The sequence below is a fragment of the Janthinobacterium sp. GW458P genome, from assembly GCF_002127585.1.
GTDB lineage: Bacteria > Pseudomonadota > Gammaproteobacteria > Burkholderiales > Burkholderiaceae_D > Janthinobacterium.
Map to the genome: position 1 here is coordinate 1 of NZ_NEGZ01000023.1, position 56133 is coordinate 56133.

53 protein-coding genes and 1 pseudogene (1 of these 54 only partly in view) are annotated in these 56133 nt (G+C 63.7%); 21 read left to right on the forward strand and 33 right to left on the reverse strand.

Translation table 11 applies throughout. The features are described from left to right. The 3 genes from CBW50_RS14485 to CBW50_RS14495 all read right to left on the reverse strand — a co-directional run. A partial coding sequence (locus CBW50_RS14485; RefSeq protein WP_172404766.1) for a SpoVR family protein occupies positions 1-666 on the reverse strand: 666 nt, incomplete at its 3' end. After that, a complete protein-coding gene (locus tag CBW50_RS14490; RefSeq protein WP_086146214.1) occupies positions 663-1898 on the reverse strand; it encodes a DUF444 family protein in 1236 nt (411 codons plus the stop codon). The genes CBW50_RS14485 and CBW50_RS14490, both read right to left, overlap by 4 nt. A gap of 2 nt (positions 1899-1900) precedes the next feature. Next, complete coding sequence (locus tag CBW50_RS14495; protein WP_226935641.1) at positions 1901-3937, reverse strand: serine protein kinase; 2037 nt, start codon at positions 3935-3937, stop codon at positions 1901-1903. 250 nt (positions 3938-4187) lie between these two features. Here CBW50_RS14495 and CBW50_RS14500 point away from each other — a divergent pair, with 250 nt between their 5' ends. Continuing rightward, entirely contained in the window at positions 4188-5372 is a 1185-nt protein-coding gene (locus CBW50_RS14500; RefSeq protein ID WP_226935643.1) for a S1 family peptidase, read from the forward strand. 105 nt (positions 5373-5477) lie between these two features. Further along, entirely contained in the window at positions 5478-5816 is a 339-nt protein-coding gene (locus CBW50_RS14505; RefSeq protein ID WP_139842518.1) for a hypothetical protein, read from the forward strand. A 113-nt stretch (positions 5817-5929) separates the two neighbouring features. Here CBW50_RS14505 and CBW50_RS14510 read toward each other — a convergent pair whose 3' ends face one another. The 5 genes from CBW50_RS14510 to CBW50_RS14530 form a co-directional block, all read right to left on the reverse strand. Then, on the reverse strand, positions 5930-7366 hold the full coding sequence (locus tag CBW50_RS14510) for a catalase (RefSeq protein WP_086146216.1): 1437 nt from the start codon (positions 7364-7366) through the stop codon (positions 5930-5932). A gap of 253 nt (positions 7367-7619) precedes the next feature. Beyond that, a complete protein-coding gene (locus CBW50_RS14515) occupies positions 7620-7907 on the reverse strand; it encodes a hypothetical protein (RefSeq protein ID WP_139842519.1) in 288 nt (95 codons plus the stop codon). Between the two features lie 104 nt (positions 7908-8011). After that, on the reverse strand, positions 8012-8710 hold the full coding sequence (locus CBW50_RS14520) for a tetratricopeptide repeat protein (RefSeq protein WP_086146218.1): 699 nt from the start codon (positions 8708-8710) through the stop codon (positions 8012-8014). A 50-nt stretch (positions 8711-8760) separates the two neighbouring features. Further along, complete coding sequence (locus CBW50_RS14525; protein WP_086146219.1) at positions 8761-10857, reverse strand: bifunctional 2',3'-cyclic-nucleotide 2'-phosphodiesterase/3'-nucleotidase; 2097 nt, start codon at positions 10855-10857, stop codon at positions 8761-8763. 114 nt (positions 10858-10971) lie between these two features. Continuing rightward, positions 10972-12162, reverse strand: coding sequence for a hypothetical protein (locus tag CBW50_RS14530; protein WP_216356357.1), 1191 nt, complete (start codon positions 12160-12162; stop codon positions 10972-10974). A gap of 92 nt (positions 12163-12254) precedes the next feature. Between CBW50_RS14530 and zigA the strand changes: the two genes are divergently transcribed. The 4 genes from zigA (at position 12255) to CBW50_RS14550 (ending at position 15392) form a co-directional block, all read left to right on the forward strand. Next, the gene (zigA, locus tag CBW50_RS14535; RefSeq protein WP_086146221.1) at positions 12255-13487 is read left to right on the forward strand and encodes a zinc metallochaperone GTPase ZigA; all 1233 of its coding nucleotides are present in this window, start codon (positions 12255-12257) and stop codon (positions 13485-13487) included. Between the two features lie 13 nt (positions 13488-13500). After that, positions 13501-14505 (forward strand): GTP-binding protein, encoded by a 1005-nt coding sequence (locus tag CBW50_RS14540; protein WP_086146222.1) that lies wholly within the window; start codon positions 13501-13503, stop codon positions 14503-14505. 120 nt (positions 14506-14625) lie between these two features. Continuing rightward, complete coding sequence (locus CBW50_RS14545; RefSeq protein WP_086146223.1) at positions 14626-14829, forward strand: hypothetical protein; 204 nt, start codon at positions 14626-14628, stop codon at positions 14827-14829. 44 nt (positions 14830-14873) lie between these two features. Continuing rightward, on the forward strand, positions 14874-15392 hold the full coding sequence (locus tag CBW50_RS14550) for a GNAT family N-acetyltransferase (protein ID WP_086146224.1): 519 nt from the start codon (positions 14874-14876) through the stop codon (positions 15390-15392). An 18-nt stretch (positions 15393-15410) separates the two neighbouring features. Here the strand turns inward: CBW50_RS14550 and CBW50_RS14555 are convergent, their stop codons facing one another. The 3 genes from CBW50_RS14555 to CBW50_RS14565 form a co-directional block, all read right to left on the reverse strand. Continuing rightward, positions 15411-15836, reverse strand: coding sequence for a Fur family transcriptional regulator (locus tag CBW50_RS14555; protein ID WP_076572177.1), 426 nt, complete (start codon positions 15834-15836; stop codon positions 15411-15413). 192 nt (positions 15837-16028) lie between these two features. Continuing rightward, positions 16029-17240: an SO2930 family diheme c-type cytochrome gene (locus tag CBW50_RS14560; protein WP_157792338.1), complete on the reverse strand. Its 1212-nt coding sequence runs from the start codon at positions 17238-17240 to the stop codon at positions 16029-16031. A gap of 82 nt (positions 17241-17322) precedes the next feature. Then, positions 17323-18801 carry a parallel beta-helix domain-containing protein gene (locus CBW50_RS14565; protein WP_172404767.1) on the reverse strand — a complete coding sequence of 493 codons (1479 nt, stop codon included), beginning with the start codon at positions 18799-18801 and terminating at the stop codon, positions 17323-17325. 185 nt (positions 18802-18986) lie between these two features. Here CBW50_RS14565 and CBW50_RS14570 point away from each other — a divergent pair, with 185 nt between their 5' ends. Next, positions 18987-19982 (forward strand): AraC family transcriptional regulator, encoded by a 996-nt coding sequence (locus CBW50_RS14570; protein WP_216356358.1) that lies wholly within the window; start codon positions 18987-18989, stop codon positions 19980-19982. Positions 19983-20003: 21 nt separating this feature from the next. Here the strand turns inward: CBW50_RS14570 and CBW50_RS14575 are convergent, their stop codons facing one another. From CBW50_RS14575 to CBW50_RS14605, 7 genes are all read right to left on the reverse strand, one after another. Further along, complete coding sequence (locus CBW50_RS14575; protein ID WP_086146228.1) at positions 20004-21356, reverse strand: alpha/beta hydrolase; 1353 nt, start codon at positions 21354-21356, stop codon at positions 20004-20006. A 108-nt stretch (positions 21357-21464) separates the two neighbouring features. After that, positions 21465-22340, reverse strand: a complete 876-nt coding sequence (locus CBW50_RS14580) for a proteasome-type protease (RefSeq protein WP_086146229.1) — start codon at positions 22338-22340, stop codon at positions 21465-21467. A gap of 91 nt (positions 22341-22431) precedes the next feature. After that, positions 22432-23241, reverse strand: coding sequence for a transglutaminase family protein (locus CBW50_RS14585; RefSeq protein WP_086146230.1), 810 nt, complete (start codon positions 23239-23241; stop codon positions 22432-22434). Further along, positions 23241-24194 carry an alpha-E domain-containing protein gene (locus tag CBW50_RS14590; protein ID WP_086146231.1) on the reverse strand — a complete coding sequence of 318 codons (954 nt, stop codon included), beginning with the start codon at positions 24192-24194 and terminating at the stop codon, positions 23241-23243. The genes CBW50_RS14585 and CBW50_RS14590 overlap by 1 nt, the downstream gene beginning before the upstream one ends. Next, positions 24188-25642 carry a circularly permuted type 2 ATP-grasp protein gene (locus CBW50_RS14595; protein ID WP_086146232.1) on the reverse strand — a complete coding sequence of 485 codons (1455 nt, stop codon included), beginning with the start codon at positions 25640-25642 and terminating at the stop codon, positions 24188-24190. The genes CBW50_RS14590 and CBW50_RS14595 overlap by 7 nt, the downstream gene beginning before the upstream one ends. Positions 25643-25871: 229 nt before the next feature. Beyond that, entirely contained in the window at positions 25872-27026 is a 1155-nt protein-coding gene (locus tag CBW50_RS14600) for a hypothetical protein (RefSeq protein ID WP_086146233.1), read from the reverse strand. Between the two features lie 15 nt (positions 27027-27041). Next, the gene (locus CBW50_RS14605) at positions 27042-27389 is read right to left on the reverse strand and encodes a hypothetical protein (protein ID WP_086146234.1); all 348 of its coding nucleotides are present in this window, start codon (positions 27387-27389) and stop codon (positions 27042-27044) included. A gap of 971 nt (positions 27390-28360) precedes the next feature. On the opposite strand from CBW50_RS14605, the gene CBW50_RS14610 reads away from it, so the two are divergent. Beyond that, on the forward strand, positions 28361-28681 hold the full coding sequence (locus CBW50_RS14610; protein WP_086146235.1) for a hypothetical protein: 321 nt from the start codon (positions 28361-28363) through the stop codon (positions 28679-28681). Positions 28682-28867: 186 nt separating this feature from the next. Here CBW50_RS14610 and CBW50_RS14615 read toward each other — a convergent pair whose 3' ends face one another. Continuing rightward, positions 28868-29761 carry a hypothetical protein gene (locus CBW50_RS14615; RefSeq protein WP_086146236.1) on the reverse strand — a complete coding sequence of 298 codons (894 nt, stop codon included), beginning with the start codon at positions 29759-29761 and terminating at the stop codon, positions 28868-28870. Positions 29762-29954: 193 nt separating this feature from the next. Between CBW50_RS14615 and CBW50_RS14620 the strand changes: the two genes are divergently transcribed. Then, positions 29955-31553 (forward strand): DUF4157 domain-containing protein, encoded by a 1599-nt coding sequence (locus CBW50_RS14620; protein WP_086146272.1) that lies wholly within the window; start codon positions 29955-29957, stop codon positions 31551-31553. 206 nt (positions 31554-31759) lie between these two features. Here CBW50_RS14620 and CBW50_RS14625 read toward each other — a convergent pair whose 3' ends face one another. Next, entirely contained in the window at positions 31760-33961 is a 2202-nt protein-coding gene (locus CBW50_RS14625; protein ID WP_086146237.1) for a TonB-dependent siderophore receptor, read from the reverse strand. A 232-nt stretch (positions 33962-34193) separates the two neighbouring features. On the opposite strand from CBW50_RS14625, the gene CBW50_RS14630 reads away from it, so the two are divergent. The 3 genes from CBW50_RS14630 to CBW50_RS14640 all read left to right on the forward strand — a co-directional run bounded on the left by CBW50_RS14630 (position 34194) and on the right by CBW50_RS14640 (position 37255). After that, positions 34194-34865, forward strand: a complete 672-nt coding sequence (locus CBW50_RS14630) for a hypothetical protein (protein WP_086146238.1) — start codon at positions 34194-34196, stop codon at positions 34863-34865. A 112-nt stretch (positions 34866-34977) separates the two neighbouring features. After that, complete coding sequence (locus CBW50_RS14635) at positions 34978-35931, forward strand: 2-hydroxyacid dehydrogenase (RefSeq protein WP_086146239.1); 954 nt, start codon at positions 34978-34980, stop codon at positions 35929-35931. A 133-nt stretch (positions 35932-36064) separates the two neighbouring features. After that, positions 36065-37255 carry a low temperature requirement protein A gene (locus tag CBW50_RS14640; RefSeq protein ID WP_086146240.1) on the forward strand — a complete coding sequence of 397 codons (1191 nt, stop codon included), beginning with the start codon at positions 36065-36067 and terminating at the stop codon, positions 37253-37255. Positions 37256-37303: 48 nt separating this feature from the next. On the opposite strand, the gene CBW50_RS14645 is transcribed toward CBW50_RS14640, so the two are convergent. Next, on the reverse strand, positions 37304-38188 hold the full coding sequence (locus tag CBW50_RS14645) for a LysR substrate-binding domain-containing protein (RefSeq protein ID WP_086146273.1): 885 nt from the start codon (positions 38186-38188) through the stop codon (positions 37304-37306). 81 nt (positions 38189-38269) lie between these two features. On the opposite strand from CBW50_RS14645, the pseudogene CBW50_RS14650 reads away from it, so the two are divergent. The 3 genes and pseudogenes from CBW50_RS14650 to CBW50_RS14660 form a co-directional block, all read left to right on the forward strand. Beyond that, positions 38270-39769: pseudogene (locus CBW50_RS14650) on the forward strand (MFS transporter); the annotation flags it as partial. 231 nt (positions 39770-40000) lie between these two features. Continuing rightward, positions 40001-41569, forward strand: coding sequence for an EAL domain-containing protein (locus tag CBW50_RS14655; RefSeq protein ID WP_086146274.1), 1569 nt, complete (start codon positions 40001-40003; stop codon positions 41567-41569). Continuing rightward, positions 41566-41913: a hypothetical protein gene (locus CBW50_RS14660; RefSeq protein ID WP_086146242.1), complete on the forward strand. Its 348-nt coding sequence runs from the start codon at positions 41566-41568 to the stop codon at positions 41911-41913. The genes CBW50_RS14655 and CBW50_RS14660 overlap by 4 nt, the downstream gene beginning before the upstream one ends. Before the next feature lie 9 nt (positions 41914-41922). Here the strand turns inward: CBW50_RS14660 and CBW50_RS14665 are convergent, their stop codons facing one another. Both CBW50_RS14665 and CBW50_RS14670 read right to left on the reverse strand, forming a co-directional pair. Further along, on the reverse strand, positions 41923-43275 hold the full coding sequence (locus CBW50_RS14665; RefSeq protein WP_086146243.1) for a serine hydrolase: 1353 nt from the start codon (positions 43273-43275) through the stop codon (positions 41923-41925). Between the two features lie 118 nt (positions 43276-43393). Then, the gene (locus tag CBW50_RS14670; RefSeq protein ID WP_086146244.1) at positions 43394-44317 is read right to left on the reverse strand and encodes a DUF535 family protein; all 924 of its coding nucleotides are present in this window, start codon (positions 44315-44317) and stop codon (positions 43394-43396) included. A 190-nt stretch (positions 44318-44507) separates the two neighbouring features. On the opposite strand from CBW50_RS14670, the gene CBW50_RS14675 reads away from it, so the two are divergent. The 4 genes from CBW50_RS14675 to CBW50_RS28890 are packed head-to-tail and all read left to right on the forward strand — an operon-like array spanning position 44508 to position 46419. Then, a complete protein-coding gene (locus CBW50_RS14675; RefSeq protein ID WP_139842520.1) occupies positions 44508-45116 on the forward strand; it encodes a hypothetical protein in 609 nt (202 codons plus the stop codon). 29 nt (positions 45117-45145) lie between these two features. Then, a complete protein-coding gene (locus CBW50_RS14680) occupies positions 45146-45580 on the forward strand; it encodes a DUF1801 domain-containing protein (protein ID WP_086146246.1) in 435 nt (144 codons plus the stop codon). Further along, positions 45577-46128 carry a hypothetical protein gene (locus CBW50_RS14685; protein WP_086146247.1) on the forward strand — a complete coding sequence of 184 codons (552 nt, stop codon included), beginning with the start codon at positions 45577-45579 and terminating at the stop codon, positions 46126-46128. Before CBW50_RS14680 ends, CBW50_RS14685 begins: the two co-directional genes overlap by 4 nt. 3 nt (positions 46129-46131) lie before the next feature. Then, positions 46132-46419, forward strand: a complete 288-nt coding sequence (locus tag CBW50_RS28890) for a hypothetical protein (protein ID WP_139842521.1) — start codon at positions 46132-46134, stop codon at positions 46417-46419. A gap of 208 nt (positions 46420-46627) precedes the next feature. On the opposite strand, the gene CBW50_RS29370 is transcribed toward CBW50_RS28890, so the two are convergent. Further along, a complete protein-coding gene (locus tag CBW50_RS29370) occupies positions 46628-46792 on the reverse strand; it encodes a hypothetical protein (RefSeq protein WP_157792336.1) in 165 nt (54 codons plus the stop codon). Positions 46793-46802: 10 nt separating this feature from the next. After that, complete coding sequence (locus tag CBW50_RS14690) at positions 46803-47825, reverse strand: DNA-binding protein (RefSeq protein WP_253251942.1); 1023 nt, start codon at positions 47823-47825, stop codon at positions 46803-46805. A 220-nt stretch (positions 47826-48045) separates the two neighbouring features. Between CBW50_RS14690 and CBW50_RS14695 the strand changes: the two genes are divergently transcribed. Further along, the gene (locus CBW50_RS14695) at positions 48046-49065 is read left to right on the forward strand and encodes a site-specific integrase (RefSeq protein ID WP_086146249.1); all 1020 of its coding nucleotides are present in this window, start codon (positions 48046-48048) and stop codon (positions 49063-49065) included. Positions 49066-49258: 193 nt separating this feature from the next. On the opposite strand, the gene CBW50_RS28895 is transcribed toward CBW50_RS14695, so the two are convergent. The 7 genes from CBW50_RS28895 to CBW50_RS14725 form a co-directional block, all read right to left on the reverse strand. Then, complete coding sequence (locus CBW50_RS28895) at positions 49259-49642, reverse strand: hypothetical protein (RefSeq protein WP_139842522.1); 384 nt, start codon at positions 49640-49642, stop codon at positions 49259-49261. Positions 49643-49714: 72 nt separating this feature from the next. Further along, positions 49715-50206, reverse strand: a complete 492-nt coding sequence (locus CBW50_RS14700) for a MarR family transcriptional regulator (RefSeq protein WP_086146250.1) — start codon at positions 50204-50206, stop codon at positions 49715-49717. Further along, on the reverse strand, positions 50199-51530 hold the full coding sequence (locus CBW50_RS14705) for a S41 family peptidase (RefSeq protein ID WP_172404768.1): 1332 nt from the start codon (positions 51528-51530) through the stop codon (positions 50199-50201). Before CBW50_RS14705 ends, CBW50_RS14700 begins: the two co-directional genes overlap by 8 nt. A 142-nt stretch (positions 51531-51672) precedes the next feature. Beyond that, the gene (locus CBW50_RS14710; RefSeq protein ID WP_086146252.1) at positions 51673-52644 is read right to left on the reverse strand and encodes a hypothetical protein; all 972 of its coding nucleotides are present in this window, start codon (positions 52642-52644) and stop codon (positions 51673-51675) included. Between the two features lie 82 nt (positions 52645-52726). Beyond that, on the reverse strand, positions 52727-53179 hold the full coding sequence (locus tag CBW50_RS14715) for a PaaI family thioesterase (protein ID WP_070310764.1): 453 nt from the start codon (positions 53177-53179) through the stop codon (positions 52727-52729). Between the two features lie 33 nt (positions 53180-53212). Next, entirely contained in the window at positions 53213-53704 is a 492-nt protein-coding gene (locus tag CBW50_RS14720) for a MarR family transcriptional regulator (RefSeq protein ID WP_086146253.1), read from the reverse strand. Between the two features lie 39 nt (positions 53705-53743). Beyond that, on the reverse strand, positions 53744-54955 hold the full coding sequence (locus CBW50_RS14725; protein ID WP_253251943.1) for a citrate synthase family protein: 1212 nt from the start codon (positions 54953-54955) through the stop codon (positions 53744-53746). Between the two features lie 76 nt (positions 54956-55031). Between CBW50_RS14725 and CBW50_RS14730 the strand changes: the two genes are divergently transcribed. After that, complete coding sequence (locus CBW50_RS14730; protein WP_086146254.1) at positions 55032-55574, forward strand: GNAT family N-acetyltransferase; 543 nt, start codon at positions 55032-55034, stop codon at positions 55572-55574. A gap of 130 nt (positions 55575-55704) precedes the next feature. On the opposite strand, the gene CBW50_RS14735 is transcribed toward CBW50_RS14730, so the two are convergent. Further along, positions 55705-56133, reverse strand: partial view of an MFS transporter gene (locus CBW50_RS14735; protein ID WP_086146255.1) — the final stretch only. Its footprint extends 735 nt past the window's final position; only the last 429 of its 1164 coding nucleotides appear in the window; its start codon lies off the right edge, out of view — the gene reads right to left on this strand; it ends in the stop codon at positions 55705-55707.

Here is a 56133-nt window from a genome sequence, read left to right on the forward strand (position 1 = left end):
GGCCGCTTCGCCTGGCAGGCGCCGGTAGCGCCGCGCGAAGGGACCGGCGTCGCCCGCATCGGCGCCCTGGCCGGCATCGGCCGCGCCGCCCGTGTCGGGGTAAGGAGGGCGGTGCAGGGCGGCGTGGATGTCGACGTGCTGTTCCAGGGCCAGCGCCGCGTCGAGCACGGCCTCGACCTGGTCCTGCCCGTGGCGCTGCAGGGCCGCCTCGATGCGGCGGGCACGCGCCGCGCTTTGTTCGAGGATATTCTTGCCGGCCATGGCGCCGAAGCGCAGGAACAGTTCGTTGCGGCTGGCAAAGTCGGCGTGGCCCAGCACATGCGCCGTGACGAGGGTGTTTTCGGCCACGGAATTGTGTTCGGCCATGTAGGCGTGGCAGGGATCGCCGGGAAACATGACTTCGAAGATGTGCGAGTTGCCCATCTTCTGGTGTACCAGCTGGTGGATGTAGCGCACGCCGAACGACCAGTGGCGCATGCGCACGGGCAAGCCATAGATGGCGATCTCGGCCATGAAGCTGTCGGGCACCAGCTCGAAATCGACGCGGGGAAACGCCAGCCCCAGTTCCCGCGCCAGCGCTTCGATGCGGGCCGCGTAGCGGGCCAGGGCGGTGCTGTCGCCGGCGTGGCCCGTGGCATGCTCGTGCGTGGCATGGCGGCCGCTCATGCCGCGTCCTCCACGCCGGCGCTTTCGTGGCGGAAGAAGGTGCGGATGGCGGCCCATACGTCGTCCGGCCGGGCCAGTATGCTGCTGTGCAAGGGCAAGCCCTGGCGTTCCTGCTCGGCCCACAGCCGGTGCATTTCCGTTTCCAGGCTGTGTGCCGTGCCGGGCACGGTTTCCACATAGCCCATGTAATTGAGCAGGGGCGCCAGGTCCCCGAGCGCCCGGCTGGCCGCGCTGCGGTCTTCGCTGAAGTTCTCGCCGTCGGACGCGTAGAACAGATAGGCATTGTAGCGGCCGGGCGCATAGTGTTGCTGCAACAATTCATGGCTCAGGCGGAAGGCGCCGGACGCCATGGTGCCGCCCATGCCGTTGACCTGGAAAAACTCGGCCTCGGAGAATTCCCAGGCCCGCGTCGTATGGGCGATGAAGCGCGTTTCCACCCTGGCATAGCTGCGCCGCAAGCCCTGCAAGGCAAAGAAGAAGAAGGACTTGGCCAGCTTGCGCTCGGCCTGCGCCATGCTGGCCGACACGTCGAGCACGAAAAACACGACGGCGTTCGCGCTGGGGCGCGGCAGCTGGCGCACTTGCCGGTAGCGCAAGTCGTCATTGGTGAAGGGCACGGGCCGGGCCTGCAGGGCGCGCCGCTTGATGGCTTCCTTCACGGTGCGCCGCCGGTCCAGGCGCGAGCGCGCGCCATGGCGGTCCAGGCCGGCGCGCTGCAGCTGCACCTCGTCGATGGCGCTCAGGTGGCGCGGTTTCAGGTGCGGCAGTTTCAGCTCGTCCCACAGCCAGTCGAGGATGTCGTCGACGGCAAATTCGAGCAGCAGGCGCACCTCGCCCTCGCCATTGCCGCCTTCGCCCTGCGCTTCGCCATCGCCCGCGCCGGCAGGACGCGCGGCGCGCAGGATATCGCCGGGCTGGCCTTCGCCCTGGCCCGCGCCCACGCTGTTGCGCGCCGGCGCCAGGCGGAAACGCGCGTGTTCGAGCAGGCGCACGGGCACTTGCACGGTGCGCTGCTGCGGTCCGCCGATCAGGTCAGGGCCGGCGATGAGCTCGGGCAAGTGCGCCTGCACGGCGGCGCGCACCTTCTGGTTATGGCGCAGCCAGTCGCGCGCGCCGCGCGAGAACAGCGCATACCAGGGCTGGGCCAGGGTGCGCCCGGGTGCGGCCGCTGCGGCCCCCGCCGCCGGCGCGGCGTCCCGTCTGTCCCTGTCTGGCGTGGTGGCGGCGGGCATGGTTACTCCTGGGCCAGCAGGGTAGTGACATAGTTGAGCGCTTCGCGCGCGCTGTGCGCGTCGTAGCCGTACTCGTCGACGAGGCGCTGCTCGACGGCGGAAATCTTCGCCCGCACGTCGTCGTCGGGGCGCTTGGCCGAGCTGACGAGGCGCAGCACGTCGCGCCGCTGCTCGAACAGATATTGCTGCACGGCATCGTTGAGCTGCACATGGCTGCCCAGGCCGAACGCTTCGCCCCGCTTGAAGGCGCCCATGGCCTTGCGCACCACTTCCTGACGGAATGATTGCTTGCCAGAATCACTGATCTGGATCTTTTCTTCCACGGCGCGCAGGAAGCGCTCGTCGGGCCGCCGCTCCTCGCTGGTGATGGGATCGCGGATCTGCCGGTTGTCGAGCATGGCTTCGACCTCATCGAGATATTTGTTCAGCAAGTCCTGCGCCTCGTGCTCGAACGAGACGAACAGGGCCTTGTGCACGTCGGCCTTGACCCAGCGGTTATAGAAGTCCTTGCGCGTGAGCACGAGATAATCGATCCACTTGCGCTTGCGCCGCGGTTCGATGCGCGCATCGCTCTCGATGCCGTCCTTCAGGGCCAGCAGCACGTCCATGGTGCTCAGGCTGTTGCGCTGGGCGGCGATGATGGCGTGCGACAGGGCGTTGATGACGAAGCGGGGCGACACGCCGGCCAGGCCCTCGTCGGGCGCCTTGTCGCGCTCGCGGATGCGCCTGACCTCGGCATGCTGCAGGTCATCGACATCTTCATCGGCATAGACGCGCAGCTTCTTGACCAGTTCCGCTTCCTTGTCGTCGACCTCGGGCAGGCGGCTCAGGATGGCGAACACGGCCGCCGCGTGCAGCACATGCGGGTCCAGGTGCACGCCGTGGAAGGCGGGCGCGGCCGACAGGATCAGCTTGCGGTAGATGCGCGCTTCCTCGCGGTAATTGAGGGTGTAGGGCACTTGCACGATGACCATGCGGTCGAGCAGGGCCTCGTTTTCACTTTCTTGCAGGAATTTGCGAAATTCCGCCAGGTTCGTGTGCGCGAGGATGGTTTCATCGAGGTAAATCAGGGGGAAGCGCGACACCTTGACGTTCTTTTCCTGGGTTAATGTCAGCAGCAGGTACAGGAATTCGCGCTTGACCTTGAGGATTTCGATCATTTCCAGCATGCCCCGGCTGGCCGCGTAGACGGCGCCCGACCACGACCACGCGCGCGGGTCGCCCTCGTCGCCGTACTGCGCCACCTTCGACAGGTCGACGGAACCGACGAGGTCGGCCAGGTCGGCCGTCGTGGGGTCGTGCGGCGCATACGTGCCGATGCCGCAGCGGCCCGCTTCCGAGATATAGATGCGTTCGACGGGCATGCGCAGGAAGTCGCCCGCGTACTGCTCTTCCAGGCGGGCCATGCAATGGGGGCACAGCTCGCCGTGCAGCTCGAGCTCGTAGCTGGCGCGAAAACCCGCGCGCATGCTGTGTGGCACCAGGTGCAGCGGCGATTCGTGGACGGGACAGCCGGCGATGGCGTACAGCGCGCCTTCGCTGCTGTGGCTGTACTCTTCCAGGCCCCGCTTGAGCAGGATCACCATGGTCGACTTGCCGCCCGACGGCGGGCCCAGCAACAGCAGCATGCGCCGGCCCACCTCGGAACCGGCGGCGGCCGCCTTGAAATACGCGGCCACGCGGTCGATGGCTTCGTCAATGCCGAACAGCTCGTCGTCGAACAGGCGGCAGCGGAAGCGCCCGCTGCCGTCCGTGTCGCCGTTCGAGCGCATCATGTCCCACAGATACTGGTGCGCGCTGCGCGCCAGCAGGGCGGCGCCCGTGGGCAGGATGTGTTCGAGGAAGTCGCCAAAGCTGCCGCGCCAGGGGTTGCCGCGGTGCTGCGCCGCATACGCCGCCAGGCCGTGCATGAAGCGGTTGCGCCGGTCTTCGCCGTCGGCCTGCTCCCGGCCGTCATGGCGGTCGGCCTCGTCCGCCTGCGCCGCCGGCGCGGGCGCATCGTTGTCGCTGGATAGGCGTGTCTTACCTGGGCTCGTCATCGTTTCTCCATCCTTGCCGTTGCCGTGCACTGCCGTGGTGCAGGCCATGCTCCCAGCCTGCCGATCCAGTATACGGCGCGCAGCCTGGTTGCACGCCTGATCTGGCTCAAGCCAGAAAAGGGAACTATTTCCAGCGCAGTTGGCACAGGGGCGGGCCGCCCGTCCTGCGCCGGCGCCCATTCAATCCAGATCAATACCGTCCGCCACAGCCGGCCCACACTGAACGTTCGCAGCGACCCAAGAGGAGAACATGATGATCGGCAATGACAACGGTTTCAGCGCCCCGCCGGGCAGTGCGCCGGGCAGGGGACAGAGTGCGGACGATGAAGAAGCGCCGCAGCAGTTTGCCGCGCCGGGCGATGACGACGGCCATATCGAGAGCGCGTCCGTGTCGGAGGTAGCGGACGCCTTGAGCGGCGTCAGCATGGAATTACTGGAGATCAAGCGCAGCATCGAGGACGGCATGCGCCAGGCCATATCGCAGGCGGCGGGCGTGCGCGCGGCCGACGCCTTCAGCGATGCGGGCAATATCCAGGGCGTGTCCATCGGCCTGGGCGAAGGCGCCAGCGACAGCTCGTCCGGCGAACCGGGCATGCCGGCGCTGACCGTGTACGTGGCCGAGCCCACCTCCGTCGACCGCGCCAAGGCCGCCATCGTGGGCGCCATGGGCGTGCGCGCCGTGGCCAGCGACAAGGTGCCCGTGAATATCGTCGTCACGGGCGTGATCGACGCGCAGCCGCACCGTTTCCGCTTGCGTCCGGCGCCGGGCGGCGTGTCGGTCGGGCATTTCCGCATCACGGCCGGCACCATCGGCTGCCTGGCCGTGGGGCGCACGCCGCCGCGCAACACCCGCCTGATGATCCTGAGCAACAATCACGTACTGGCCAATTCCAACGGCGGCGTGTTCAACGACTGCATCGTGCAGCCGGGCCCCATCGACGGCGGCCGCTGCCCGCAAGACCAGGTCGCCGTGCTCGAGCGTTTCGTGCCCATCAATTTCAGCGGCGGCGTCAATTTCGTCGATTGCGCCACCGGCTGGGCCTGGCCTGACCGCGTGCGGCCGGAACTGGTCTACCTGAGCGGCGGCGTGCCCGCGTATTTCCGTATCAGCAATGCGCTGGTGGCGCCCGCGCTGGGCATGCTGGTCGGCAAATCGGGACGCACGACGCAATTGACGCAGGGCCGCGTCACGGGCCTGGGCGCCACCATCAACGTCAATTACGGCGGCGGCAGGATCGCGCTGTTCCAGGACCAGATCGCCATCACGGGCGTGAGCGGCGCCTTCAGCGCGGGCGGCGATTCCGGCTCGTCCATCTGGACGTGGAACCAGCAGCGCAATCCCGTCGGCCTGCTGTTTGCCGGCGGCGGCAACATCACGTTCGCCAACCAGATGCGGCGCGTCGTGGCGGCGCTCGACATCAGTCTGTACACCTGAGCGTTACGCAGGCGGGCAGCGCCGCCGCATGGCGCGGCGGCCTTGCACTAGGCGGGCTTTTGCACGATGATGATACGGTCAGGTGCAGTATCGGAAGGGGTTGTCATGTCAAACAGTAAATTCATGGAGTCGCCCTACGGCGTCTTCGAAGATGCCGCCATGCCGTATGTCCCGGAGGGGAGCGGCGACCGGGACCCATATGGCGGCGGCCAGCCGGCAGTTGACGCGCAGCACAGGCGCCTGGAAGCGGCCAGGCGGCGCAACGAGCGGGCGCTGATGGCCATCGACGGCGTGGAAGGCGTCAGCCTGGGACAGACGGCCCTGGGCCGCGACGCCCTTGTCGTGTATCTGCGCGACTCGTCCGTCAAGCGGCGGGTGCCGCTGCAGGTCGAAGGTTATCCGGTGGAAACGAGCATCACGGGCCAGATCGATATCCAGCGCTGACAGCAAAGCCGGCCTGGCGGGCCTGCGCGCCGCGGTGCGCTGCGGCGGCAGCGGCGCATGGCCAGTTGCCAGGCCTTGCGGCCGAGGTTCCCGCTGCCGGCTGTCAGCCTGCCTTACTTGCTGAGCCGGCCGATGGCTTCTGCCACGCCCGCGCCGTAGGCGGGGTCGCACAGGGTGCAGTTGCCGATGTGGCGTTGCTTGACCTGCTCCGAGGCGCCCGAGATGGCGCGCGCCGTGTTGTCGAACAGCGCCTGCTGCTGTGCCGGCGTCATCAGCTGGAACAGGGCGCGCGGCTGCGAGTAGTAATCCTCGTCGACGCGGTGGTTCCAGTGGTCGGCCGCGCCCTCGATGCTCAATGGCGGCTCGCGGAAATCGGGCTGCTCGGCCCATTGCTGTTCGCTGTTCGGCTCATAGCCCAGCGTTCCCCCCTGATTGCCGTCGACGCGCATCTGGCCGTCGCGGTGGTAGCTGTGGAACGGGCATTTCGGCGCGTTGACGGGGATATGACTGTGGTTGACGCCGAGACGGTAGCGCTGCGCGTCGCCATACGAAAACAGACGGCCTTGCAGCATCTTGTCCGGCGAGAAGCTGATGCCGGGCACCACGTTGGCCGGGTTGAAGGCCGCCTGTTCCACTTCCGCGAAATGGTTGTCCGCATTGCGGTTCAGTTCCAGCACGCCCACTTCGATCAGCGGGTAGTCGCCGTGCGGCCATACTTTCGACAGGTCGAAGGGGTTCAGGTGGTACGTGCCTGCCTCTTTTTCCGGCATGATCTGCACGTACAGGGTCCAGCGGGGGAAATCCCCGTTTTCGATGCTCTCGTACAGGTCGCGGTGCGAGCTTTCGCGGTCCTTGCCCACCAGCGCCTCGGCCTCGGCGTCCGTCAGGTTTTGTATGCCTTGCTGGGTTTTGAACGTGAACTTGACCCAGAAACGCTCGTTTTGCGCATTCAGGAAGCTGAAGGTATGGCTGCCGAAGCCGTGCATGTGGCGGAAGCTGCGCGGCAAGCCACGGTCGCTCATCACCACCGTCACCTGGTGCAGCGCTTCGGGCAGCGAGGTCCAGAAGTCCCAGTTGCTGTTGGCGCTACGCAAGCCGGTGCGCGGGTCGCGCTTGATGGCGTGGTTCAGATCGGGGAATTTCAGCGGGTCGCGCATGAAAAACACGGGCGTATTGTTGCCGACGAGGTCCCAGTTGCCTTCTTCCGTGTAAAACTTCAGGGCAAAGCCGCGGATGTCGCGCTCCGCGTCGGCCGCGCCCCGTTCGCCGGCCACCGTGGAAAAGCGCGCGAACATGGAGGTTTGCTTGCCCACTTCAGCAAAAATCTTCGCCCGCGTGTAGCGCGTGATGTCGTGCGTGACGGTAAACGTGCCATGCGCGCCCGATCCCTTGGCGTGCATGCGGCGTTCGGGGATGACTTCGCGGTCGAAGTGGGCCAGTTTTTCCAGGAACCAGACATCTTGCAGCAGGGCGGGGCCGCGGGGGCCGGCCGTCTGGATGTTCTGGTTGTCGACAACAGGCGCGCCAAAGGCGGTGGTCAGCTTTTTCATTGGACTCTTTCTTTATAGGGAGGACGACGGACGAGTCAGGGCCTGCCCAAACACTGGCTGGGCTGAGCATTGCAACGCTCACCTTGGCTGGTCCAGAGTAACAAATTTCTAAAAAGCAAATACAGTGTGCCACTTCGGGGCGTGCTGCTTCCCCGCCGCCTGTTGAAAGGCAGCATGATCATCATAGCTCGTCAGCCAGGTCTAGCCCAACACGGTAGACCTGGCGCAAAGGGCGGCGTGACTGCGCAGCGCGTCAGCGGTAGCGGGACCAGCTGGCGCGCAGCCACGCCAGCACGGCCGCATGGCCCCGTATCCTGGCCGGCAAGTGGCGCTGGATCAGGCGCTCGCATTTCAAGGCCGTGGCCAGGCTGCCGCCGGACCAGCTGTTGCAGCTGTACAGCATTCCATACCATTCGTGGCGGTTCAGCAGGACGCTGTCGGGGATGGCGCGCCGGGCCGGGTCGTCGCCGTCCGCCGGGCCGTCCGGATAGCTGAACTGCAAGTCGCTCTTTTTCATGGGACCCAAGCGGTAATCTGCCATGCCTGCCTCGCGTTGAGATTGCGCACGACCACATGTGCGTGCCAGGCAAGCTTATGCCTGCGGCAAGCATTCCACTGAGCAATATGGGCTGGCCTTGATTTGCCTTAAAACTTGTTCCAGTTATTGTGCCGGTGCTCCGTCGCTTCCTTCATCAGGTGGCCCGCGCGCAGGGCGTCGTCGGCCTGTACCGTCATGGCCAGTTCCTGGATGGCGGGCGGGTACTCGTGGTGGGCCGCTTCTTCCAGCAGCTCACGGCCCTTGGCCAGGTCGCGCGGCACGCCGCGGCCTTCGCGGTAGGCGTTGTACAGCAGGAACATGGCGTGTGGATTGCCCAGTTCGCTGGACTTGGCCAGCCAGTGCGCGGCGATCGCGGCATCTTTCGGCACGCCTTCGCCGTTGGCGGCCAGCAAGCCCAGCATCAGGGCCGCCTTCGCATGGCCTTGCTGCGCCGCCTGCAGGTACCATGGCCAGGCCTGGGCCGGTGCGGCCGCTCGCAGCATCTGGCCCAGTTCGAACGCCGCTTCCGTGTCGCCGGCGCGGGCGGCCTGCTCGAACAGGCTCAATGCCTCGGCGCGGCGCTCGGGCCGGGGCTGGTAAATCAGCGCCAGCTCGCGTTTGGCGACGGGCATGTCCTTGCCGGCCCAGCTGCGCACGCGGCGCTCGGCCTGGTGGTCGTCCGCCTGGCGCGCATGCATGGCGACGGCTTCGATTTCGGCCGCCGTGGGCGGCGGCGAGGACTGGCAGGCGGCCAGGACGCCGGCCAGCACGAGGGCGGGGAGGGAGAGCGCTTGTTTCATCTGCATCAGCTTTCATCAAAACAGGCCGGAACTGCGGCAGTCCCGGCCCAAGGACCTTATTTTCTCAGGTCGATGCCGTACTTGGCAAAACCGCTGGCGTCGAGTCCGCCTTCGGACGCCACGTTGGCAATGCCGCTGCTCTTCGCCAGCGCCAGGTGACCGGGCGCCGAACGCAGGATCACGGGGCCGGCCGTGGCCGTCTTGACGAAGCTCCAGCTGCGCGCGCTGCCATTGTTGGCCAGAGTCACCTTGCCGCCCTTGGTGCTCAGCGACGCCAGGTAGTTGCTGACCACGGCCTGGTTGGCATCGGGCGACTTGATGATGGTCTTGCTGCCGTCAATGCCGGGCACGGCGCCGCCGCCGCCGGCGCGGTAGTCGTTGGTGGCGACGATGAAGTCATCGCCGTCGGCCACCGCTGCGCCCTTGTACGTGAGGTTGACGATGCGGCTGCCCGGCTTCTTCGTCACGTCGATCTGGTAGGTCAGCGCGTTGTTTTCCGCATAGAACACGTCATAGTTGTAAATCGTGCCATACGACGGCACCAGGTCCTGCTCGGCCGTGGCGTTCGGATCGATCTGCGCGAATTGCTTGGCCGACGTTTCCAGCCAGGCCTTCAAGTCCGCTCCCTTGATTTTCACGGCTTGCAGGTTGTTGTTGCTATATAAATACAAATCGCCCGGATTGCGCACTTGCAAGCCGATCGGCGCGGCCGGCGAGGCGCCGGACGCCACGTCCGTGAAGTCCGACGGCCCGTTGCGGCCCGCCTTGAACGGCGCGCTGCACGAGATGACGGGGATGGTCTTGTAGCTGGACAAGGTGGCATCCGTGCTGGTGGCGATGAAATTTTTCACGTAGTCGAGCTGGGCCTGGTTGACCAGCTGGATGGCGCTCACATCGCCCACCAGCGCAAAATACGCGGACATCTCGAAATCCGTGCTGATGCCCAGCGGCTGCTTGGCGTAGGCGATGGTGGCCGCGTGTTCGGTGGCCACCAGCGGCGCGATGGCCGGATCGGCTTTCACGAGCGTCTTGCCATCCGTGTATTTGAAACCGCGCGATTCGACCGTCGTCCTGGCCGGCTGCACCACCCAACGCCCGGACTGGAAGGCGAGGGTCAGCTTGATGATGCCCAGGCGGCGGCCCCAGCTTTGCGCCATGACGGTCGGCACGCCGTTGACAAAACCGTTGACGGCGTCGATCCTGGCGCTGGCCGGGAAGGCGGCAAACGAGGCGTCCAGCGCGGCCGCGCCTTCTTCCTTGCCTTTCGGGAAGATCAAATGCGAGTGGCCTATCATCAGCGCGTCGATGCCCGTGCTGGTCAGGTGATAACTGCCGTTTTCCATCTTCGGGCTGTAGGCGCTGGTGTCCAGGCCGCCATGCGACAGGGCCACGACGATATCGGCGCCCTTGCTGCGCAATTCCGGCACATACTGCTTCGCCGCTTCCTGCACGCCCGTCACGCTGACCTTGCCGGCGAGCACTTTCTGATCCCACTCGAGGATTTGCGGCGGAACAAAGCTCAGCACGCCCACATTGATTTTGACGTCGAGCTTGCCGCCATCGGGCTTGACGGCCGTGAAATCGCGGGGCAGCACGGTGTAAGGCTGGAAGATGGGCTTGCCGCTGGCCACGCCGACGACGTTGCTCAGCACGGAAGGGAAGGCGGGCGCGCCGCAGTTGCCCGCCGGCTTGGCCACGCCCGGTATGCCAAAGTCCGTGTTGGTGATCTGGCTCAGGTAAGCGAGGCCATAGTTGAATTCATGGTTGCCCATGCCGCCCGCGTCGTATTTCAGCGCGTTCATGGCTTTGTGCACGGCCAGGGTGCCGGAGCAGGGCACGGGCGCGGCCACGGCCTGCAGGTCGGCCAGCAGGGTGCCCTGGATGACGTCGCCATCGTCGAGCAGGACAGTGTTCGGATTTTCCGCGCGCGCCGCCTGGATCAGGGTCGACGTGCGCTCCAGGCCCAGGCTGGTGTCTTCGGCCAGCGCGTAATAGTTATAGCTGAGCACATTCGAGTGGATATCCGTCGTTTCCAGCAGCGCCACGGTGACCGTCGTGCCCTCTGGAATGACCAGCGCCGTCGTCGAACTGCCGTTGCAGCCAGTCAAACCCACACTTGCCAGCGCCGCCAGCATGACCCAATTTGTTTTCATTACCGCCCTCGGAAAGATTCAAAGGACGCGACTGTAACGCCGCCATATGACGCGGCGATGACAGCCGTGCAAGTCGCGTGGATGCTGGGCTGCGCGCGATGGCGCGGCTGCCTGTCAATGGGCCGGCAGTTTTTTCAGCACTTCATTGCTGAAGTAAGGCTCGTCTTCTACCCAGAAAATATAGTCGAGGTCCAGGTAATGGCGGGCAAAATCGAGCAGATCGTCGACTGAATTTTTTTTCCCGGTACGGGGATTGATCTGGCGCAGGTTGCCGTCCTGGACTGCCATGCCCTTGACCAGGCGCCCAGGATAGTCCCGGATAAAGCCGTAGCTCTGGCCCATATGGCTTTTCCGATACGGCATCAGGTCAGGACCGCCCACGCCCATCTGCAGCGCTTGCGCTTGCGCAAACAGGCTGCGCATATAGCCCTTGTCGCTCCACGGCAGCCATTCACCGGGCAGAAAATTCAAATACACCATGGTGGTGGTGCGGGGAAAAGCCGCGGCCAGGACCTGCATGTTCTCCTTGATGGCGTCCACATAGTGTTGCGGCTTGAAATCATCGGGGAACGTCGTATTGCCTTGGCTGTCTTCAACGCCGATGTCGATCGAGCTTTCGCTGAAATTGATGCCCTCGATCTTCCCGTCAAATTCCTTGCCCAGCGCCCGGATCAGGCGTTGATAACGCTCGCGTACCGGCGCTTCCCACATTTTTGGCGACCAGCCATATTCGTCATCCGTCACCGCTTTGTTCGGGTCGCGCTCCGGCGCCGAAAGCATGCTCTGCTTGATGATGCCGCCCCGGTAGCGCGGATCACCGAGCAGATAGGCGGGCACATTATGGCGCGGCGTGAAGGATTTTTCCTGCAGTTGTATCCACAGCTTTTTTCCGATCGAGTCGAGATAGCTGATGTCGTGGCGGATCGCCGCAAAATCGTAACGGTCCTGTTCCGGCTCCAGGCTGCGCCAGGTGTACACGATCTGGGCGCCGCTGAAGCGCGCATCGTGCAATGCCTTATCCGAGCGTATGTTTTCCCCGTCCGGTTCACGGTGATTGAAGTAAATATAGTGCTTGATCGGGGGCTTTATTTCCGCGGCAATCGCACTGCCCGTCATCACCATAACTAGTGCGAAAAACGTTGCATGGCTGCGTAAGATCATCGATTCCTTGAGCTGTGAGAATGTAGCCGTTCCGTCGCCAGGCGCTCGCTTCGATAGCGTGGCCGGCGCAATGCCACTATAGCACCCTGAAGCGCGTGGCCTGGACAGCGCGGCGTGTTCAGGATGACAGGTGACGATTATCATGCCAATGCAACTAAGTTGCATTATAATTCGCCAATGCAATTGAACTGCATTTGCATCCGCCATCATGCACCCACCAATTCGAAGGATTCCCCATGCCCCAGCGCAAACTCCCTGTCACCGTCCTGTCCGGCTTTCTCGGCGCCGGCAAGACCACCTTGCTCAACCACATACTGCGCAACCGCGAAGGCAAGCGCGTGGCCGTCATCGTCAACGACATGAGCGAAGTCAACATCGACGCCGCGCTTGTCCGCGATGGCGCCGAGGCGGCCGGCGCAGCGCTGTCGCGCACGGAAGAAAAACTCGTGGAAATGTCGAACGGCTGCATCTGCTGCACCCTGCGCGACGATCTGTTGCAGGAAGTGCGGCGCCTGGCTGCCGAGGACCGTTTCGATTACCTGCTGATCGAATCGACGGGCGTGGGCGAGCCGATGCCCGTGGCCGCCACCTTCGACTTCGAGGACGAGCACGGCGACAGCCTGAACGACGTGGCGCGCATCGACTGCATGGTCACCGTCGTCGACTGCGCCAACCTGCTGACGGACTTTCATAGCGAAGACAGCCTGGCGCAGCGCGGCGAGATCGCGGGCGAGGGCGACGACCGCCAGCTGGCCAATTTGCTCACGGAACAGATCGAATTTGCCAATGTCATCGTCCTCAACAAGGTCGACATGGTGGCGGCGGCCGAGCGCCTGCGCGTGCTGGCCATTTTAAAAGCCTTGAATCCCGGCGCGCGCATCCTCGAAACCAACCAGTCCGTCGTGCCGCTCGACGCCATCCTGGGCACGGACTTGTTCGACCTGGAGCAGGCGGCCGCCATGCCGGGCTGGGCACAGGAGCTGGCCGGCAGCCACACGCCGGAGACGGAAACCTACGGCATCAGCAGTTTTGTGTACCGCGCCAAGGAGCCGTTCCACGCGCAGCGCCTGCACGACTACATTTCCCGGCCAATTCCCGGCGTGCTGCGCAGCAAGGGATACTTTTGGCTGGCCAGCCGCCCCGAATGGGTGGCCAGCCTGTCCGGTGCGGGAAAGCTGATGAATATCGAACCCGTGGGCCTGTGGTGGGCGGCCGTGCCGCAGGAGCGCTGGCCCACGGATGCGGCATCGCTGGCGGCAGTCAAGGCGGGCTGGAGCGAAACGTATGGCGACCGCTACCAGGAGCTCGTCTTCATCGGCCAGGACATGGACCAGGCCGCCATCGAGGCGGACTTGAGGAAATGTCAACTCAACACCACGGAAACGCGCCAGGGCATGGCCGGCTGGCGCCAGCTGCCCGACCCGTTCCCACTATGGCAGCGGATGGAAGAACTCGAAGATCTAGCTTGACCGGGAGCGCGCCATGACAGAATTGATCCCCGTCACCATCATCACGGGTTTTCTCGGCAGCGGGAAAACCACCTTGCTCAAGCGCATATTGCAGGGCGATCACGGCATGCGCATCGCCGTGATCGAAAATGAATTCGCCGCCGAAAGCATCGACCACGGCTTGCTGGTGCAGGACAGCGACGAGCAGATCGTGGAAATGAACAATGGCTGCATCTGCTGCAGCGTGCGGGGCGACCTGATCCGCATCCTGGGAGAATTGCACGCCAGGCGCAGCGCCGGGGCGATCGCGTTTGATCATGTGATCATCGAAACGACGGGCCTGGCCGCACCCGGTCCCGTGGCGCAGACCTTCTTTGCCGAGCCATCCGTCAGCGAGTGCTATATGCTCGACGCCATCCTGACGGTGGTCGATGCGCGCCATGCGCAGCAGCAATTGACGGCGCACAGGGAAGCGCAGGAGCAGGTGGGCTTTGCCGACCGCATCCTGCTGTCGAAGACGGACCTGGTCGGCAAGGATGAACTGGCCGCGCTGCGCCAGCGTTTGATCGCCATCAATGGCCGCGCCGGCATACAGAAAGTGCGTTTCGGCAATGTGCCGCTGCGCGACATCCTGAACATCCGCGGTTTCAACCTGAACGCCATCGTCGAGCTGGAGCCGGATTTCCTCGGTGAACTGGGCCACCGCCATGGCGACGGCGTGCAATCGTTCGTCTACCACCAGTCCCGGCCCCTTGATCTGCAGCAGGTGGAGCATTTTCTCGATGCCGTGGTGCAACTGTTCGGCAGCCAGCTGATGCGCTACAAGGGCATTTTATATGTTGCCGACCTGCCATGCCGCGCCGTCTTCCAGGGCGTGCACATGCTGATGGGCTCGGAACTGGGCGCGCCGTGGCGCGACGGGGAAACGCGCGCCAGCAAGATCATTTTTATTGGCCGCGACTTGCCGCAGGACATGCTGATCCGGGGCCTGGACCGCTGCGTGCTTACGTCAGCCAGCCCGGCCCAGGCGGCCGCATGAGCGTGGAAGCGCTCTTGCCGTCCTGGCGCTGCTTTTTATCCTCGGCATGCGGCACGGTTTGGAGCCGGACCACCTGGCCGCCGTCAACGGCCTGACCTTGCGCAGCCAGGCCGCCGATCCGTGCTGGGACATGGCCTCGCCGTGCTGGCCATCGTGGCCGTCGCCGCCCTGGCGTCGCGGCGGTTTTCTCCTGCGCGCACCGTGCTCGGCCCGCTGGATGTCGTGCGCGCGTTGCGGCGCCGCCTGGGCTGGCCCATCGTCGCCGTCTGCGTGGCCATCCTGTACGGCTGGACCTTGTACGGCTTGCGCCGCGTGCGTGCATGAGGGCAGGGCGTGGGTATAATGGCAAAAAACTGCCGACTCCTCCCATGTCCACACCCGATATCGTCATCCGCCAGCTGACGCCAGCCGACAGCGCCGCCTTTTGCGCGCTGCGCCTGCGCGCCATCCAGAACTCGCCCAGCTCGTTTTCCTCGTCGCGCGAGGACGAGCTGGCCCGCACGCCCGAGGAACACGTGCAGCGCATCGCCGGCGGCGCCATGCAGCGCGCGTTTGGCGCCTTCGACGGCGGACGCCTGGTCGGTTTTGCTGGCCTGCGCCGCGAAGCCATGCGGCAGCTGTCGCACAAGGCCTTGCTATGGGGCGTGTTTGTCGATGTGCCCCAGCGGGGCAAGGGCGTGGCGCGCCGGCTCGTCGCCGCCTGTATCGCGCTGGCCGAGAACGACCCGGCCATCTTGCAGGTGCATTTGAGCGTGAATGCGGAAAACAATTCGGCGCGGCAATTGTATGAATCGCTGGGCTTCATCCGCTACGGCACGGAGCCGAGGTCCATGCGCGTGGGCGAGCTGTTTTATGACGAGCATCACCTGGCCTTGCTGCTCAAGTGACGGAATCAGGCGGAAACGCTATTTGCAGCGCGGGCACAGGCCCTTGATCAGGTAATCGACCTCGTCGCCGCTGAAGCCTTCGGGCAGGGCCACGGGCGTGGGCAGCTTGACTTCATTGAAGCAGGTGACATTGGCGCACTTGGTGCACTGGAAATGCGCGTGTTCGTGCGCCTGGTGGCCGGCGCCCGCGCTGAAGCGCCACACCTGGTCGGCGCCCGCGATGCGGTGCACGAGTTCATTTTCCGTCAGCCATTCCAGCACGCGGTACAGGGTGACGGAATCGATATCGCTGTCCTGCGACAGCGCCTGCTGGATTTCATGGTGGGTCAGCGAACGGCTTTGCGCCATTAAAAAGTCGAGCACCTTCACGCGCGTCTTGGTGACGCGGGCGTTGGTGTTGCGGATCAGCGATTCGGCTTGCGGTGTAGAAGAAGATGTCAACATGATATGGCCTGCTTACGGGTGGACGGGCGGGCGGCGTGATCGCCGTGCCCCTGGCACCCTCTGGGCCATATCTTAGCATGCGTGCCGCGCCGCATGAAGACGCGTCATGGTTTGCACGTCAATTCGGCATGCCGGCGCCGCCGGCATGCCCGCGATGGCGGGCCGCGCCAGCGGCGCCGGACGCGCCACGGCTCAGGGCGCCGAACATTCGGCCCTGGCCATGGCGGCGATCCATGCGCCCAACATGGCGTTCGCTTCCGCGTGATTCGAGGCGCGCCCGATCACGGGCATGACCGATTCCGAATCCGTATGGCTGGTGCGGTACAGCAAGATGGAGGTTTCCGGCGAGCCCGGCACGATATCGTACTGGTACGGCAGTCCCGGCCCGCCGTAGGCCAGCGGCTTCTTGCAGATGCCGCGCTTGATCGCGTCAACCTGCGGATTGGCCGTCTGCTTAAAGCCCAGCAATAGTCCGCTTTGCTGGGCCTGGCCGGTGGTGGAATGACAGTGCGCGCAGTTCGCTTCCAGGTAGGCTTGCGCGCGCGCATCGAGCGTTTGCGAGGCATCGCTCCAGTCGGCCGCCCTGGGCGCGGCGGCAGCGCCGGTATAGCCGCTCAACAAACCGAGGTCGTTGAGATTGTCGAGCTGGTTTTTTGCACCGGCCGCATACACATACGTCTTGTTGAGGTTATGCGCCTTGGTGCCTATCGGCAGCAGCTCGCCCCCGCCAGCCGAAGTGGTGGCGTGGCATTGCTGGCATTGCTGTGCGCTCGGTACTTGATAGCTGATTTTCTGGCGCGATCCATTCTCGCTGAGCAGTTCCACGCGTTTGACGGCGCCGCCGATTTTCAGCGAGGCGTCTTTTTGATCGTCATCCCACACGTAAGGCAGGCCCAGCCAGCTGCCGTCGGCCTGCTTGACCAGCAGGCGGGTTTCGATCAGGTGGTTCTTGCCCAGGTCGATGGAGTCGCCCTGTACCGTCTGGTGGCTGACCGCCTGGGCGCCGATGTAGCCGGCGTCGCTGCCTGCCGCCTTCGGGTAATAGAAAGTCTTGACGATGACCGCGCCATTGGGAAACGCAAAAGGATCGGCGCCATTGCCGTTATAGCTGATCTTGCCGCCCCTGGGGACATAAATGGCGCGCAGCTTGCTGGAGTAATCGGAAAACAGGGGGCTGTTCAAGTCATACGCCACGGTGGCGGCATTGAGCCGCATCAACTTGCCATCGCTCCGCACCAAATTCCAGCTCGATAATTTGTCCGGCGCGGTGGTGCGTTCAAACAGTTTCACCTCGGCGGCAAGGCTGTCGTCCCCGGCGGTCTTGCCGCCGCCGCAGGCGCTGAGCAAGCTGATGGTGAGCAGGAGGGGGCAAAGTGTGGCAAAAAAGGTCGATCTGGTCTTCATATCATGGACTCCTGACGCGCAAAAGTGGATGGCAAGCATAGTGCGCCCTGTGGCGCGGGCACGCGCTGCGGCCCTGGCATGCCTACTTGATGATCGGAAAGGCTGGAATGGCTGGCAGCGTCAATTGACAATGCATGCGCGGCGCGAAAGGAAAGGCCGGCTGCAACAACCCGGCGGGGATGCCGGCTATCGCTTCGGGCGGCATTTCCCCCGCCGCGACGGACGCGCCCAGCTTGAGCCCGATGAGATTGATATCCAGCGTCTCATAGGAAATCACGGCGTCGACGACGGGCGTATCGAGCGCGGTGTTGTTCATGATGCAAATGCGGCTGTCATCATTGGCCACGCCGCCGATGCCCAGGCCGCCCATGCCGGGCAAGGGGATCAGGCCGCTGCTTCTGGCCGGATCGAGGATGCCGTCCCACACGCCGTACGGCAGCAGCGTCGGCAAGCCGTTCGATGCCAGCTGCGCGAACAGGCCGTCGACCAGCGGTTTGAGCTCCTTGCCGAATGCGCCGCCGGGCGCGTGGCCCGAGGCCGAGACGGTATTGCCGTAGGCATACAGGCCATGGATATACGGGTTGTAGTCCGGGTCGTTGATGGCGAAACCGGTCGCCTGATAGCTGAGCGCCAGGATGCTGGTGGTCTGATGGTTCTTGATGACATTGTTTTTGATTTCGGTATTGTCCGCCGCCAGCACCATGATGCCGGTGCCGACGGGCACCGATGTGACAAAGCCCGTGGCATTGGCGGCGACCGGCGTATTGTTATCGTGAATATTGTTGTTTTGTATCAAAACCCCGGCCCCTTTTTTGAAGCGATAGGTGCCGGGCAGCGAGAACACCAGCACGCCGCCCGTGTTGTCATGCAAATCGTTGTTCTCCACGATGGCATTGAGCGAGTTTTCTATCTCCACTCCCGCCACGTTCAAATACACTTCATTGTTGCTGACACGGATGTTTTGCGATTGGCCGACATAGATGCCCGCATCTTCCGAACCGATCACTTTGCTGTTCCTGACGATGATATTGTCGGAGTTGACCGGATAGAGGCCATACGCCATTTTCGACGTGCGGGTCGGGTCGGTGGTCCACTCCGCGCGCAAGCCATCCATGGTCACATTGCTCGACGCCGAAACAAACACGGCATTGCCGGCCGCGTCTTCCACCGCGAAATTTTTCAGCGTGATGGTCTTGACATTGCTGACCTGCAAGCCGTTGCGGCTGCTGGCGTCCCTGAAGGACAGGATCGTGTCGCTGGCCGGATTGCTGCCGCTGCCCTTGCCGATGATCGTCACGCCGCTGGTGTTCATGATCAGGGGACGGTCAAAGTGGAACTTGCCGGCCGGCAGCATGACGGTGGAGCCTTCCCTGAGACGAAACAGCAGATTGCTCATGTCGCTGTCATTCATCTGCGCGGCCGTGACGACGACGTCCAGTGCCGGCGGCGGCACGACAGCGGCAACGGGCTCGCTGGAACTGCCGCCGCAACTGGCCAGCAGGAGCATGGCGCTCGCGCATGCAATGGTGGGACAGCGGCTGAGGCGCGGTGGTTTTTTCATGCAATGTCTCCCTTGTTGTATGGCGGTTTTTATCTTTTTATCCATATTTATGCGATGATTATAGTTCTGCCCTTGTCTTTTCCTAGTGACAGAAATGGCCTAAATATGTGCATTTCATGCCAAATTTCGGGAGCTAAAATGTTGCATTGCATTATTTAATGAGCCACCGGAGCGCGACCATTTCGGTGGGGCTGGCGACCGATCTGCTGGCGGGACTCGATCCCGCTTCGGACCTGGTCAGGACCGTCCTGGCGCGCGCCAGGATTGCTCCCGAACTCTTGCTGGAGCAGGGGGGGCGCATTACGATAGAGCAATTTTCTACCTTGCTGCGCCAGACGGCGCTCCTGCTCGACGACGAAACCCCGCGTTTCTTTTCCCGCCCCCTGCGCAACGGCACGCTGAAGTTTCTCTGCCTGGCGATGCTCGACGCCCCGAATCTGGATATCGCGCTGCATCGTTTCGTCCGCTATTTCCGCTTGCTGCTCGATGACATGGGCTTTGAGGTCGCGCGCGGCAAGCAGCTGACCCGTATTGCCCTGATCGAACATGCGCCGCCACTGGGGGGGCGGGTGCTCGTGCATGAGCTGATGCTGAAACTGGTGCATGGCCTCGCTTCCTGGATGATAGGGCGCGAGATACCGCTGGCGCGGGCCGATTTTGCGTTCCCCCGGCCGGCGCGGGTGGCGGAATACGTGTACCTGTTTCCCGGTCCCCTGTATTTCGAGCAAGCCCAGACCGCGTTGTACATCGGCTCCGGGCATCTGGGCGCGCCATTGCGCCAGGACAAGAGTGCACTCAACCAGTTCCTGCGCAATGCGCCCGCCGATTGGCTATATGTGCCATTCAATGACAAGATCCTCACGCACCGGCTGCGTGACCACCTGGCTTCGCGCCTGGCCGATGTGACGAGCATCGCTTCCTGTGCGAAGGCGCTGCATTTTTCCGTCCGCACGCTGTCGCGGCGCCTGGCCGGGGAAGGCAGTTCGTTTCAGACGGTAAAGGATGAATTGCGGCGCGACATGGCGATTGTGCAGCTGATCAAGAGCGATTTGACGATCGCGGCGATAGGGCAGAGCCTGGGCTTCGATGACCCCACCACGTTCAGCCGGGCGTTCAAGCTATGGACCGGCAGCGCCCCCGGCGTCTACCGCCGTCTCGGTGGCTGCGAAAAGTGCCGCTGAACGGCGCGGCTGGCCGCCATCTCAGGGCTTGAAGGTCCAGTAGCGGCCCGCCACGGTGTCGACGGGATCGAGAAAGCGCTCGTCGGCGCGGGCATTGTTGCGTATCAAATAAAACATGTCGGACAGGGCGGAGCGCTTTTCCGCAAAGTATGCGTGCTTCATGAAGCTCGTGTCGACTCCCGTGGCGTCGATGGTTTCCACGCCGGCCACGATCAGCATGCCGGCGCCGCTGTCGCCCGCGCGCGGGTAGCCGTGCACGGCTTTCGAGGCGGCCAGCGCCAGGTCTTGCGACGAGGCATACAAGGTGACGGGATGGCGCGCGCCGGCCAGTTTCGGCGCGATGTCGTGCTTGAAGATGGCGGCGTCGATGTCGGGCGCCGTCAGGATGATTTCCGTGATCTTTTGCGCCAGCAGCGGCTGCGCGCCCATCAGCTCGGCCACGGCGCGCGCCAGGCCCCGGTTGCCCATGCTGTGGCCGATCAGGTAGACCTGCGCCGCTTCCGTGTTGGCGAGGAAGTCGGCCAGGAAGGCCGTGATGTGGGGCGTGCTCCATTCGATATTGTTTTCATCGACGGTGTAGGCGGCGATCTCGCCCCTCGACGGCCAGCTGTAGAACACGGGCGCGCCGTCAAAGCCCAGGTCGTAGGCCATCTGCCCCGTGCGCCGGGCCGCGTCCTCGAACGTCACGTTGTAGCCGTGGATAAAGATAAATGCGCTCTTGCCGGCCGAAGCGCGCACCTGCGTCTTCAAGGCGGCGAAGAAGTTGTCATGGTCCAGCACCGTGGCGTCGAGCAGCACGACGTGCTTGGCCGGGTCTTCGCGGAACTCCAGGCGCCACAGCGACGGCGATTCCAGCTGGCCCATGCGGTGGTCGCGGGGGATGCTGACGTCGCAGCTGCCATAGCTGAGCGGTCCATCGTTGCCGCCATTGCCTCCCGTGAGGCTGCGCTCGCTGCTGAAGCGCTGGGCCGGCGGCTTGCCCAGGTCGCGCTGGCGGTCCGTGGCGAAATACACTTTGACCACCGCATAGTTCGACACGACGGCGCTCTTGTCGGCGGGCGCGGGCGCCGCTTCCACCTCCGGCAGCGGTGACGGCGGGCGCTGCAGCGCATCGAGCAAGCCTTGCGCGGCAAACAGGGTTTGCATGTCGTCGGGAACCTTCGCCGTAGCCAGGGCGGCCGACAGGGCCAGTTGCAGCTGGGTATTGCCCGGTTCGGCCTCCAGCGCGGCGATGGCGGGCAGGATGGCGGCGGCGGCGTCGAACTTGGCGATGGCCAGTTTCAGGCGCTGATAGTGGCTGGCGACGGCTTCCGGCGCGTGGCCGGGCGCGCCGTGTTCGATGGCCGCGACGACGGCGGAAGTGATCAAGTCCATGCGCCACCTGCCTCTCTGATTAATATGAATTAAATATCAACTCATATTGCCATAAAAGCACGCGGAAAGCGACTTGTCCAGCACCGCGCGCAACCGGTGCGCGGCAGATCAATGTTGCTTGTCGTCGCTGAACTGCTGCGCCAGCGATTGCGGGGGCGCCGCCGTCACGCCGCCGCTCACGTGCCCGGGGATGGCCACGCGCACGGGCTTGCTGTGCATATTCGTCGATGACAGCACGTTCGCCGCGGTTTCCGGCGCCGCGTTCCACACGGGATCGGCGATGCCTTCGAACACCTGCTTCAGCTGTTCGCCCCAGGTGTCGCGGAGCATGCGGAAGTACTGGTTCTTTTCATCGATGGCGACGAAGCGCGTGACGGCCAGGCTGCCGGCCGTGTAGACGAGCAAGTCCAGCGGCAAGCCGACGGAAATGTTCGAGCGCAGGGTGGAATCCATGGAAATGAGCGCGCACTTGGCCGCCTCATCGAGGCCGGTTGCGGGATTGATCACGCGGTCGATGATGGGCTTGCCATACTTGGCTTCGCCGATCTGGAAATACGTGTTTTCATCGTGCGACTCGATGAAGTTGCCGGCAGAATACACCTGGAACAGCCGGCAGCGCTCCGCTTGAATCTGGCCGCCCACGATGATGCTGACATTGAAATCGATGCCGCAGTCGGCCAGGGCCTTCGCTTCGCGCTGGTGCACGGCGCGCACGGCGTCGCCCACGATGCGGGCCGCATCGTACATGCTGGCCACGTTCCAGATGCTGCGCCCGTCCGCATCGACGTGGTCGGCGACGATCTGGCGGATGGCTTGCGAAATCGATAAGTTGCCGGCCGTCATCAGGACCAGCATGCGGTCGCCCGGGTTCTCGAACACGCTCATCTTGCGGAAGGTGCCGACCTGGTCCACGCCGGCATTCGTGCGGGAATCGGACAGGAAGACCAGGCCTTCGTTCAGGCGCATGCCTATGCAGTAAGTCATTGTCGCAAATCAAATCAAAAGGGGTCGCATTCTACACCAGCCGGGGCCAGGCTATCCGCCGCAAGCCCCGCCCAGCCTCGTTCCTGCCGATTTACACGGGCACGATCTGCACGTCCACGTGCAAGGTTTCCGTGCCGCCACCCTGGCGCACGCCGCGCACGGGGGCCGCGGAATCGTAGTCGCGGCCGATGGCCAGGCGGCAATACGCATCCGTCATCAGCCGCGCATGCGTGACGTCGATGCTGACCCAGCCCGCGAAATCCGTGTCTTGCGCCCAGGCGTCGACCCAGGCGTGGCTGGCCGCGTGGCCCGTCGTGCCCGGATCGATGTAGCCGGACACATAGCGGGCCGGGATGCCCCAGGCGTGGCAGCAGGCGAGGAACAGATGCGCGTGGTCCTGGCACACGCCGCGCCCCAGGGCCAGGGCGCCGCCGGCCGTGGTGGTGACCATGGTGGCGCCGCTTTCATACGCCACCTTGCCGACGATGTGTTCGGCCAGGCGCAGCAGATGGCCCGTGCCGGCCGTCACGCGGCGGTCCGGCAGGCTGGCGGCCGTCAGTTCCATGATGGCGGGATTGGCCTGCGTCAGCGGCGTCGGCATGGTAAACAACAGCGGTGACAGGGAATCGACCAGGTTCAGCCGTCCCTTGTGCGGGTAGATGGTTTCCACCACGCCCTGGGCGACCAGGCTCAGCGACTGGTGGCTGCCATTGATCGTCAGCATGTGCGACAGGTTGCCGTAGGCATCCGTGTAGGCATGGCACTGGCCTGGCGTGGTGATTTGCCAGGAGATTGCCCGCTGCTGCGGCTCGACGCGCGGCGTCAGGTGCAGCTGCTGTATCGTGTGGGCCAGCGGCGCACTGTAGGCGTAGCGGGTTTCATGGCGGATGGTGAGCTGCATCAGGCCGCCAGGGGAACGAGGAAGTCGCGGCTGACCCGGTTGCCCAGGTCGTAGATGTTTTCCAGAAACTCCGTCAGGGTATGGTGCAAGCCGGCCTTCATGATGTCGTCGATATGGCCGAATTTCAGCTCCGCATGCAGCTTGCCGGCGAACCGTTCCGTATCGGCCGACACGTCGTTGCGGATATGTTTTAAATTTTCCACCACGTCATCCATGCAGGCCAGGAGCGACCTGGGCATATCGCCGCGCAGCATCAGCAGTTCCGCCACCCGCGCCGGCGTGATCACGTCGCGGTACACCTTGCGGTAGATTTCGAAGCCGGAAACGGAGCGCAGCAGGGCCGCCCAGTAGTAAAAGTCGCGCTGGGTGATGTCCTTGGAGGTGTCGCGCGCGCCGTGGAACTTCACGTCGAGGATGCGCGCCGTGTTGTCGGCCCGTTCCAGGAAGGTGCCCAGGCGGATGAAATGGATGGCCTCATCCTTGAGCATGGTGCCCAGGGTCACGCCGCGCGACAGGTGCGAGCGGTACTTGACCCACTCGAAGAAGGCGCTGGGGTCCGTTTCCAGCAGATTGCCTTTCAAGCGCTTCTGCATGTCGAGCCAGGTGGCGTTCTGGATTTCCCACACTTCCGTCGTCAGGGTCCCCCGCACGGCGCGGGCGTTTTCGCGCGCGCCCGTCAGGCAGGCGAGGATGGAAGACGGGTTGTTCGGGTCGCGCACCATGAAATCGAGCACGTCGCGCGTGTGGAATTGACCATCGCGGCCGTATTTGTGGTCGTAGGCGCTTTGCAGCTCGGAAATACCCAGGGTGGCGCGCCAGCCCTGTTCCGCGTCCTGCTCGGACTGGGGCAGCATGGAGGTCTGCATGTTGACGTCGAGCATGCGCGCCGTGTTTTCTGCGCGCTCCGTGTAGCGGGCCATCCAGAACAAATGATCGGCGGTGCGGCTCAGCATGTTTTTTCTCCTGCGAAGGCGGACGTCGCTTCCAGTACCCAGGTGTCCTTGGTGCCGCCCCCTTGCGAGGAATTGACCACCAGCGAGCCTTCGCCCAGGGCCACGCGGGTCAGGCCACCGGGCACCATGGAAATGGTCTTGCCCGACAGCACGAACGGACGCAGATCGATGTGACGCGGCGCGATGCCCGCGTCCACGTACGTGGGGCAGGCCGACAGGGCCAGGGTAGGCTGGGCGATGTAGCCGCCCGGATTGGCCAGCAGGCGCTGGCGGAAGTCCTCGATCTGCGCGGCGCTCGACGCCGGCCCCACCAGCATGCCGTAGCCGCCCGCGCCATGCACTTCCTTGACCACCAGTTTCGGCAAGTTCGCCAGCACGTAGGACAGGTCGGCCGCCTTGCGGCACTGGTAGGTCGGCACGTTGTTCAGAATCGGTTCCTGCGACAGGTAGAATTTGATCATGTCGGGCACGAAAGGATAGATCGACTTGTCGTCGGCCACGCCCGTGCCGATGGCGTTCGCCAGGGTGACTCTTCCCGCGCGATACACGGACAGCAGGCCCGGCACGCCCAGCGAGGAGTCGGAGCGGAAGGCCAGCGGATCGAGGAAATCGTCGTCGACCCTGCGGTAGATCACGTCCACGCGCCTGGGCCCCCGCGTCGTGCGCATGTACACGGAATTGTCGTTGACAAACAAATCCTTGCCCTCGACCAGTTCCACGCCCATCTGCTGGGCCAGGAAGGCGTGCTCGAAGTAGGCGGAGTTGTACATGCCCGGCGTCATGACGACGACCGTCGGGTCGTCCACGCCCATGGGCGCGACGGAGCGCAGGTTGTCGAGCAGCATGTCCGGGTAATGGTCGACGGGGGCGATGCGGTTGCGGGCGAACAGTTCCGGGAACAGCCGCATCATCATCTTGCGGTCTTCCAGCATGTAGGACACGCCCGAGGGCACCCTTAAATTGTCTTCCAGCACATAGAATTCGCCCTGGCCCGCGCGCACGATGTCGACGCCCGCGATGTGGGCGTAAATGTCGGAAGCGACGGCAATGCCCTGCATTTCCGGGCGGTACTGGGCATTCCTGTAGATTTGCTCGGCGGGAATGATGCCGGCCTTGATGATGTTTTGCTCATGATAAATATCATGGATGAACATGTTCAGGGCTTGCACGCGCTGCACCAGGCCCGTCTGCATCTGCGCCCATTCGGCGGCGGGGATGATGCGGGGGATGGTGTCGAACGGGATCAGGCGTTCCGTGCCGGCATCGTCGCCGTAGACGGCAAACGTGATGCCCACGCGGCGGAAGGTCAGGTCGGCTTCGGCCCGCTTGCGGGCGATGGTTTCCGGCGATTGCTGCGCCAGCCAGCTGTCAAATTCACGATAGTGGTCGCGTACCTTGCTGTCCGCTCCCACGTCATCTGCAGTCATTTCATTGAAAAAATTTGCCATGGTGTGATTTCCCTTGAGCCGAGTCTGACTATAGCTCAGCAGAAATCGTGCCAGAGCCGTGGCCATGCGGCAACGGCGGCAAGGTATGAAAATGACCATTTTTGTGGCGGCAGGCCAGCCGCCGCACCGGCTTGGTGCATTTAATGTCAGTTTATGGGGAAACGGGCCGCTGCCGTGAAGAAGCGGCGCGACACGCTTTCGTTTCTCACTCTGTTTCTCATTCTGTTTCTCACTCCATTTCCTTGCATTTTCCTATCATGCAACTCATCGCGAAAGACAGATTCATCAGCCCTTTGGTTTCCGTTTCCTTGCCGTCCGCGGTAGTGCTTTTCCCATAACGAAGTTGCAGCCAGATTCCTTTCTGTACCAATTTGTCTATACCCACAGCGGACTTGAACGTTGCTTCGTGTGACGCGCCCTTGTTTGCCTTCGCGTTGCTCACCTCGAGCAGGTAGCGCAGCGTCGCCTTGTCGCTGCCGACCACATATCGTGCGGCGAGCAAATTGGAGTTACTCAACTCTACCGCCGTTGCCAATTTCGTCACATCGACGGCATTCCTCGTGCGTTGATAAGTCATATACAGTCCGGCGTCGTCACTGATTTCAAACAGCCCGGTGATAATGAATTTCTTGCCCAGCTGGTATTTCTGTGAACCGGACGTGTCATTCTGTATGTGCCCCTGGCCATAAGAAATGGCCACACGGCTGGCGTTCCATTTGATTCTCTTTTTTTCCTCGGTATCACAGCTCGATTGCGCGGTCCATGCCCGTTGATCATATTTCTCAATTTCCTCCGGCGAAGGCATTCTTTTCGCCTCGATTTCCGTTCGAATATATGCATTCTTTTCATCATCGATGGTTTTGCTGGCAGTGCATGACTTGAATGCCTTCCACAGCATCAGGATCGGATCATCGTCGGCTTTTAAATAGAAATATGTGTCGAGCGCAAACGCATTTTTTTTGAACTTGAGGGATGAAATTTCTGTCTGGTTTTCGGCATAGCTGAGCGAGGTATTCGCCAGCATCCTTTGCAGCGTATTGCCATTCACGTAATAGCTGGCGCCGATGGGAACAAAGGGCAGGCGATAGGGGTTGACCGACAGACCTTTGCCATCCTTCGATTCCCTGGATTCAATTGGATTCCAAAATGCAACAATATCTTGTGCCGTCTGTATCGTAGTAATGGCGGAGCCGGACAAGCCGACAATCGAAGCGGCTGACACGGCTGCCGGCGAAATATCGACCTGGAAAGCCGCCAGTTTGTCCTCGGCGGGGGATTTTGAACCGGGTTTGGCCGCTGTTTTTTCCCCTTTTTCCGCCTCGGCCCAGACATGGTTGGAAGTCAGAAGCAGGGCCAGCAAAGGGCTAATCATGCGCATCATCATTTTATTCTCCGCATTTTATATGAGTGTCAACTCGATTTTTGCATAGCCGCTATCTTTTCCAGTTTTAATTGTCCCTTTTGCTTTCGCAATGACTTTCCCGTCTATGAATACCTTTGAATCATAATTCTTCCCCATCCCGTCGTATTCATACACGTCGAGAAAAATATAGCCGTTGTTCGTCCCTTTATTGCGGTTCTCGAAGGTCTTGGTCAGATCAGTCGCGTTGATATCATCGAAATCAAGCAATATGTCGCCGGCCCTGAATTCAAGTCGTACGCGCGCTTTTCCATTGTCGACAATTCGCACCTTCATGGACGCGGCATTTGCTTGAACTTTTTCCGATGCCTTAATTTCGATAGCCATGCTGATTCCCCTCTTGTAGTTTATTAATTATTAACCAATATTGCAGGCAATTGAATAACATATCAAATGCACATTAATTTTGCGCTGAATATGCCGCCCCAATCTCACGAACTGTCACATTGTTGTTGAACAGTCACATGAATTGGTTTTTAGGCATTGTCACGGCCTCACTGGTGAGAGGGGTGTTGTGCAGGGGAGCCAGCCAGGGGCATAGCGGAAATTCTTGTTCCGGCTGACCGATGGAGAGACGAGACAGGCTGTGGACCTGTGCGTAAAAAACGGCCAGCATGAGGCGCGGCTTGCGGCCCATGCACAGGACAGGCCTGGCTGCCGCTGTACGATACAATTGAGGCAGGCACTGCGGAAGGGCCAAGGAAGAACGTGTCTGTTCGTCTCTTCATGTTGCGACTTTTGGGCGACCGCATTTGTTTTGCCTAAAAGAACTCCAAGACCGTGGAATCTCCGGGCGGCGGCCGTGCAGCGGCCATCGCGCTCGGCAAGGGGCCGGGAACGGCATGGCGCGAGGCCAGTTCATCTGGTATTTTTGCAGCAGTTTATATGCTGATAACTATACGGATTTTTTGTATTGACGATTATTTTCAAAAGGCCTTATGCGTTCCCAATTTTATTGCACCGCGATTGAAGACTATGCTGATCAACGCACTGCTATAGTTCGCGGCGCGCTACAGGCCGGACCCGTTTCAGCGGGGATGTCGCTATGCATACGGGTAAACCCCGCATGGGAAATAGCTGTCCCGATCATTGCCGTGCTCGATTCAGGCGAACTGTTGGTAGACTGCGATGATCAGGAAGGCGTCGATGTACTCCTTGCCTGCGGCATAAGGAACGAAAGCCTGCACATGGAATGCTAGCCGTGGCCATGCGTGCTGTTCTACTTGCCGGCTTGGCATGGTCATGGATCACTGACGGCCAGGCGGATCCACTGTCCAATTCATTTTGAATGCAAAGAAATGACAAAAATCATTGTTCGACGCAAGAAGGCAATTTGGCAAGATAGGGGCCGGCAATACATCATTCTTCTGGATGGGTGTGAAATTGGCAGGGTATCCAATGGCGCGGAGCTTGAATTCGATGTCGAGCCTGGAAAGCACGCGGTGCAAATGAAAATCGACTGGTGTCATTCACGGCAGTTTGACATCGACGTTCGTCTTGCAGAGACTGCGATACTCGAATGCGGACCGAACGCGTCACCATTTCTTGCGCTCCTTTATATCACCCTGTGGAAGAACAGATATATCTGGTTGCGAGATTGTCGCAAGATGAACGCCTGAGCAACTCGGACGCGATCCGGCCGGAACGTCCCCCCGGGTTTGTCTTTCAGTTTGATGCTGCGTTGATAGCCCCCATGCGGATGGCTATCTGAACGTCAGCGTCCCCGCGTCTTTTTACTCGGGGCAAGCGCGGCCGGCAGCGGTGCGCGAGGATGGCGATGGTTTTTCAGCCGGGCCGGCGCGCCTTCATCGCTGCTGCTGACGTTGCGCTTGGCCCGCTTCCAGGGCCGCGTGCAGGCGGTCGAGCGCTTGCGACCAGTCGGCCAGGGAAAAGTTTTGCGGATCGTCATGGCCATTCGCGTAGCCCGTATCGAGCACGGCGTGGAAGGCGGGGATCAGCCACGTGCCCTTGCGCACGCTGGCGGCCATGTACAGCAGGGCCAGGCGCTCGTATTGCGCGGGCGTAAAGCCCGGATCGGGCGCCAGGCCGTCGTTGCCCTTGCCGCCGCCGGGCACGGAATGGCGCGGCTGCACCAGTTCCACGTGCAGGAACAGGCCCGTCAGCGATGGCTTTTCCTTCTCCAGCTTGCTTGCGTAGCCGGCCGTGCCGAAGTCGCGCACGGCCAGGGAATCGCCGAGGCGGTTCACGTACACATGGCCTTTCGGGCCGCCGCCCAGCGCGGGATTGCGCAAGGTAAAGTCGTTGAAGTCCCAGCTGGCGTCGTTGATGTGGCCGGGAATGCTTTCTAACAAGAAATTCGGGTAGCTGGTGTCGTGGATGACGAAGTAGCGGGCCATGGGCGCGGCCAGCCGTCCCATGGCGCGCGACAGGGGCGCGTCGACGGGGCCGCCCAGCTCGCTTTCCGCGATGTCTTGCCCGGCCAGCCAGGCGCGCAGCCGGGCCGGGGGGATGCCCGTGCGCCGGCCGATGTGCGCGTCGAGAAACTCCGGCAAGGGCGCGCTGTCGTCCAGGCGCGCATATAGCTTGACGGGACGCAATAAACACGTGGCTTGCGCCCGCGCATCGCCCTTGAAGCCGCTTTTCCAGGCGGCATAGGGGCAGGCGGCTTGTTTCTGGGCGTGGGCGGCGCCGGCGATGGCGCAGAAAAGCAGGGCGAGGAGGGCGGGGCGCAGTGTCATGTGCGCATTGTCGCCGAAGCGCGGCTTGCGGCACGGGCGCGCACGCGAAAAAATTGTCCGAGGGACGCTATTGGAGGCAGGCTGGCGATCGCATGGCCACGGCTTGGGCAGAACAGGTCGCCAGGCAGCCTGAAAAAGGGGCTATGATAAAGGGGTCATATTGATAACAACATCGACGATAAAGGCCCTCATCATGCATACACCCCTGCACGCACCGCGCCAGGCGAAAGAGCAATTTGCTGCGGCCCACAGCAACACTGCCAGGACGGCGGCACAAGGGCGGGGTCTGGCGGACAAGCGGCCAGAGGCGGTGGCGCAACGAAAACTGGCCGCGATGATCGATGACAGCCCGCGCGTGCTGCAGCAACAGGCATTGAGTAAGGCCATTCGCGGCAACGCGTGGAAGGCGGGCCAGCGCGATGAGCAGGCCGGCAATGGCGCTCTGCCTGCTCAGCTGAAGTCAGGGATAGAGTCCCTGTCCGGCATGCGCATGGATCATGTGAAGGTGCACTACAACTCGGCGAAACCGGCGCAATTGCATGCGCATGCATATGCGCAAGGCAGCGAGATCCATTTGGGACCCGGGCAGGAGAAGCATTTGCCACATGAGGCTTGGCATGTGGTGCAGCAGGCGCAGGGTCGCGTGAGGCCTACGATGCAGATGAAGCATGGCAGGCAGATTAACAATGACGCCGGTCTCGAACGAGAGGCTGATGCGATGGGGGAGCGGGCGCTTGGCGCCGCGCAGCTGGCCCGGTATGGATCGGCCGCAATGCCGGACGCAACAAGGCCGGCACCAGGGATGGGAGCACATGGCACAGCCAGCGTAGCGCAACTGATCGAGAAGAATAAGCTTGGTCTGAGCTCCGCCAACGGCATGTACATGATCAATCGTGATAATACCAAGGTCTTATATGGCATGGCCGCCAGTCAAAAACCGAGTCCCGCCGGATTGTATGTGGAAACGGAGGAAAAGGTGACTGGTGACGGGAATGAGTATTCCGTCAAAAAATGGACGCCTAACGTCATACTTTTCTCGAAAGACCGACAACTGGGATTTACGTCGGCACATGACRAAAATAGRAAAAACAACAAGGAAGATCACAACCGCCAATCTTTTTTCGATTGGATCAAGGGGAACAAGACAAAATACGAAATTAACGACGCGCAAATTAATGCAGCATGGCTGGAGGCAATTAAGCTTGATAAAATATCGATAGCCGCAGCCATGGAACTGGGGGCGCGGATAGGCATACTTGGAAACAATGATTGCGCGCTGTTTGCCAGGACGCTGCATCATTTGATACGGGACGAGATAGAAAGCAGGGAGAAGGAGCCCGTTACGGAATTCGGAGAATTCGCCAGCGGCCCTCGTATGGGAGATGATCCGGTGGTGGGGTCGATGTTACAACATAAATTTCCGGCAGGACTAAGTGACTGTGGGTATCACGGCGTCACCGTCGTGGCCAAGGACGGTGAGACACTCATCACGTTGGAAGCGCATGCATCGCGACAGAAGATGAATAAGCCGGATTTTGAGATGAGAAAAGGAGTAAACGGATTCAAAGAAGACAACTTCCCGCTAGGCATGAGTAAAGAACACGCTAAATTATGGAAAGCAAGTCATGTGATAGTTGAACATCCAGACAAAAAGAGCAAGCTTCACCTGGGCGGGGGGCTCGATTTGTACCAGAAAAATTATCGCGAATTGGATGAGCTGGACAGGCCCGTGACATCGCAGGATATCGGGATAAGCATGAGCACGATAGGAGTGACATCCCGGCCAGAATAGGCGGCCAGCCCGCAAGCTGAGGGCCTGCGGGCGGATGCCCGCATTTACCTGGCCAGCCCGGAATCATGCGCTTCATCCCGCGGCAAATGCTGTCTTCGGCAACACGGCCAGGATGGCGCGCCCCACTGCGGCGACATGGGCCTGCAGGCGGCGGACTGGCGCCTGGAATGGCGGCAATGGCGGTGGTTCCGGCTCGCCGCCGCTTGTCAAAACGCCACGCTGCCCGAGACGACGACGGTGCGCGGCGCGGCCAGCACCAGCGAGCCGATATTGAACGATGACACGGCCGAGGACCAGTAATTGCGGTCCGTCGCATTGTCCACGCGGGCGCGCAAGGTCACGTCATGGCCCGCCACCTGCGTCAGGTAGCGCGCGCCGAGGTCGACGCGAGTCCACGACGGCAGCTGCTTGCTGTTGGCCAGGTCCGCGTACTGCGTCGAGGTGTAGATGGCGCGGGCGTTCAGGCTCAGGCCCGGCGCGCCGGGCACGTCCCATTCGCCGCCCACGCTCAGCTGGGTTTGCGGCGCGCCGATGGGGCGCTTGTCATTGTTGGCGGCCACGCCGGTCCTGCTATGCCGGGCATCGAGCCAGGTCAGCCCGCCCAGCAGGCGCACGCCCTGTACCGGCGTGCCGAAAATCGACAGTTCCACGCCGCGGTTGCGCTGCTCGCCGTTCATTTCCGCCCGCTTGCCGGCCACGGCCAGCAAGGGCTTGGCCGTCGTGAACAGGGCGGCGCTCATGCCCAGCTTGCCGCCGTCGTACTTGACGCCGATTTCCTTCTGCTTCGATTTGTACGGCGCAAACACCTCGCCCATGTTGTCGACATTGCGCCGCTGGCCGTTTTCCGCGTAGGTGCCGCTGGCCGCCGGCCCCTTGACCAGCGCCTCGATGTAGTTGGCGTACAGCGACACGTTCTTGCCGGTCTTGAAGACGATGCCCGCCACGGGCGTCGTGGCGCTCTCATCATAGGCCTTGCCCTGCAGCACCGAGGTATTGTAGTCGTAGCCGGCATCCCTGATCTGCTGGCGGCGCAGGCCCACGGTCAGCAGCAGCTTGTCGTCGAGGAAGGCCATGGTGTCGGCCAGGGCATAGCTGCTGAGAATGGTTTTCTGGGTCAGGCGCGGGTCGCTCATGATGCCACCCGCATACGGCGTGGCCGGCGCGGCCACGTCGACGGGCGCGTAGATATTGGTGGCGAAGGCGTTGCCGATGGCATACGCATTCTTCGCTTCATTCCAGTGCCCGGACCAGCTGGCCACCAGGGTGTGCCGGACGGCGCCCGTCTGGAGCTTGCCGCGCACGCCCAGTTCGCCCGTGCGGATCTGCTGCTTGCGCGCATTGTCGAAGCGCGACACCGTGGCGTCGCCGTTGACCGAGGCCAGGGACGGTTCGGCCAGGCTGTTGGCTTCCTTCGTCGAGCGGCCGCCGAAGGCGGCCCAGGCCACCACGTCCCTGGCCAGATCGACTTCGGCGCGCGCCGTGCCGAACACGTCGCGTTCCTTCGAATCGCTCCACGGCTGGGCAAAGTTCTGCGCGGCGTCGGGCGCGCCCGGCAGCACGGCCACGCCGCCGATGGCGACGGACGGACGCGGCGCCGTCAAAGCGAAGTTCTGGTAGCCGGCGTCGGCCGACAGGCGGACGTGGCGGCCGCGATAGTCGAGGCCGACGGAAAACATGCCCACGTCGTGGTCTTCGCGCTGGACGGCCGTCTCGCCCTGGCGCCTGGCGGCGTTCACGCGCACGCCCCATTCCCGGTTTTCGCCGAAGCGGCGCGCCACGTCGATGGCGGCATAGGCGTGGCCGCCCGATTCCACGCCCACCGTCAGTTCCGTCAGCGGCGCGTTGCCGGCGCGCTTGGGCATCAGATTGATGGCCCCGCCGATGCCGCTGCCGCCGGGCGCCGCGCCGTTGAGGAAGGCGCTGGCGCCGCGGAACACTTCCACTCTTTCCAGCAGTTCCGGCGAGACATACTGACGGGGCAGGACGCCGTACAGGCCGTTATACGCGACGTCATCGGAATCGAGGGCGAAGCCGCGTATCACATACACTTCCTGGAAATTGCCGTAGCCGCGCGACAGGCGCACGGCCGGATCGCTCTGCAGCAAGTCGCCCACGCTGCGCGCTTGCTGGTCGGCAATGAATTGCTGCGTATAACTGGTGCTGCCGAATGGCGCATCCATCATGTCCACGGAGCCGAGAATGCCCATGCGTCCGCCGCGCGCCACCTGGCCGCCCGCATAGGCCTTCGACAAGCCTTCGGCCGAAGCGTCGGCCGAGGCATTCACGACCACCGTCGGCATGGTTGGCGCGTCGCCGCCGGCCGGCGTGTTCTGGGCGTGGGCAGCGGCGCTGGCCAGCAGGAAGGCGGCCAGGGCGAACGGGGTAGGGACGGTACGGAAGGAGCGCATGATGTTGCTGGATAAGAATGAGAATGATTATCATTATATTCCAGCGCCGTGCCGCGTGTGAGAAAGTGTGAGAAAGTGACAAAAAAGTCGCCATGCATGCAACACGAGACAGGCGCGGGTGCCGGAATCTGGCGGAAAAAGGCGCGCCAGGCGATACCTTGCGGATTTGTTAATGTACAGATCCAAGTTTCGCTAGAATAGGCCACCGCGCGCCGCGCCTCCAGGACCCCGCATGCCATTGCACCACCATTTACGTTCCACCGCCCTGCGCCTGCGGCGCGGCCTGAGCTTCAAGGGCGCGGCCGTCGCGCTGATCCTGGCCATGCACGCGCTGGGCCTGTATTTCCTCCTGCTGCCGGCGCGGCAACTGAAGCAGTACACGGAGGTGGCCTTCATGACCTTGCTGCCGCCCCGGCCCATGCCGCGCACGCCGCCGATGGCCCTGCCGATGCCCATGCCCGGCCCCCGGTTCCCTGCCCCCGCCGCGCCGCGCCCCTTGCCGCCGGCCCCGGCCCCGGCCGAAACGGCGCCCGTGACGGCCGAGGCAATCACCACGCCGACAGAGCCCGCTCCCGCCGTACCCGCGGACGATCTGCGCACGCGCGCCCGGCTGGCGGCGGGGACGGTCGACCGGGCCCTGCGCGCCGAACTGAAGAAAGACAAGCCCTGGCTGGCCGCGCCGGAATTCTCGGGCGACAGCGCCTTCCAGAAACTGGCCGCGTCCGCCTGGCGCGGCGGCCCCATCATCCGCGTGGAGGAGTACCAGACGGCCGACGGCCGGCCCGTCACGCGCGTCGTCAGCGCCGGCGGCGCCGCGTGCTACGGCCTGGACGCGAACCCGGGCGCGGGCGCCGACCCCGGCAGGACTGGCGGCAAGGTCAAGCGCGTGCCTTGCCCGGGCTAAAGACCGTTCCAGCCGCAGGGTTTTGACGGCGATTGCGGGGCCGTCATCCCCGGCCGGGCGTCAAATATGCTAAGTTGCGTCTGCAAATCCATACACACGCCCCCGGACGCCCATGCCACCCGATCTCCTCATCCTCGCCCCCAGCCCGTCGGCTGCCGTCAACGCGCAGCTGGAACGGCGGTACGCCTGCCATCACGCCTGGCAAGTGCCGGCGGACGAGCGCCATGCCTGGCTGGCCGAACGCGCGCCGGTCATCCGCGCCGTCGTCACGACGGGCGCGCTGGGCCTGAACGCCGCCGACATGGGCTCGCTGCCCAAGCTGGAAATCGTCGCCGTCAACGGCGTGGGCCTCGACGCCGTGGCGCTGGACAAGGCGCGCGAACGGGGCATCGCCGTCACGACCACGCCGAACGTGCTGACGGACGACGTGGCCGATCTCGCGCTGGGCCTGCTGCTGGCCAGCGCCCGCCACATCGCCGCGCTCGACCGTTTCGTGCGCGACGGCGGCTGGGAGCGCCGCGCAGCCATCGCCCCGGCGTCCAGCCTGCGCGGCAAGACGGCCGGCATCTTCGGCTTCGGGCAGATCGGGCAGGCCATCGCCCATCGCCTGGCCGCCTTCGGCGTCCAGGTCCGCTATTTCCAGCCGCGCGCCGTTGCGGCGAGCGCCGTGCCGCGTGCGGACTCGCTGCTGGCCCTGGCCCAGGAAAGCGACTACCTGTTCGTCTGCGCGCCGGGCACGCCGGCCACGCGCCAGATCATCGGCCGCGCGGTGCTCGACGCGCTCGGGCCGCAAGGCACGCTGGTCAATATCGCCCGCGGCGCCCTGATCGACGAGGAAGCCTTGATCGCCGCCTTGCGCGATGGCCGCCTGGGCGCGGCCGGCCTCGACGTCTTCGCCGATGAACCGCGCGTACCAAACGCCCTGCGCGCCTTGCCCAACGTGGTGCTCACGCCCCACGTGGGCAGCCTGACCGTGGAAACGCGCCACGCCATGGGGCAGCTGGTGGTGGATAATCTGCAGGCGCACTTCGCCGGCCTGCCGCTGTTGACGCCGGTAAAGTTATAAACGGCCGGCCGGGCCGGCCTTGCCGCCCGCTCTCATGGCGGCGCGTCGCGGCGCCGCATACATCGCCCGGGCGTCCGCATCCTGCCAGCACGCCCGGGTTTCAATGTTTTACCAGTATGAATGAAAGATATTTATGGAATTGACAAAATCGCTGCTGCGCAAGCGCGGCGGGCAGGACAGCGGCAAGGTGGGCATGATCGAGCTGTTCTTCGACCTCGTGTTCGTGTTTGCGGTAACGCAACTGTCGCACGGCCTGCTGGCGCACCTGAGCGCCATGGGCTGGCTGCAGACGGGCTTGCTCCTGATGGCCGTCTGGTGGGTGTGGATTTTCACGTCGTGGATCACCAACTGGCTCGATCCCGAGCGCATTCCCGTGCGTATCAGCCTGTTTGCGCTGATGTTGGGCGGCCTCATCATGTCGGCCTCGATACCCGAAGCGTTCGGCACGCGGGGCCTGGCGTTCGCGCTCGCCTACGTGGCCATGCAGGTGGGGCGTCCCCTGTTTGCCTGGTGGGCCGTGCGCCATGACGCCGTGTCGCGTCGCCGCAATTTCCAGCGCATCAGCCTGTGGGCCGTGTTTTCCGGCCTGTTCTGGATCGCCGGCGGCGCTGCGTCGCCCGAGCAGCGCATCTTCTGGTGGGGCCTGGCCCTGGCCATCGACCTGGCCGGCCCGTGGCTGCGCTTCGGCGTGCCGGGCCTGGGCAGCTCGTCGACGGCCGACTGGGACGTCGATGGCGGCCACATGGCCGAACGCTGCGCGCTGTTCGTCATCATCGCCCTCGGCGAATCCCTGCTGGTGACGGGCGCCACGTTCGCCGGCCTGGAGTGGACGGCCGGCAACTGGCTCGGTTTCCTGTCGGCATTGGTTGGCAGCATCGCCATGTGGTGGATTTATTTTGATACGGGCGCCGAGGCAGGCCACCACCGCATCGCCCACGCGAAAGACCCGGGCAGCATCGCGCGCAAGGCTTACACGTATATCCACGTGCTGATCGTGGGCGGCGTGATCGTGTCCGCCGTGGCCGACGAGCTGGCCCTCGTGCATCCCGATGAAGCGAGCTTTGCCGGCATCAGCGCCTTGCTGGGCGGGCCAATCCTGTATCTGCTGGGCAATGCGCTGTTCAAATGGGTCAGCAGCGACCGCGCCGCGCCGCCGCTGTCGCACCTGCTGGGCATATTGATCATCCTGGCGCTGATCCCGATGGCGTACGGCCGCCTGTATTCGCCGCTGACCCTGGCCTGCATCACCAGCTGCGTGCTGGTACTGGTGGCCGTGTGGGAACACCTGGCCCTGCGCCGTCCGCCGCCGGAACTGGACCCTTGAGTGACAGCTGGACCAACCTGCCGGGCTACGGTTTGTCCCGGCCTCGAACTAGCGGTTCAAGGACAGCGCTGTTATTTTTAGTTGGGCAATAAACGCGCGCGCGGCGGGCGCCGCTTCGTGGCGGCGAAACGCTGCCGCGATTTCCGAGCTGATCTGCGGCCCCGCCAGCTCGCGAAACACCACGCCGGGCAGGCTGACGCTGGCCATCACGGAATGGGGCACGATGGCGCATCCCGCGCCCAGCGACACTTCCGTCAGCACGGCCACCAGGCTGCCCGGCCGCGACACGACCTGCGCCGCAAAGCCGCCGCGCCGGCTCACTTCCAATGTTCCCAGTTCCTGTTCCGGCACGATGAACGCCTGCTGCGCCATGGCCGCCGGCGCGACCTGCGCATGCCGCGCCAGCGCGCTGTCGGCCTGCACGGCCACCACGAAGCGGTCGCGCAGCAGCACCACGCTGTCGAGTCCGTCTGGCAGGTGCAGGGGCGGGCGCACGAAGGCTAGGTCCAGCCGGCCCTGGTCCAGCAAGCCGGGCAGGGCATCCATCGCATACTCGCGCGCGCCGATATGGATGCCGGGGTGGCTGGCGCGAAAGCGGGCAAACTGGCCCTGCAGCACGCCGGCATAGGCGGCCGAGGCCACGTAGCCGATTTCCAGCCGTCCCAGCTCGCCCCGTCCGGCGCGCCGCGCCGTTTCCTGCGCCTGCGCCAGCTGCTCCAGCGCCCGCCGCGCCTCGATGACGAACAGTTCGCCGGCCGCCGTCAGGGCCACGGCGCGCTTGCTGCGCTGGAACAGCCGCGTGCCCAGCAGGCTTTCCGTTTCCTGCACCTGCTTGGTCAGCGCGGGCGGGGAAATGCCCAGTTCGGCCGCCGCCCGCGCGAAGTGCAGGCTGTGCGCGACGGCCAGCACGCAGCGAAAGTGCCGCAATTCCATGTCTTTTTCTGTATTCACCATGGGTAAATTATAAGGCGCTTGTCTTATAACAGGAAATAATACGGAACTGCTTACAATCGGGGCATGAAGAATACCAACTGGACCCTCTATACGTGCTCGGGCGTGTGCGCGCTGATCATGCTCGACACCAACGTCGTCGCCGTCTCGCTGCCGTCGATCGCGCGCAGCCTGAACGCCAGCTTCGTCGACGTGGAATGGGTGGTCAGCGCCTACATGCTGGCGTTCGCCTCGTTTTTGTTGCCGGCTGGCAGCATCGCCGACCGCCTGGGCCGCCGCAGGGTCATGCTCTATGGCCTGGCCGTGTTCGCGCTGGCCTCGCTGCTGTGCGGGCTGGCGTGGACGCCGTTCGTGCTCAACGTGGCGCGCGCCGTCAAGGGCCTGGGTGCCGCGCTGCTGCTCACGTCCGCGCTGGCCGTCATCGGCCACACCTTTCACGCGGAAAAGGAGCGGGCGCGGGCCTGGTCCGTGTGGGGCGCGGCCATGGGCGTGGCCATGACGGTGGCGCCGTTGCTGGGCGGCCTCGTCACGAGCGCCATCAACTGGCGCTGGATTTTCTACCTGAACCTGCCCGTCGTCGCCATCCTGATGTGGCTGGTAGGCAAGCACGTGGACGAGTCGAAGGACGCGTCGAACGCCAGCTTCGACCCGCTGGGGGCGGCGCTGTTCTCCGCCGGCCTGTTCTGCATCATCTGGGGCCTGATCGACGCCAGCGTGGCGGGCTGGTCCAGCCGCGCCACCATGCTGCGCTTTGCGGCCGGCGCGGCGCTGCTGCTGGTGTTCGTGCTGGCGGAACGGCGCCAGCGCGCGCCGATGGTCGATTTATCGCTGTTTGGCCGGCGCGTGTTCGTCGGCGCCGTGCTGGGCATGTTCGGCTACGCCATCGCGGCGCAGGTAATGATGACGTTCTTGCCGCTGTACCTGCAGAACGGCTTCGGCTTTTCCGCCGTGCTGGCCGGCTGCGCCATGCTGCCGTTTGCCGTCGCCATGGTGACGCTGTCGCGGCTGGCGCCCCGTGCCATGCGCGTGCTGGACGACCGCGGCATATTGGTGACAGGCTTGCTGATCGTCGCCGTGGGCAATATCGCCACGGCCCTTGCCGCCGGCAGCCTGTCGTATGGCCTGGTGGCGGCCGGCATGGTCGTCACGGGCGCGGGGGCGGGATTGCTGAACGGCACGACGCAAAAAGCCATTCTCGCCTGCATTCCGCGCGAGCGCACGGGCATGGGTTCCGGCATCAGCACCACCACGCGCTTCGTCGGCATCGTGCTGGCCGTGGGCGCGCTGGGCGCCGTGCTGGCCATGCGCACGGCCGCGTCGTTCGAGCAACTGGCGTGGCTGCACGGCTTGAAGGCCTCGCCCGAGATGATAGGGCGCATCGTGGCCGGCAACGCGGCCGAGGCCTTCGGCCAGCTGCCGCCCGCGCTGCAGGCCGTGGCGCAGGAAGCGGCCCGGCACGCCTTCATCGACGGCTTTGCCAGCGTGCTGTACCTGGCGGGCGGGCTGGCGGCCGTGGTGGCGGCGCTGGTGTTCGTGCTGGCCAGGCCGCTGGAAAAAGTGTAACTGTTCAGCAATATTCAAGTAAACGGACTCTGCTTGTAATATGATGCCATCGAGCAATACATGGCAATCATATAACACGACCAATCAAGAGCGCCGAACAGAACCGTAGCGAGCGGCAGTGAGTTGTGGCTGAGAAGCGGAGCTGTGCGAAGCACGGGGCCGCCGGGGCAGCGAGCATCGCAAGCCGCAAAACGCGACGCGCAGCAGTTTATGTTCGGTGCGGAGAATCGCATGCGCAGAAAACGTATTATCGTGACCAGCGTGCTGGTGGCCGTCATCGGCGTGGCCGCTCCCCTGAGCCTGGCCTTCTACCTGTCGTCCGTGCGGGCCCTGCAGGGCGAGCAGGATCGCCTGCGCCTGCTGGCCGGCTATGCGCTGGAACGGGCGCACCGCTCGATCGCCTCGGCCGGCGTCGCCCTGCGCAGCGCCGACGCGCTGGAGCTGGCGCCGTGTTCGGAAGCGCATATCCAGCAGCTGCGCCGCATCACCATCACCACGCGCAGCATCGACGATATCGGCTACCTGGAAAATGGCGTGCTCAAGTGCACGTCCACGGGCGTCGAAGAGACGCGCATCGCCGTCGCGCCCGCCGATTTCACCCTGGCCAACGGCATGGGCATCGATTTCAACCTGCGTCCCGTCGTCAGCGGCGGCAAGCGCATGGTGGGGCTGACCTACCGCGCGCACAAGGTGCTGATCGATCCCGTGCGCTTTTCCGACGTCATCGTCGACAGCGACATCCAGATGGCCGTGGCCATCGGCAAGCGGGGCGTGCTCGACACCCTCCATCATCCCGACCCGGCCATGGTGCAGGCCCTGCTCGACGGCAAACCGGCGGCGGGCGGCGCCGCCCACGACGGCAGCATCCATGCGATGCTGTACCGCGACGGCCTGACGGCCGTCATGATCGAGCCGCGCAGCAAGCTCCACGACAGGCTGCGCCGCGAACAGCTGCTGCTCCTGCCCATGGGCATGTTGATGGCCGCCTTCATCGTCGGCATCGTCGTGTGGCTGTCGCGCCGGCGCTTGTCGCTGCGCGGCGAACTGGAAACGGCCGTCGAGCGGCGCGAATTCTTTGTCCATTATCAACCCATCATCGCGCTCGACACGGGCGTGTGCGTGGGCGCCGAGGCGCTGATACGCTGGCGCCGTCCCGACGGCAGCATGATACGGCCCGACCTGTTCATCCCCGTGGCCGAGGAAAGCGAGTTGATCCTGCCCATCACGGACCAGGTCATCGCCTGCGTCATCGCCGACATGCGCGCCGCGCTGGTGGCCGACCGCGCGCTGCACATCGCCATCAACCTGTGCGCCAGCGACATCGAGACGGGCAGGGCGCTCGACGTGCTCGAACGCTTGCTGGACGGCACTGGCATCGAAGCGCAGCAGATCTGGCTGGAAGCGACGGAGCGGGGCTTCATCAACGTGGAAGCGGCCCGCGCCACCATCGAAAAAGCCCGTGCCCGGGGCCATGCGGTGGCCATCGACGACTTCGGCACGGGCTATTCCAGCCTGTCCAGCCTGCAAAACCTGCCGCTCGACGCCCTGAAAATCGACAAATCCTTCGTCGACACCATCGGCACGGACGCGGCCACGAGCAGCGTCACGCCGCACATCATCGACATGGCGCGCACCCTGAACATGCTGATCGTGGCCGAAGGCATCGAAACGCAGGGCCAGGCCGATTACTTGCGCCAACGCAAGGTCGAATTCGGCCAGGGCTGGCTGTTTGCCAAGGCGCTGCCGGCCTTGGACTTCCTGGCCTTTTACGCAGGCCGCCGCCTGCCGTCGTCCACATGAAACAGCCACGCTTTCCCTATCCTTTGCAGCCGCTGCGCGTGCCGGGCGGCTGGCACATCACCGTCAACACCCTGTTCGAGGTGGAACCGGGCCCCGATACCATGCAATGGTTCAGCAGCGCATTGCTGCTGTGGGGCCATAGCCGCGACAGCGGTCACGCCTTCAATTCCCACTTCGCGCCGGAAGACGATCCGCAGGGCGAATTCGTGCTGGAAATGTCAAAAGTGCAATATGACCGCCACGGCAAGGCGCTCAAGGGCAGCGAGACCTTCCTGGGCGAATTCCGCACGCGCAGCAAGGCCGCGTTTGTCGAGCGGGTGGAGCAGTTCATGCGCGAGTCCTGAAGCGTCACTTTACTGCTTGCGCGGCAGGATCACGTCCTGCCCGCCCTGGCTGAGCACGGCGCCGGCGATCTTGCCCGCCGCGTCGCGCGTCAACGCCAGTTCGGCCTCGATGGCGCGGAAAAAGAACCGGTCCCTGGCGCTGGCGAACAGGGGCGCCGAGCCGACGCCCGTGCCGGCCGCTTCCAGGCCATGCTTGCCCAGACTCAGCGTCAACGTGAAATCCTTGTCCAGCGCATACTCGCCCACGTACTCGGTCAGCGCGCTGCGCGGCATGGCGATGGCGACCGGCGGCTTTTTCAGCGGCGGCAAGGGCGTGCCGGGCAGCAGGGCGGCCAAACCGAGGGCGTCGACGGTGCGCGCCGTGTTCGTCAGCACCACCACGCCCCGCTTGCTGTCCGTCGTGAACGCCGCATAGCTGGCGTAGCCGCCCGTCTGGCCGCTGTGCCAGGCGTAGCTGTGTCCCTGTTGCTGCTGCAGCAGCCAGGCCAGGCCGATTTTCGCTGCGCTGTCCGCCGCCAGGGCCCGCTGCGGCTGGAGCGCCAGCGCATACGGCCGCAGCGGGCGCAGCATGTAGGCTTGCAAATAGGCAACCATGTCGCGCGCGCTCGAATACACGCCGCCGGCCGGCGCCACCACGTTCAGCTCCCAGGCCGGCGTTGCCTCGCCCGACAGCAGATGGCCGGGCGCCAGGCGTGCCAGCATGCCGTGCGAGGGCGTGTTCGACGTCGAGCGCATGCCCAGCGGCGCGGCGATGCGCTTTTGCAGCAGTGCTTCATAGCTGGTGCCGGCCTGCGCGGCCAGGGCCGTGCCCAGCACGGCGTAGCCGATGTTCGAGTAGTCAAATGCCGTGCCCGGCGCGTGCGGCAGGCGATACGCGGCGAGAAATTGCCGTTGCTTCGCTTCCGTGTAGTCGGCGTAGGGGTTGGCCGGCTCTTTCGGCGTGAAGTTGTCGGGCAGGCGCGGCAGCGCAGAATAATGCGTGGCCAGATCGAGCAGGCTGATCTGCTTGCCGTCAAAGGCGGGCACGGCATACCCCGGCAATAGCTGCGCCACCGGCCCGTCGAGCGTGACCTTGCCTTCGACGACGGCGTCGGCCAGCAGCAGGGCCGTCATGGTCTTGGTGACGGAACCGATCTGGTAGACCGTGTCGGCGCCCGGTTTGGCGTTCTTGCCGGCATGCACGCTGCCAAAGCCGTAGACGGCGCTGTCCTTGCCGTCGATCACGGCGATGACGATGCTGGCGTGCATGCCGGCGCGCGTCAGCTCTTCCGCGCGTTGGCGCACGGCGTCGTCGAGGGCGGGCGCGGCCAGGGCGGCGCTGCCGATGAGGCACAGGGGGAGGAGGGTGAGGCGTGCAGTCATGGGAACCTGTCAAGTGATCGATGGAAAAGGCAAGTTCACGCCAGCCCCCCGGATAAAGTGGCTGGGATGAATGCCGAGCATAGGCCGCTTACATGAAGGTTGCCTGAGGTTTATGTCATTATTGCCATATCATAAAGTTCCCGGCCGCAGCCGTGTCCAGCAAAGCGGCCAGCTGCGCGCGCATGTCGGCGGCCATGCCTTGCAGCAATTCGCCGCGCCGGCGCGCATCGGCGCGCTTCTTGGACGGCACCGCAGCCAGGTCCGGCACCCGGTAGGGCGCGCAGGGCAGGTGGTAATTACCGTCGCGCATGCGCAAGGCATGCAATTGCTGCCACGCCAGGTCGTAATCGGCGGCAATATGGCGCCGGCGCCGGGCATTGAGGGCGATGCGGTTGTCATTGCTGATCAAGAACAGGCTGTTGCAGGCAAAAAAATCGCCGAAATCGCGCAGGGCCGTGACCATCAGGTTTTTCGGGCGGCAGCCGTGCAGGGCCCGCGTGGCTTCCTTGACGGCCAGCTTGCCCGCCTCGGAACGCAAGCCTTGCAGCGCGCCCAGCTGCAAGGACACGCCATCGGCGCGCGGCAGGAACAGAAAGCTGGCCAGGTACAGGGGCAGGCCGTTGCGCGTCAGGCGCAGGCACAATTCGCCTTCGCGGTAGCTGTCATGGATGGCCGTCAGCTGCAGGCGGTACAGCGCCCCATCCTTGCCGTCGAAGGCGGCCAGCAGCACGGGCTGGCGCGCCGCCCATTCGACCAGCGGGCGCGCGCCGGCTTGCCACAGGAAGCGGTAATGGCCTTCCAGCAAGGCCAGGCGCGCCGCGCAGCCGAGCTGGCGCGAAGCGTAAGGGCGGTAGATCTTGAAGCGCAGGCAGGGATGCAGCCGCGCCAGCTCGCCCAAGCCGGGCAGGCTGCCAAGAAAGGCCAGCCAGCGCGTGCGCTGGCGCGGGAAGAAGATGGCGCCCAGCGCCGCTTTCAGCCGGTGTCCACTGGCGGGAGGCGGCAGGGCGGCGTTATTGCTCCAGGTTAAAGCGATGTCGTTCATGATTGGGCCGGTAAGGGCAGGCGCTGCACGATGAGAGCCTTGCCTGGATGAATGCTACGCGGGCAAGGTGAATTTCATATTAAGAAGCTATCTTCACGCGCATTTAGAGGATGACAACTAAACATTTGCTTTGTGGCAATGTAGACGGGTATGCTCGCTGCACCCTGACCCGATGAAATGACCACGCCCCATGAAACACCGCCATTTGCTTGCCCTTCCCATGCTCGTTGCCGCACTGGCTGTCCAGGCGCAGGACCGCACGGCCGATCCCCTGGGGCCGTTGGCGCAATGCATCAACCGCAGCCAGTTCCAGTTCAAAACGCAGGACCGCTTGCCGGCCAGCGCGACGACGCGCATCGTCAAGATGAAGGCGGAAGAGCGCCGGGTATCGACGGCCGACGGCTATCGGCTGATGTTGTTCCGCAAGAGCAGCTTGCCCTTCGTGAATCTGAAGATCGAACGCAGCGCCGACGGCCGGTTTGCCGCCGACCGCGACACCATCGTGGCGCAGATGCAGGAGATGTCGGCCGGCAGCAGGCTGCCGCATCAGGTGCCGCTGGAAACGGACGCGCGCCAGGGCGTGGAAGTGCTAGGATCGAACAACGCCAGCATCGCGCAGGCGCAAGGCATCATCAGCCTGTACACGCTGCTGCACGCCGCCAGCGGCACGGTGGCCACCGCCTACCTGCTGAACCAGCCGGCCGACCCGCGCGACTTTGCGACGGATGCCCAATACCAGGCCTTGCGCGACCAGTTCCTTGCCTCGCTGGTCAGCTGCATGGCCGATCCCGCGCAGTAAGGCAAGCGCACAGGAAGGAGACGTGAACCATGGAAAAACCAGCAGCGGGCACGCCGCCCGGGGATGACGGGGCAGGCACCGCATCGGCCGCCAGCCTGATCGACGCGAAAATCGCCGCGCTGGCCGACTGGCGCGGCAAAACCCTGGCCGCCGTGCGGGCGCTGATCCACGCGGCGGACCCGGACGTGGTCGAGGAAGTCAAATGGCGCGGCGTGCCCGTCTGGTCGCACGCGGGCATGATATGCACGGGTGAAACGTATAAGTTGGCTGTAAAACTCACCTTCGCCAAGGGCGCCGCCTTGCCCGACCCGGCCGGCCTGTTCAATGCCAGCCTGGACGGCAACACGCGCCGGGCCATCGACCTGCACGAAGGCGCGCACCTCGATGCCGCGGCGTTCAAGGCGCTGATACGCGCCGCCGTGGCCGCAAATACGGCGCCCAAACCGAAACGGACGAATACTTGAGACATTATCTGTATATCTGGCACGACCCGGCCGAGCGCATGATGGTTGCTTCCGGCATCGAATTCAAGGATGTGATTCCCGCGCTGCTGGACGCGGACGGCATCGTGCTGCGCAAGGGCGGCGCCGGGACGGCCAGGAAACCGGCCGCCTGGCAGTCGGTGACGCGGCAGCAGCTGCCGGCCCTGGCCCCGGAAGGCCTGTACGCCTGCGGCAGCCATGCCTGGGCCGATTACCATGGCGCGCCGCCGGCCTCGGGCGACGCGGACGTGGCCGCGATGCTCGGCCACCGTGGCCCGCCCGGGCCGTTACCCGCCTTGCGCGGCCGCTTTCTCGCCTTTGCCCACGACGACGGCTGGTATCTGAAACTGTTTTATGCCGACTGGGGCGACGTGGCGGCCCTGCTCGCCGCCGCCGTCGCGCCGGCGCTGGGCGCGCTCGACATGGACGCGCTGCAGCGGGGAGGCGACGGCTACTGGCTGCAGGACGGCGCGGTCCAGGCCGAGCTGAAAACCCACGATATCGACAGCGTGCTGAACCGGCGCCTGTGAACCATGAAAACGCCACAAGAAAAGAAGCGCCTCAGTTACGCCAAAGACCGCCGCAACACTTATGGCGAAAACAGTAAATCCTCGCGCAAGGCGATTCACGCGGCCAAGGCACGGGCGAATCGCATGGAGAGACATACGCAAGAGCAACTATTGGCGTCTACTCTGAAAGCGGACGACACCGAGCAGTTGGCAGCGGTCGAGAACCGCGTGCGTGCCACGCCGCCCAGGCGATGGCGCAAATTTCCCGATACGGCACTCGGCCTGGTGCTGGCGCGCCGCCGGCCTGCTTGACACTGCCGGCTCGGTTTGGTCTCGGCGGCATCCAGGAAAAGCTGTAAAAAGTGGCGCGCAGCGCGGCTTTGCCGCAGCAGCGGCTCCAGGGCCGCCTGGATGGCGTCCTCGAGCGCATCCTGGCGGACGTCGATGCACGGAGTCCGCGACGGCTGTCCAGTGCGACGGTGCCCGTTTGGCATTGCAGCTCCCGGCGGCGGAAGATGTCTCACTGCCCAGTTGCCAGCGCCAGCAGCGTCACCTTGATTGGCGTCAAGGTGAAATGCTGTGCATACTCGTCCCCGCCGGCCGTCATCTGGCAGGCGAAATAACGGGGCAAGCCTTGAACGCCGGCCAGGCCCGTCCCGCGACCGTCATAGAGATCCCAGGCCATGTAGACCGGTTCAAACAGCGCGTTTCTCCTGGCTGTCCATGAGCAGGGCCAGCCTGGCCGCCATGCCGGCACTGTCGCGCAACAAGCCGTCGCGTTCCTGCGCCAATGCTTCCATTTTCTGCTGCGATATCTTCCCATTTTCCACCAGCATGTCGAGCTGGCGGTCTTGCGCGGCCAGCGCCACCCTGGCGTCGTTCAGCGCCAGCAAGGCCGTATCGAGCTTGGCCAGCAGGGCGTCGGCGGACGCGGCCGCCTGCAGGTATTGAAACTCGAACTGGTCGCGCTCGGGACGCACGGCGGCCAGCGCTTCGCGGTCGGCGGCCGCTTCGCTGGCCAGGCGCGTTTGCTCCGCCTGCAGCTGCGCCAGCCGCATGTCCTGCTGCACCAGGGTCGCCTGCTGGCCTTGCAGGCGCTGCAACTGCTGGGCGTTATCCTGTTCCAGCCGGCTGATCCGTTGCTGCGCCTGCGCCCGTTCCTCGCTGCGCTGCGCGGCTGATGCCTCCTGGTAATGGTCGAACTGCGAGCGCACCTGCGCCAGCTGGCGGTTCAGGGCTGCGATTTCCTCGCCCCGGTCGGCCAGGCGCTGCGTCAGGCCCGCGTTGTCGCTGTGCAGGGTTGCCAGCGTGACGGCGCGGAAATGGTGTTCTTCCTTCAATTGCGCCAGCGCATGCTGGGTGGCGCGCAATTCCTGGGTGAGGGCGGCGCGCGCCTCCGTCAGCTTCAGGCGCTCGCTTTCCGTCTTCTTGAGTTTTTCCAGCGCGGCGTCGCGTTCGGCGCGGTGTTGCTGCATGCCCGTTTCCAGCTGCTGCGCCACGTCGCGCTGCTGCTTTTCATAGACGCCGCGCATCGCTTCCATGAGTTCGGCCGGCAAGCCTGCCTCCGTTTTGACGGCGCCCGCGCCCTGGAACTCTTCCTTCCAGCGCTTGAGCAGGGGCGCGATGGTGCTCTTGCTGCCCGTGCTGCCCAGCGCTTCGCGCACGCTGTCGACCGTGGGATTGCGTCCATCGGCAGCGACGATTTGGGCTGCTTTCATAACATCAGAGTACAGAATGCCGGTGCGGGCCATGAAATCACCTATGAGCGAAATTTAGTAACGTATTACATGATACGTAATATGGCATAATATTACGATAAAATTTTCATCTTTTTTGAAAAATATAGACCGCGATAAGATCGCTTATCGCGTGTTATGGGGGTGCTTGGCGTGCTATTCTGTGTGTCTCCCAGTACAACACCCCGATTTCGCCGCCGCCATGCCCGATTTGCCCCTGACTAAACGCCGTGTCGCCGCGCCAAAAAGCGCCGCCCTGGTTCCTGCGCCGTTACATGGCGCCCTGGTCGACGCCGAGCTGGCCGCGCGCCACCAGGCGTTTCTCGCCGCCGCCACATCCGACAACACGCGCCGCGCCTACCGCTGCGCCATCCGCCACTTCCAGGCCTGGGGCGGGGCGCTGCCTGCCGACGAGTCCTGCGTCATCCGCTATCTGCTGGCGTATGCGGACAGCCTGAACGCGCGCACCCTGGCCCTGCGCCTGACGGCCATGTCGCAATGGCATGTGTACCAGGGCTTTGCCGACCCCGCGTCCACGCCCACCGTGCGCAAGACCCTGGCCGGCATCGCGCGCCTGCACGGCAAGCCGAAAAAGAAGGCGAGGGCGCTGCCGCTGGAAGACCTGGAACTGATCGTCGCCAGGCTGGCCGCCCTGGGCACCAACAAGGCCTTGCGCGACAGCGCCTTGCTGCAGCTGGGGTTTTTCGGCGGCTTCCGCCGCAGCGAACTGGTGGGATTGAAGCTGGAAGACATCCGCTGGGAGCCGCAGGGCCTGGTGATCACCTTGCCCCGCTCGAAAACGGATCAACTGGGGGAGGGCATCGTCAAGGCGATCCCGTTCGGCGACGGCGTCTGCTGCCCGGCCACGGCCCTGCGCGCCTGGCTGGGCGTGGCGGGCATCGCCGCCGGACCGCTCTTGCGCACCGTCAACCAGTGGGGCCATGTGGGCGGAAAGGGATTGCACGCGAGCAGCATCAACACGATACTGGAAGGCTGCGCCAGGCTGGCCGGGCTCGATTACGTGCCGGAACTGTCGAGCCACAGCCTGCGCCGCGGCATGGCCACCAGCGCCCACCGCGCCGGCGCCGATTTCCAGGCCATCAAGCGCCAGGGCGGCTGGCGCCACGACGGCACCGTGCATGGTTATATAGAAGAGGCGGGCCGCTTCGAGGAAAATGCGGCGGGGAGTTTGTTAAAGGGGAAGAAGAAGGCGGCGGGCTGAGGGCGCAATAACACCTTGCTCGCATCGGCCTGGCAGCGAACAGGACGCCGAGCCTAACGCCCGCAGCATGGCTTAATATGCCTGCCCCTCTAAAAAAAATTAACCTGAAGTCGCCCTGCTATCCAAGGCCATGCGTGATGGTCATCTATTGACACCCTATGAATTCGGCTCGGACGGCTGCTTTTGGCCACCTTCAGCCTGCCAGGCGCCCATATGCGTCGCCCGAACCGTTCCAGTCAATCTTACTCCATCCCTTCGAAGGGACAAATATCTCCAAGCCACCTGCAGCGAGGGCTTCTGCCAAAATGGAAATGTCTACCGGTATGCTTACCTGGCTGCTACCCTCAAGTACACGCGGTCCCAGAATTACCCAATATGGGTGAGGAAAGCGATCGTCATCAGAACAACAGACTTTGACGGAGGCATTTGCCGCGTAGCCAATGAAATAGCGATTCTCAGGTGGATAATTGGAACTTTCTCGTTCTTCAAATACGTCAAGTCTCAGAATCTGAAAAATTGCTAACGCAGCTACTTGAAGCGCAGGCAGCGGACTGAGGACAAACATAACTTCGTGCATGGATTGTTTCCGTTAATGCTGCATCAAATCGAATGTCAGCGGCCGCTTGCCGTCGTTGCCAGGTGCTGCCTCTCAGGAGACAGCCGGGGAACTGATGCGTTTGTCCAGCGGCCTCGCGTTGAGCGCATCGGCGGCCCGGTCCACGAACTGCCTGACGTCTCCCACCTCGGCAAACAAGCCGTCATAGGCCGCCCGTATCAGCACCGTGCACTGCTCGAATTTCGCCAGTTGTGACAAGCCTTCATCGGTGGGCATAAATAGTCGTCGCCGGGCATCATGGTCGTCGTCCCGATACCGTATGAGGCCCAGGCGGAGCAGCTTTGGTATCTTTTGCATGACCAGCTGGTGCGAATGTCCGAGTTCGCGCGCCAGATCCGAGGCGCAGGCCGAACCGAGCGTTGCCAGAACAGTCATCAGCGAACACGAACGGACCGGGATGACGATCCCCATCGTATCGAAGACCGTCTTGGATTGCTCGGCGATCAGGACGCTCAGCCGCTCGACGGCGCGGCCGAGAAACACGGCGTCATCGATCGCGGCCGGGTGAAGTGTCTCTTTAGTCAAGGCGCTTGTACCTCTGGATGCTGCCGTCCTTGTTCACGCGCTCCAGCTCAGTCACTTTCCCGTGTGAAACATTCAAGCGGTATCGAAAATCCGACACGCCTTCCACCGCGAACAGGTCGGGACCGATCGGCTCAAGCGCGACCCGAAACCGTTCGCGCCAGAGATAATAGAGCGTGCCATTGTCCAGGATGATCTGGCGGCCTTCATATTTTCCGGCCGCTTTCGCCAGCATCCGGGCATCGGCGTGCGGGCGTTCGATCGCTGCCGTCAGGCTGGGGAGCAGCCAGGCCAATTCGGTTCGCCTGGCTGCATCGGTCTTGGCCAGATTTTCAAGCGCCAGCTTGTGCGCCAGCGGCAGCGCGCGAATCGAGGGGCTGGCGATATCGGGTTGCACGCCGGCTCCTTCGAAATCGCCATGGTCCACGGGATCCTGGATCTGGCCGATCGGCACTTGCACGAAAAAATCGTCGTTGAGCGGCTTGCGCGCAACCGGATGCGCACCGCCGGCGGTCCGCTCGCCGATCAGCGTTGCGCGCCCGAGCTTCTTCATCGCATAGGAAAACCATTCTGCGGAGGAAAACGACGTGGAGCCGGTCAGGATATAGACGGGCTTGTCCAGCATACGCTTGCCCGGCAAGCCCGGCAGTACCCATTGCCCGCGCTGGATACGCTTGCCATCCTCATTATAATAATAGTCAAAGAGCAGCTGGTCTTTCTCGCTGGAGAAGAAATAGCTCGCCAAAAATTGCGCCATTTCCAGATGTCCGCCATTGTTATAGCGCAAATCAATGATAACGGCATCCGTATTGCCGACGAAGCGCATGACGGAGGCGGCCGTATCATAGGCAAGCTCGGGATCGGCAAAATAGCTGAACCGTATATAGCCGACATTTCCCTTCAGGCGGGCGACCTCGTCGAAACCGAAATTGGTTTCCTCCAGCCGGCTCGATTCTTCTTTTCGTATACTGGCCTTGAGCGCCGGATCGGCCTTCGCCTTGAATTCGGCGATCCACATCGCGTCGGCACCCACGAAAAAATGCAGGTCGCCGCTGACTTTGAGGAGATCGTCGGTCAGCTTGCTCGCAAACTCAGCCTTCGTGGTCGCCGCGTCATACGCTCCCTTTTTCAGACGCTCCTGAAGCACCGGCGCAATTTTTCTTGCGATGTCCGGAAACGGGTAGTTCGCATTCAAGGCGCTATCGAGCGAGGCGATGACCGCGCCCTTTTCGTCTCGCGAGATGCCCGGTGCCTCGGCAAAAGCGCCCGATGCGCAAACGATGGACAGTGCCGACAGCGTTTGAAGCAGACATAGGTGATAGCGCATTCTAATATTCCCCCACGGTGAGAGCCGATCATACAACATATTGCGCAATATGTTGTACAAACTATGCGAGGTTCGCCCGGAGGAGGCTGGCGTTCGTCAAGCTCTGCTTTTGGCGGCTTGTGCCCATTGCTGCCGCCCGCAGTTAAATTGACAGTGAAATTTGCTTCAACTTTGCTTCGATCTGATTCAACGCATTGAGCCTTTCTTCGCGATGAGACCAGTTCCCAGCGGCCAGCGCCCGGGCTCTTTGCTGCCCAATACAGTCCAATGCCAGTTGTCGCGCCTGCTGGTCGCATGCCGCTCTTAGCTTGATATCGGCAAATGCGAGCGCAATCGCCGCTTCGCAGCGAACATCCTCGTCCATGGCGTTGATGCCGGAGTATCCCCACTGTCTTGCCAGTTTCTCAAGGAATCGAATTGGCATGACGGTCTTGTGCGTCTTGTGCCAATCGCGATAGCTCTCCAGAAGATCGGCTCCAGTATCATTGCCGTTCGGCGAGAAATCATCCGCGCAGCTCCAAAAAAATGGATCATCCAGAATTTCGCGTGCTTTGGGATGAAAGTCCTCCCAATCAATTCCCAACTTCTCCCAGGGTGACATTCCATCACGCTTGGCTCGTGCTGCTGCCTCCAGCCCGGACGCAAGGAGTTGCAGAGCTTCCCCCGAATGGGGGATGCGTTTCTTGGCAGCTTCACAGTGGTCTAGAAATCTCTCCAGGCTGAAATCATCCGTGCGCTTCAATCGCGTTCGCAATAGCCCGAGTGCATTGATGACTTCATCAACGCCTGCCTTAAAAAGTGGCAAAGACAATGTTGCAGAGCGCGTCCAGTCCCGACCTTCCATCAATTCGCTGGCGATATCGATCTCGAGCTTGCCCTTTGCTCTGCGATAAGTGATCTTAGGTAGCGTTGAGCGGAAATTATTGTGCCTCTCCAGCAGAGCTTCCAACGTCTTCTTTGCCGGACCAGCGTCTCTAAAGTGAAGCGTGACTGCAATTTCCTTGATCGCGTCTCCAAAGCTGCCGCCTCCCGCCAGAAGAAAATCCCCAATCGGAGATAACGTCGTGTGACCGCCGTAGCAATTATAGGATTTAGCGCTTACATGGAAATCCATTAGATGCTGCCTTTCATGCAAAATTCCAGTCTTTCTGAATGTCGATACAGCCAAAAACTGCACAGACTAGTGCCGGGCCATATCACGCGGCCGCTTGTTCCCGGGGGCGGATGATCATGCAGGTGGCCGTCGCGTGCGCGTAGACTTTACCGGCTTCGTCGCGGATCGTGCCTTCGGAAATGACCAGGTTGCGGCCCGCATTGATGACTTTGCCTTCCGCAAAGACCGTCACGTTGAAGGGCAGGGGGCGGCACATTTTGATGTTCAGGTCCGTCGTGCCGTAGCTTTCGCCGGCCGGCAAGACCGTGTGCGTAGCGCAACCCGTGACCGTGTCGAGCACGGTGGCGGCGAAACCGCCGTGCACGCCGCCCATGGGATTCGTGTGGTTTTCATTCGCCGTGGCCGTGAAGATGACTCTGCCATGCTCGATCGTGTGTGCATCCATGGGCATGGTCTTGGAAATGCCGGGCCGGGGAAACAGGCCTTGCGCGAACGCTTGCATCAGTTGCAAGCCGGTCATGTCTTTCGGGTGCATGGGTAACTCCTGTGGTGGTGATGTGGGGATGAATCAGACGTCCTGCGTAAAACGCAGGCGCGAGGCGTGCAGCAGGAAGCGGGCGACGACGGCCAGTTCTTCCTCGCTGAAACCGGCTTTCAGTTGTTCATTCAGGCTGTCGAGCAGGGGCAGGGCGTGGGCCAGTACCTCGCCGCCCTTGGCCGACATGTGCAGGGCGCCGGCGCGCGCGTCGAGCGCCGACTGGCCGCGCACGATCAGGCCGTTTTCTTCCATGCGCGCCACCAGGCCCGTCACGGCCGAGTTTTTCAGCTGCAGCGCCCGCCCCAGATCCTTCAATTGGCAGCCTTCCTCGCCCTTCAGGGCAAACAGGGCGACCACTTGCGTGCCGGAAAAGCCCAGTTCGCTGGTGAAAACGGCATCGGCCGAGCGGAACAGATTCTGGCGCGCCAGGTTGAGCAGGTTGAACAGGCGCGGCGAACGCTCGCCCAGCGGGCAGGCGGCAGCATCGGCGAGGTCGGATTGGGGCGAGGTATTGGTACGCATGCGAAGTATACTACTACGTATGCGTAATAAATCAAGCGACTATTGCCAGTCGCGCCGGTGGCGTCCGATGTAGCGGGCACGGGGCCGTATCAGGGCCGCGCTGGCGGCTTGCTCGGCGGCATGCGCGATCCAGCCGGCCGAGCGGGCCAGCGCAAACACGCTCCATCCCGCGCCCTCGGGCCAGCCGAACGCCAGTTCCATCGCGGCCAGCGCCAGGTCGGCGTTTGGGCGGACATCGAGCAGCTCGCTTGCCGTGGCGCAGACGGCCAGGATGGCGGCCAGATGGGGGTGCCCGCGCGACAGCGCCGACAGGCGTTCCAGCAGATACGCGGCGCGCGGGTCGCCGTCTGGATACAGCGGGTGGCCAAAACCGGCGAATTCCGGCGCGACGGTCTTGTAATAGGCGACGATGGCGGCCCCGGCGTCCGGCGCGGCCAGCGCCTGCGTCAACATGCGCCGGGCCGCCGCGCCGCCGCCGCCATGCTTGTCGCCGGACAAGGCCGCCAGCCCGGCCATCAGCGCGGCGGGCAGGCTGGCGCCCGTCGAAGCGACGCAGCGCACGGCAAACGTCGAGGCATTCAATTCATGGTCGGCCAGCAATACGAGCGCGGCGCGGATCAATTCAGCCTGCTCCGCACCGGCTTGCCACGCCCGGGCCAGCTGCCGGTGCAGCGGCAAGGCGGACGGCGCCGTCTGCAGCAAGGCGGCGGCCAGCAGGCGCATCAGGGCGGGGCCGGACTGCAGCATGCTTGCAGGCATCGTCGCGGGAACGGACGCCAGGCTGGCCATGGCGAACATGGCGCGCGCCAGCGGCGGCCCGTCCGGCGCGCCGGCCAGCGCCTGCGGCACGGCAGGCGCGTCCTGCGGAAAATGATCGATGGCGCCATCGTCCCACAGCAGGCCGGCGATTGCTTCCAGCGTCGCGGACTCGGCCAATGCCGTCGCATCGCAGCCGCGGTACAGCAATCGTCCATCGACAATATGGGAAATCCGCGTTTCCAGCACCGGCAAGCCCCAGTGCATGGCGGCCACGGCCGTCTGGCCGCCCCGTTTGGCGTCGTTCTTGCGCGCCGCCAGGCGCAGCACGTCTTCCTGCGGATAGCGCTTGCGGCGCGATGTGCCGTTGCTGACGGAGGTCAGCAAGCCCCGGCTGACATAGGCATACAGGGTAGGCAGGCTGACGCCCAGCAGGCGTGCCGCGTCAGGAGCGGACAGATGGTTGTTCATGGCGGCCATTGTAGCGGCTGCCACTTTATATTGATTGATGGAATCAAGATTGACGGGCCGGGCGGCGCGTCACTAGACTCATGCCTTTCCAGGAGTCTCCATGAGCACACACACGATTCGCACCCTGCGCGCCGGCGACGCCGCGCCCTTGCTGGCTTTCGAACAAGCCAACCGGGCCTGGTTCGAGCGCCATATCGACCGGCGTCCCGACGATTTTTACAGCCACGACGGCGTGCAGGCGCACGTCGCGCAATTCCTGGACCAGCACGCACAGGGACGCCTGCACCCCTGCGTCATCGTTGACGAACACGGGCAACTGATCGGGCGCGCCAACCTCAAGGACATCGACCAGCAACTGGGAACGGCTGAAGTCGGCTACCGCATCGGCCAGCAGCAGGCGGGCAGGGGCCTGGCCACGGCCGCGCTGCGTCACCTGATTGATCTGGCGCAAAACGAATGGCAGCTGGCCAGCCTGTGCGCCTACGCCATCGACGGCAATGCGGCGTCGATCCGCGTGCTGGTGCGCTGCGGCTTCGTGCAGGGCGTGGCCGTGCCCGCTATCGCCATCGTGGAAGGCAAGGTTGTCGACTGCCATGCTTATGCGCTGGATTTGCGCTCGGCTGGGATAGACCCTGCCAGGTGATAGATAAGCAACGTTGGCAGATATGAATCATGATGAGCCAGAACGCGCAGAACGCATTGGCATCGTCGGCGCAACTCACGCCTTGCGGCCGCGGCCCGGGCGCTCGGCGCCACGGTCCGCACGCATACCGTTAATGCGACAGCACCGAATCGCGCGCCCTGTGCCCGAGGTAAGGCAGCAAGCTGATTAATCCAAGCACTGCCAGCGCGACGCCGACCCACAGCGGGGAGCGCAGGCCGTAGCCGGCGGCAATGCCGAGGCCGCCGAGCCATGAGCCGGCGCCCAGGCCGATATTGATGACGGAGGTATGGACGGTGTTGACCAGCGGCCCGGGATGGGCGGTTTTCATCACGCGGGCGATGATGGCGGGATTCATCGACATGCCCACCAGGCCTGTGACGACCAGCAAGGCGACGCTGATGGCCTTGTCCTGCGCAAAGACCGCGAACAGCGCCAGGCTGATGCTCAGGATGACCATGCCCCAGACCATGATGGGCGTAGTGTAGCGGTCCGCATAACGGCCGACCACGCCATTGCCCACCACGTTGGCGACGCCATA

Coding starts and splice junctions, on each gene's coding strand:
- CBW50_RS14675 (WP_139842520.1), top strand. CDS start 44,508: ATGAAACACCGCCATTTGCTTGCCCTTCCCATGCTCGTTGCCGCACTG.
- CBW50_RS14530 (WP_216356357.1), bottom strand. CDS start 12,162: ATGATAATCGTCACCTGTCATCCTGAACACGCCGCGCTGTCCAGGCCA.
- CBW50_RS14640 (WP_086146240.1), top strand. CDS start 36,065: ATGGAATTGACAAAATCGCTGCTGCGCAAGCGCGGCGGGCAGGACAGC.
- CBW50_RS14565 (WP_172404767.1), bottom strand. CDS start 18,801: ATGAAAAAACCACCGCGCCTCAGCCGCTGTCCCACCATTGCATGCGCG.
- CBW50_RS28890 (WP_139842521.1), top strand. CDS start 46,132: ATGAAAACGCCACAAGAAAAGAAGCGCCTCAGTTACGCCAAAGACCGC.
- CBW50_RS14690 (WP_253251942.1), bottom strand. CDS start 47,825: ATGAAAGCAGCCCAAATCGTCGCTGCCGATGGACGCAATCCCACGGTC.
- CBW50_RS14645 (WP_086146273.1), bottom strand. CDS start 38,188: ATGGAATTGCGGCACTTTCGCTGCGTGCTGGCCGTCGCGCACAGCCTG.
- CBW50_RS14540 (WP_086146222.1), top strand. CDS start 13,501: ATGACAGAATTGATCCCCGTCACCATCATCACGGGTTTTCTCGGCAGC.
- CBW50_RS14555 (WP_076572177.1), bottom strand. CDS start 15,836: ATGTTGACATCTTCTTCTACACCGCAAGCCGAATCGCTGATCCGCAAC.
- CBW50_RS14600 (WP_086146233.1), bottom strand. CDS start 27,026: ATGATGATGCGCATGATTAGCCCTTTGCTGGCCCTGCTTCTGACTTCC.
- CBW50_RS14590 (WP_086146231.1), bottom strand. CDS start 24,194: ATGCTGAGCCGCACCGCCGATCATTTGTTCTGGATGGCCCGCTACACG.
- CBW50_RS14665 (WP_086146243.1), bottom strand. CDS start 43,275: ATGACTGCACGCCTCACCCTCCTCCCCCTGTGCCTCATCGGCAGCGCC.
- CBW50_RS14585 (WP_086146230.1), bottom strand. CDS start 23,241: ATGCAGCTCACCATCCGCCATGAAACCCGCTACGCCTACAGTGCGCCG.
- CBW50_RS28895 (WP_139842522.1), bottom strand. CDS start 49,642: ATGCACGAAGTTATGTTTGTCCTCAGTCCGCTGCCTGCGCTTCAAGTA.
- CBW50_RS14720 (WP_086146253.1), bottom strand. CDS start 53,704: ATGCGTACCAATACCTCGCCCCAATCCGACCTCGCCGATGCTGCCGCC.
- CBW50_RS14520 (WP_086146218.1), bottom strand. CDS start 8,710: ATGCAGATGAAACAAGCGCTCTCCCTCCCCGCCCTCGTGCTGGCCGGC.
- CBW50_RS14730 (WP_086146254.1), top strand. CDS start 55,032: ATGAGCACACACACGATTCGCACCCTGCGCGCCGGCGACGCCGCGCCC.
- CBW50_RS14575 (WP_086146228.1), bottom strand. CDS start 21,356: ATGGACTTGATCACTTCCGCCGTCGTCGCGGCCATCGAACACGGCGCG.
- CBW50_RS14605 (WP_086146234.1), bottom strand. CDS start 27,389: ATGGCTATCGAAATTAAGGCATCGGAAAAAGTTCAAGCAAATGCCGCG.
- CBW50_RS14500 (WP_226935643.1), top strand. CDS start 4,188: ATGATGATCGGCAATGACAACGGTTTCAGCGCCCCGCCGGGCAGTGCG.
- CBW50_RS14610 (WP_086146235.1), top strand. CDS start 28,361: ATGACAAAAATCATTGTTCGACGCAAGAAGGCAATTTGGCAAGATAGG.
- CBW50_RS14550 (WP_086146224.1), top strand. CDS start 14,874: ATGTCCACACCCGATATCGTCATCCGCCAGCTGACGCCAGCCGACAGC.
- CBW50_RS14595 (WP_086146232.1), bottom strand. CDS start 25,642: ATGGCAAATTTTTTCAATGAAATGACTGCAGATGACGTGGGAGCGGAC.
- CBW50_RS14680 (WP_086146246.1), top strand. CDS start 45,146: ATGGAAAAACCAGCAGCGGGCACGCCGCCCGGGGATGACGGGGCAGGC.
- CBW50_RS14670 (WP_086146244.1), bottom strand. CDS start 44,317: ATGAACGACATCGCTTTAACCTGGAGCAATAACGCCGCCCTGCCGCCT.
- CBW50_RS14625 (WP_086146237.1), bottom strand. CDS start 33,961: ATGCGCTCCTTCCGTACCGTCCCTACCCCGTTCGCCCTGGCCGCCTTC.
- CBW50_RS14695 (WP_086146249.1), top strand. CDS start 48,046: ATGCCCGATTTGCCCCTGACTAAACGCCGTGTCGCCGCGCCAAAAAGC.
- CBW50_RS29370 (WP_157792336.1), bottom strand. CDS start 46,792: ATGGCCTGGGATCTCTATGACGGTCGCGGGACGGGCCTGGCCGGCGTT.
- CBW50_RS14580 (WP_086146229.1), bottom strand. CDS start 22,340: ATGACTTACTGCATAGGCATGCGCCTGAACGAAGGCCTGGTCTTCCTG.
- CBW50_RS14710 (WP_086146252.1), bottom strand. CDS start 52,644: ATGGATTTCCATGTAAGCGCTAAATCCTATAATTGCTACGGCGGTCAC.
- CBW50_RS14715 (WP_070310764.1), bottom strand. CDS start 53,179: ATGCACCCGAAAGACATGACCGGCTTGCAACTGATGCAAGCGTTCGCG.
- CBW50_RS14635 (WP_086146239.1), top strand. CDS start 34,978: ATGCCACCCGATCTCCTCATCCTCGCCCCCAGCCCGTCGGCTGCCGTC.
- CBW50_RS14510 (WP_086146216.1), bottom strand. CDS start 7,366: ATGAAAAAGCTGACCACCGCCTTTGGCGCGCCTGTTGTCGACAACCAG.
- zigA (WP_086146221.1), top strand. CDS start 12,255: ATGCCCCAGCGCAAACTCCCTGTCACCGTCCTGTCCGGCTTTCTCGGC.
- CBW50_RS14660 (WP_086146242.1), top strand. CDS start 41,566: ATGAAACAGCCACGCTTTCCCTATCCTTTGCAGCCGCTGCGCGTGCCG.
- CBW50_RS14615 (WP_086146236.1), bottom strand. CDS start 29,761: ATGACACTGCGCCCCGCCCTCCTCGCCCTGCTTTTCTGCGCCATCGCC.
- CBW50_RS14515 (WP_139842519.1), bottom strand. CDS start 7,907: ATGGCAGATTACCGCTTGGGTCCCATGAAAAAGAGCGACTTGCAGTTC.
- CBW50_RS14525 (WP_086146219.1), bottom strand. CDS start 10,857: ATGAAAACAAATTGGGTCATGCTGGCGGCGCTGGCAAGTGTGGGTTTG.
- CBW50_RS14560 (WP_157792338.1), bottom strand. CDS start 17,240: ATGAAGACCAGATCGACCTTTTTTGCCACACTTTGCCCCCTCCTGCTC.
- CBW50_RS14490 (WP_086146214.1), bottom strand. CDS start 1,898: ATGCCCGCCGCCACCACGCCAGACAGGGACAGACGGGACGCCGCGCCG.
- CBW50_RS14655 (WP_086146274.1), top strand. CDS start 40,001: ATGCGCAGAAAACGTATTATCGTGACCAGCGTGCTGGTGGCCGTCATC.
- CBW50_RS14495 (WP_226935641.1), bottom strand. CDS start 3,937: ATGACGAGCCCAGGTAAGACACGCCTATCCAGCGACAACGATGCGCCC.
- CBW50_RS14705 (WP_172404768.1), bottom strand. CDS start 51,530: ATGCGCTATCACCTATGTCTGCTTCAAACGCTGTCGGCACTGTCCATC.
- CBW50_RS14630 (WP_086146238.1), top strand. CDS start 34,194: ATGCCATTGCACCACCATTTACGTTCCACCGCCCTGCGCCTGCGGCGC.
- CBW50_RS14505 (WP_139842518.1), top strand. CDS start 5,478: ATGTCAAACAGTAAATTCATGGAGTCGCCCTACGGCGTCTTCGAAGAT.